The organism is Oceanobacillus halotolerans, from assembly GCF_010993955.1.
GTDB lineage: Bacteria > Bacillota > Bacilli > Bacillales > Amphibacillaceae > Oceanibacillus_A > Oceanibacillus_A halotolerans.
The window spans coordinates 323,674-381,344 of the sequence record NZ_WIXL01000001.1 but is presented as its reverse complement, the minus strand read 5'-3'; the positions used below and the strand labels follow the sequence as shown (position 1 = coordinate 381,344).

Sequence of the window (57,671 nt, the reverse complement as noted above, 5' to 3'; positions counted from 1 at the left end):
GCGCCAACTACTTTTGCACCCATTTTATTTAAGTAATTGGCAAGGTCTACAATTTCTGGTTCTTTGGCACAATTTTCAATAACCGTTGTTCCTTCTGCCAAAGTAGCTGCCATCATAATATTCTCTGTTGCACCAACACTTGGCATATCTAAATAGATTTTTGCACCTTGTAAACGCCCAACGACATTAAGTTCTACAAAGCCATTGCCAACATGGACATCTGCTCCCATTGCTTCAAATCCTTTTAAATGTAAATCAATTGGGCGTGAGCCAATTGCACAGCCACCAGGCATAGCAACATTTGCATGACCATAACGAGCTAGTAAAGGTCCTAATACGAGGACAGATGCTCGCATTTTACTAACATATTCGAATGGAGCCTCTGTTAATAATGATTTTGAAGCATCAATTGTAATCGTGTTATTTTCAAATTGTACATCTGCATTTAAATTACGTAATACTTCATTAATTGTATATACATCAGCTAAAGCAGGAACTTCTGTAATGACACTTTTGCCTTTACTCGCAAGAATACTCGCAGTAATAACGGGTAATACTGCATTTTTGGCACCTTCGACTTTTACGGTACCGTTCAGTTGATTCCCGCCTCTTACGATGATTTTTTCCATATTTCAAATCCCCTTCAGATCTGTTTTCCCTATATTAGTATTCATTTATTAGGATAGGTGTTCCAATTGTGATTTTTTCTTGTTGATTATGTGTTTTTTTTACCACTAATTCCATATTCATTGGTTCCTCTAATAGCATAATTTGATTATCCCATCTTGGTGTATGACCCGAAATAATCTGTTTATAAGTAGAACCCGTTACACTATCATTCTGTCTATTAATTTCATTAAATTGAAAATCCGAATAAAACTCTTTCAAAAAATAAACACTATCGATTATATCATGTTTCGTAGTAGTCAAACAAGAAAATATTTTGGCAGAGGCTGTAAAATACTGTTGCAATATATTATTTTTTGTTGATTCGTAGTCTTCCTCAATCGAATCATTCCACGTATTACCCTCAACTACTGCAACAAGCTCCACTTTATACTGTTGTTCTTTCGGAATGATGAGTTTTATGAATGATTCCAGTTCATTTGATGGTCTAATGTCTCTAAATGAATATTCTATACTGTTATCATCTTCTTTTCTAGAGGCCTTATAACTATTTTTTAGCTGGTCGATTGTTTCCTTCACCTCTTCACGATCTATATGTTCCTTTATCGTAACTTCCCACTCATCGATACCTAGACCTTGGGCTAATGTATATGTAGCTATATCTATTAATTCATCTCTATCAGGGTGTTGAGCCAATGATAGATGTGGTATAAACAGAAAACATATCGTTATAAATAGAAATAATTGCTTTTTCATAAAAAAACCTCCCTGTTCTACTATACTTATAGTGTGAACGGAAGGAATCTATTACATACATATGAAATTTCGACATATACTAGATTGCTAGTTTACGTTGTTCATGCAAAAGAGGCTGAGGAACTTATTCACTTTTAAGCTATTTTACATGAATTGAGACCATTCGATGTAGTCTATTTTCGAGCCCTATTTAATATCCTAATTAAAATAAATAGGTAAGGTCTTGTGACCATTGAAGGAATTCGAGGAAAAACCGACTGACACCTGAGCCAATAATGATCGCAATAAATACTAATAATATTTTCGCTTCTTTTCCTTTTCCTTTTCGAATAAGTGGGTCAATATTAATGGTCTGGATCACTTGCCAAGTAACAAAGATAAACAGTAAATGTGAAATCATACTTGTGATAGCTATTTGCCCAATAGAAAACATGAAAAACCACCTTATATATCCATAATAATTTGCTAGGTTATAACTTTTACTTTGCCATGTATCTTACTAATTGTCAACGAATTGCTTAGGAGAAAACACCTATAGGAGATACCTGTTTTGGCTGTTTTTGTAAAAGATTGCAGAAGAAACGAATTTCCTGGGAAATATCGACAAAGTATTACGGTTTAACTTTTATTTTAAAGGAGATAACCGCGTTTTTAGTAGAAAATGATATTGTTGTCATTCTATGTCATTCTGTTTCCGACAAAGCCGGCTAGGACCTAGGACCTTGGGGTTCAGGTGTCATATTCTGAGGTCCAGTCGTCCTAGCCTCGGGTTCAGTTTTAGCTATACGTGGTTCGGTCGTCATGGCCCGAGGTTCAGTTTTCGTATCCAATGGTTCAGTTTCCACACCTGTGCCATCCTAAACTAACGTTCGAGTCTAGGTGAATCAAAACACCCCACCCAGAAAAGCCAGAACAAAAAATCTCTTGTAACTATCATTCAGTTACAAGAGATTTTAGTAATTAATTAGTACGAAAACGACGATTCGGAAATATATAGATACATTATCCGAATATCTTTTTAATGACTAACATCTAATCGATTAATTGCTCGCTTGAGTGCTAATTCAGCCCGTTTAAAATCAATATCGTCTTGTTTTGACTGAAGGCGTCGTTGTGCACGTTCTTTTGCTTCTTTTGCACGCTGAACGTCGATTTCGGAAGGTTTTTCTGCAGTTTGTGCAAGAATTGTTACTTTATCTGGACGCACTTCCAAAAATCCGCCATTGACAGCAAGTTGTTCGGTATTATTTTCCCGCTTAAGACGAACAGAACTTATCGTCAATGGAGCAACTAATGGGATATGACCAGGCAAAATACCTAATTCTCCATTTTCTGCCCTACAGCTAACCATTTCAAAACGATCTTCTAATACTGGGCCATCAGGAGTAACAACACTCACAGTTAGTGTTTTCAATGTAACCCCTCCTAATCTGGTAGAGGATTAAGATATTTCGTAACGAATTATTTCATAACGTAATCCGCTGCCTCTACTAAATGCCTTCCTATATTATTCCATTTCTTTTGCCTTTTCAACTACTGCTTCAATACTTCCTACTAGACGGAATGCATCCTCTGGTAGGTCATCATACTTCCCATCAAGGATTTCTCTAAATCCTTTAACCGTTTCTTGTACAGGTACATAGGAACCAGGTTGACCAGTAAACTGTTCTGCTACGTGGAAGTTCTGTGATAAGAAGAACTGTATACGACGTGCTCGTGCTACTGTTTGTTTATCCTCATCCGAAAGTTCATCCATACCTAAGATCGCAATGATATCTTGCAATTCACGGTATTTTTGAAGTGTTTGTTGTACTTCACGTGCTACTTCATAGTGCTCATCCCCAACAATTTCTGGGTCTAATGCACGGGATGTAGATGCTAATGGATCCACCGCTGGATAAATCCCTTGTTCTGAAAGTTTACGGTCTAAGTTTGTTGTCGCATCCAAGTGCGCAAATGTCGTTGCAGGTGCAGGGTCTGTATAGTCATCGGCAGGTACATAAACAGCCTGAATCGATGTTACAGAACCTTTATTGGTTGATGTGATACGCTCTTGCAATTGACCCATTTCGGTTGCAAGTGTTGGTTGGTAACCAACGGCAGATGGCATACGGCCGAGTAACGCGGATACCTCTGAACCTGCTTGGGTAAAACGATAAATATTATCGATAAATAACAATACGTCTTGTCCTTGTTCATCACGGAAGTATTCTGCCATTGTTAAACCTGTTAATGCAACACGCATACGTGCACCAGGTGGCTCGTTCATTTGTCCGAATACCATCGCTGTTTTTGTGATAACGCCTGAATCTTTCATTTCAAAGTAAAGGTCGTTCCCTTCACGTGTACGTTCCCCAACACCAGCGAATACGGAAATACCACCGTGTTCTTGTGCGATGTTGTTAATAAGCTCCTGAATTAAAACGGTTTTACCTACACCAGCACCACCGAATAAGCCGATTTTACCACCTTTAATATAAGGTGCTAATAAGTCAACTACTTTAATTCCTGTTTCCAAAATTTCCGTATCAGTTGCTAGATTTTCAAATTCTGGTGATTGACGGTGAATTGGATCGCGGCGAACATCATCACCTAATGGTTCATCTAAATCAATATTATCACCAAGAACGTTAAATACACGTCCTAATGTTTTTTCCCCAACAGGGACAGAGATCGATGCTCCTAAGTCTTCTACTTCCATGCCACGTTTGACACCATCAGTAGATCCCATTGCGATGGTACGAACCGTATTATCACCAAGATGAAGTGCTACTTCCATTGTCAAATCAACACTTACTTCTGAATCGGAAGCTGCTTCACTTTGGACAGTTAATGCATTATAAATGTCTGGAAGCTGGCCGTCTTCGAATTTTACGTCAACAACAGGTCCCATTACTTGTGTAACTTGCCCTTTCGACATCAATTTCCCTCCTAACTAACTTATCTTGGCAAAGGAGTTATTCTAACGCTGAAACCCCACCAATAATTTCTGTAATTTCTTGTGTAATCGCTGCTTGGCGTGCACGGTTATATGACAATGTTAAATCATCAATTAACTCTTCCGCATTGTCTGTTGCACTACGCATTGCAGTCATACGTGCTGCGTGTTCACTTGCTTTACTGTCTAATAATGCGCCATATATTAGACTTTCTGCATATTGTGGCAAGAGCACTTCTAAAATCTGCTCTTGATTTGGCTCATACTCATACTGACTGGTTGAAGTTGATGAATCAATTTCACCAATCGGTAGTAATTTGTCTTCTGTTACCTTCTGGGAAATAGCACTAACATAGTGATTATAGAAAATCGTTAACTCATCAATTTCTTCATCACTAAACATTTGTACGGTTTCCGAGGCAAGCTCCTTAATATCGACAAAGTCTGGTTGGTCACTTAAACCAATAATACTTTTGGCTACTGGCATATTTTGTTTTCTGCAAAATTCATAACCAACTCGACCTATTGCAATCACCGTATATTCATCTGTTGAATTGTGTCGTTCCTGTACTGCCTTAAGTAACGCTTTTAACACATTACTATTGAAAGCACCTGCTAGGCCTCGGTCAGATGTGATGACAAGGTACCCTGTCTTTTTCACTTCCCGATGCTCTAACATTGGATGGCTAGCATCCACATTGTTACTAGCAATACTTGCAACCACTTCTTTTATCTTTTCACTATACGGTACAAATGAACGAGCATTTTGTTCCGCCTTTGACATTTTGGAGGCAGAAACAAGTTCCATTGCACTGGTGATTTGTTTTGTTTTCGTTGTTGAATCGATCCGATTTTTTATGTCCCGAAGTGATGCCAAGCTTTTTCACCACACTTTCTGACTAGGTTAGAGTTTAGAAAGAGCACGATTTCAATCTTGCACTTTCTATTAACTCTTTTCCCTTGTTCTTCACTTTAATTTATTTGATCCCAATACATTCTATTTTTCGGATGGTAAGAATGTTTTCTTAAAGGATTCTACTGCATCATTTAAATCTTCTTTTTCTGGTAGTTGACCAGTTTCACGAATAGATGCTAGTAATTCTTTACGGTTTTCATCTAACCATAGATGGAATTCTTCTTCAAAACGTGTAATATCTTCAGTTGGAATATCATCTAAAAAGCCATTTGTTAGGGCATAAATGATCATTACTTGTTTTTCAACAACTAATGGTTTATGCAATCCTTGTTTCAATACTTCTACAGTTCGTTCCCCTCGGTTCAGTTTTGCTTGTGTAGCTTTATCCAAATCTGAACCGAATTGTGCGAATGCCTCTAGCTCACGGAAGGATGCTAGGTCTAGTCTTAATGTACCTGCTACCTTCTTCATCGCTTTGATTTGAGCTGAACCACCTACACGAGATACAGAAAGCCCAGCATTGATCGCTGGTCGTACACCAGAGAAGAATAGATCAGATTGTAGGAAAATCTGTCCATCTGTAATCGAAATAACGTTTGTTGGAATATAAGCACCAATATCACCAGCTTGTGTTTCCACAAATGGTAGTGCTGTTAGTGATCCGCCACCTAAATCATCATTTAATTTTGCCGCACGTTCTAATAAACGTGAGTGCAAGTAGAATACATCCCCTGGGAATGCTTCACGACCTGGAGGACGACGTAATAATAAGGAAAGTTCACGATATGCTGCAGCTTGTTTGGTTAAGTCATCATAAACAACAAGCACGTGTTTTCCGTTATACATAAAGTCTTCACCCATTGATACACCAGCATATGGAGCGAGGTATGACAATGGAGCTGGTTCAGACGCACCTGCAGATACAACGATTGTATAATCTAGTGCACCGTAACGACGGAATGTTTCTACTGTTCCACGAACGGTAGATTCTTTTTGTCCAATCGCAACATAGATACAGACCATGTCTTGATCTTTTTGATTTATGATCGTATCAACTGCTACGGTTGTTTTACCAGTTTGGCGGTCCCCGATAATTAACTCACGCTGACCACGGCCAATTGGTACAAGTGCATCAATCGCTTTGATCCCAGTTTGCAATGGTTCATCAACTGATTTACGTGCCATAACACCTGGAGCAGCTGATTCAATTGGGCGTGTTTTTGATGTTTCGATCGGGCCTTTCCCATCAATTGCTTGACCTAGAGGATTTACAACTCTTCCTAGTAACTCCTCTCCAACCGGTACTTGCATAATTCTTCCTGTACGACGAACTTCATCGCCTTCTTTAATTTCTGTATATGGTCCGAGGATAACGATCCCGACATTGGATTCTTCCAAGTTTTGGGCCATCCCCATAACACCATTTGAAAACTCAACTAACTCACCAGACATGACATCGTCAAGTCCATGAGCACGAGCGATCCCGTCACCGATCTCAATAACTGTGCCGACATCATTAACTTCAATTTCAGCGTCATAATTCTCAATTTGCTGTTTAATCAGTGAACTGATTTCTTCAGCTTTGATGCTCATACCATTTCACCCCTATCTTCAATTGTTTACTGTTACAATATTCCGCTCGATACGGCGTAATTTACCACTAATTGATCCATCAAGGATCGTATTACCCATACGGATTTTTAAACCACCGATAAGACTTGGATCGACCACATTTTCTAACTGAATTGTTTCTTTATTAAAACGCTTCGCAAATGTGCTTTCAAGCTCCTGTTTATGTTCATCCGTTAATTCTCGTACAGAATATACGGTTACTTCTGCAATTCCTTTAGCCTCATTAACACGATCAATAAAGTGGTCTACTATTGCTGGTACATGTTCTATTCGATGCCTATCAACGAGTAGTTTTAATGTACGAATCACGTCCACTGATATTTGTTCGAAAAGGGCCTCTTCTAAAAACGCCTTTTTCGTTGCGACCGCAATACGAGGATGTTTCAGGAATGGTACAAGTTCTTGATTGCTTTGGAAAATGTCTCGAACGACACGGAATTCTTCAACAAGTTGATCCAAATTTGATTTTTCATTACCGAGCTGAAAAAGAGCATCTGCATAACGTTTGGCTACTACTCGTTCACTCATCGCTCTTCTCCTATCTCTTTAATGTATTCTTCGATCAATTGTTCTTGATCCTGTGCGCTTACTTCTTTCTCAATTACTTTACTTGCAATTAAGACAGACAAGGAAGCCACTTGATCTTGAAGTGCTTGTACTGCTTTTTCTTTTTCATTTTGAATTTCTTCTTGTGCTGACTTTTTAATACGCTCCGCTTCTTGACGCGCATTTTCAACAATATCGCGTTCTTGGTTGGCACCAGCGTTTTTTGCATCTTCAATAATCTTTTGTGCTTCTTGTTTCGTTTGTTTCAATTGGACTGTTGCCTCTTCTGTTGCTTTTTCAGCTTCTTGACGACTTTTCTCTGCCGCTTCGATTTCTCCAGCAATATAATCTTCACGCTTTTGCATCATGTTCATCACTGGACCCCAAGCGAATTTCTTCACTAATAAGAGTAATACAATAAAGAAAAACAATTGCATTAGCATATCTCCAACATAGAGACCTCCAAGTGAAGCATATATAATAGGGAATTCATAGAATCCTTGCACCGTATTCACTCCTTTCACCGTGATAAGTGAATATTTATATACATTTTTTTGTCTTTTCTAACTATTATCTAATCATGAAACAACGGCGAAGGTTCTTAGAAGATTATCTTCGCCATTCGATTCGATACTTCGTATATAAAAAACTACATAACCATTAATGCAATAACTACTGCGATAATCGGCATCGCCTCAACCAAACCTACACCAATAAACATTGTTGTTTGAAGTTGTCCTTTTAATTCTGGTTGACGTGCAATCCCTTCAACTGTACGACTCACGATTAAACCGTTACCTACACCAGCACCTAATGCTCCTAATCCTACTGCAATTGCAGCTGCTAAAGCTCCCATAATATGAATCCTCCTCAATTAGTTGTATAATTTTTTAAATAATTCCAGTTAAAAAACTGGGTTATTCACCATATTTAATGATCTTCACTTACTTTATGAGACATGTAAACCATTGCTAGCATTGTAAAGATAAATGCTTGGATACCACCGATAAATACGCTGAATCCTTGCCATGCTAAGAACGGTATTGCCCCTCCAATAAACCCTAATGCTCCTGACATTGTTAAACCAACTAATAAACTTAGTAAAACTTCACCAGCATAGAGGTTACCAAAAAGACGTAATCCTAACGTTAATGTGTTAGAAAACTCTTCGATAATTTTAATTGGAAATAAGAATGGTAATGGTCGGAAATAATCTTTTACATATTCTTTCCCACCTCGAATCTTAATTCCATAGAAATGCGTTAGTATAATTACCATTGCTGATAGTGTCAGCGTAACACCTGGGTCAGCTGTGGGTGATTTCCACCATACATCACCATTATATACTCCATTCGTGATAACCCCTAACATGTTACCAACAAGGATGTAGGTAATTAATGTTAAGGCTAGAGGAAGGAATAGTTTCCCTGTCTTCCAATCCATCGTGTCGTTAATGATTCCTTTCACAAAGTCAAGGATCCATTCCATGAAATTTTGTACACCAGTTGGTTTCATTTGTAATTTTCTGGCACCTAAGACACTAAGAATGAAGACAATTAATGTGGTTATCGCTATCATTAACACATTGGATAGGTTGAAATCTAACCAAGCAATCCCAAAGACGTCTTCGACAATTGGTGCTCCATGATCCACCTTTTTCACCCCTCTCTTAAGCACTAATCCTTATTCTTAAAAACTACAAAATCTATCATAATGACGATATAGGATGTCATTAATCCCAATAAAACGGCAATCATGTGGAAGTATTCATCAAATCGAAGTGCAATAATAACGGCTAATGCTGCAGCAGCAAATCTCGACACAGTTCCTATTCCCCTCGGTTTTTCTTTTTTAGAAACTGCTTCTGAAAAATCGCTAATTTTAGTTTGAAGAAGCCATAAATTGTAAAAACTAATAATACTTCCTAATAAAAGACCGAGAGAGATACGAAGGTAAGGAGTAAATCCTGCTCCTAGCACGAAGATTGCAAGAAGGTAGAACATCCACTTACGTTGTCGTGCTGCCATTTTATTATATTGTGACATGAGTTACATTTCTCCTATTAATCAATCATTTAGTAAATAATGTGAGAATCGTCACTACATATGTAGCAATTAAAGGATATGCTTAACGTAGATTGAATTTAGTTGTACCGATAATTATTGCATTTCGGTGAAAACCTTACCATTCCACACTAAGCAAGTGTACAATAGCGGTATCGTGTTGTCAATTGGTTTGAAGCGTTTCTATAGGTTCGTTCTCCTTCCATTTTTTTCTCCTTATTAATAAGTGTTGTAAGCGTTAACCTAGCCTCTAACTTAGGGATTAATCTTCACCAATTGCCATACTATTCATAGTTGCCATTATATATGAAAAAGCATGCCGACAATATGACATTTTTGTGAACACTATTCGTCACTTGTCGACACACATTATTATTTCTTTTCCCCTATTCAATAAATAACTCTGTTTCATAACTTTCTACACTACCGTCTTCTGCATGCACAACAATGAATGCTGCATATTCACCAGGTTCTCCTATTTCTGATTGATCCATATATCCCTCATTCATACCTGTTTTAACATCCTCTATTTCTAGAAATGTTCGTTCATACATTAGGGTTACTGGATCATAAAGTATTACTTCAATTCTTTCAGCTGGTTCGGTTACATACAGACGATAAACATACGTATCATCCTCAAATGGTTTTAATGTGAATTCAAATCCCATTGCTTTTGGTTGATCAGCAGTTTGATTCACAAATAAATAAGGAAGTTGATAAGTGTTGTCATGTTGATGTAGACGTAGCCATCCTTGGTGAACGCCATTTTCTAGTTGTGGGCTTGTTACACTGACTTCAATTGAAATCGTTTTCTCCTCATTTGCTTCTATCGTAAAAGATTGTGGCAGGCTCCATGTTAACCCTTTCTCCTTTTTTGGGATATCGAATGAATAGGTTTGCGCCTCATTTGATGTATTTTCAATCGTTATTTCTTTCACTACTTCTTCTCGATAGGAATCAATTTTCCCAAAGGCTAATAATGGATGGTCAATAATGGTACCTGTGTTAATTGCTTTATCAGGTTGAATTTCCCCTGTTCCTTGTATAACTGGATCGAGCATTTCCCCTTCTTCATCCTGTAAAGGAGAAGCCGTTGTCGTTAATGCTCCCCTAATTTGAGTTGGGGTCCAATCTGGATGTGCCTCCTTAATGAGTGCTATTGCACCAGTTACATGAGGTGCTGCCATGCTTGTCCCTTGTAAAATTTGATACCCTCCTGGAACGGTACTTAAAATATTGGTTCCTGGTGCAATCACTTCTGGTTTTATGTCCCAATTGACTGTAACAGGACCACGTGAGCTAAACTTAGCTATCGTTGTGTCGGTCTTTTCAAAAGTGGTTTCCACAGTTGGATTATCTTGTTCACGTAACCACTCTGCGTCATCCTTTGAAATAACTGCTACTGGAATAGATATAGGTTCACCTTCATTCTCAATTGATCCTTGCAGTGCTTCCTCCTCATCATGATAGATCAATACGGCTACAGCACCACTTTCTTCCGCGCGTTTTGCTAATTCATAAAATGGAACATCACTACGTTTAATCAAAGCAATTTTATCATGAGCACCCTGTTGATTTTTCCTAAAGTCCACTACTGGATAAGGGAAATCTAGTTGCCATGGGACGGATCCAATCATGGTTGTTAGTGAAATTGTTTTGTCTTTAGCAGGTTCATATAGCTGTGGAATTTCTTGTGGCTGGGCTAGTGCACCTACCCCGACTGCTTTTGTTGCCGTTGCTGGTGAGCCAACTGTCCATCGATCAGGTCCACTATTTCCGTTTGCGATCACAACTGATACTCCTAACTCTACCGCTTTATTCACTGCCATACTGGTCGGATAATCTGGGCCATTAACCGAATTCCCAAGCGATAAATTAATAATATCTACCCCATCATTTACTGCTTGTTCCATTGCTGCAATAACTTGAACGGTCGATCCCATTCCACCAGGACCAAGTGCACGATATGCATAAAGGGACGCATCTGGAGCTACTCCTCTTAAAGCACCATTTCCCGCAATAATTCCTGCAACATGGGAGCCGTGTAAGGTTGGTGGACCTTGGTTTGGCTGGGTTTCCATCGGATCTTTGTCCAAGTCAACAACATCATACCCACTAACATAATTACGAGCTAAGTCTGGATGGTTATAGGCAATTCCTGTGTCGATCACACCTACTTTTACACCTTTTCCGGTATAGTCTGTATTATTTAGCGCGTTAGGAACGACAATGTCCTCTTCTTCAATTGCCTGTATATCTTCATAAGTTGTTTGTAAGGCTTCATAACTCCTGACAGGATGAACCGCCTTAATAAAGTCCAATGAATCCATTTTTTCTAGATTATCTGGTGTTCCTTTGATTGCTAAACCAGTAAACAAGGTATCATAGGTAGCAACTATCTCTATAAACGGATGATAGGATTCAATATAGGATTTATGTTCATGCGGATCTCCTTCTACTTCAATAATAATGGATTGTGTTTCATCATCGGAATTTGCTTGTATATTTGTCGGGATTAGGAAGACTATTACCGCTAGCATCACGAAATAGAAGTAACTATACCGCATGAAAAAATACGCCTCCTTTTTCGGTTAGGTTTTGTATTAGAAAGCAATTTCATACATTTGAGTGGATTTGTATTTGTGGATAAAAAGTGTTGGCTCATTCTCTTTTTTTTGTTTTAAGTTTTGGCTCTTTTCGTATTCTATGTTATATTAACGTCGATTCTTCTAATAAAAAGGCTCTTTTCACATACTTTGTTGTTTTCTACGACACATAATCTATATTATACGCAATAGTCTTTAGCTATAATTACCGCTACGGAAAAACACTTCGCTTTCCGCGGACTCCCCACGAGCCTCCTCGTGAAACCCACACTGCGGGGTCTCTTAGGCTCGTTTTTCCGCAGGAGTCTTCGTGTTTTCCTCCGCTAGTTTTGTGCTATCCTTATTCTTATCATTTCTGTTGTTAAAAATAATAGTTGATTGGAACGTAGGACACAGTCGACTCCTATAGGAAAAGCACGTGAGCAGACCTGAGCAGGAAGTGGTCTTCTTCCGATGTCTAGCTTCAGCGCCTACCCCCTCGAGGTCTTAAGTCTATCCTCTTTGTGGCAAAAAGCGCCACGCCGAGGCTCGGCTTAAGCTTGTCGGGGGTGACCAAGGCGCTTTTAGCTTTTATATAGATGTCTAGCTTCAGCGCCTACCCCCTCGAGGTCTTAAGTCTATCCTCTTTGTGGCAAAAAGCGCCACGCCGAGGCTCGGCTTAAGCTTGGCAGATAAGAAACTACTTACTGCATAAGTGCAACTAAGGCTTTCGCCACTTGGCGACAAGCCAAGTTTTCTAATCGGGGGTGACCAAGGCGCTTTTAGCTTTTCTAAAGAGGAGGCTGAGGCCGTGCCTGCGGCGAAGAAGACACTGTGAAAACAAACAAGGTTGAACAGATGTCGCACTTGTGCCCGTGATGAAAGCGACTGTCCGAAGCGGAAATCAACGGTTTAATTTGCCTCGCGCATCATACATCAACTATGCATTAAGTTTTGTGCTTAAAAATCAATTTTTTATAAAACAGCCTTCATTTTTATGGTTTGGCTATAGATAAGTGTGCTCTGTTCCTTTTTAGGGGTTTCTCATGCTGAGTTGGGCACTGACAAGCACGCTCTGTTTCTCTACTTCTCATACTGATTAAGTAACAGATAGCTTTCCCCATCTAAAAGCACAAAAACTCAGCCATAATAGCTGAGTTTTTAGGATACTAAAATTATTTCGTTCCAAATAGACGGTCACCGGCATCGCCTAGTCCTGGGATGATATAGCCTTTTTCGTCTAGCTTTTCATCGAGTGCTCCTAAATAAATATCCACATCAGGATGTTCCTTTTTAATGACTTCCACGCCTTCTGGTGCGGCAATTAAACACATTAAACGAATCTGTTTAGCACCACGTTTTTTCAAGGAATGAATCGCATCATTTGCTGATCCCCCAGTTGCAAGCATCGGATCAATGACAATCAATTCCCTTTCCGAAATATCAGATGGAAGCTTGATATAATATTCAACTGGTTTTAATGTTTCAGGGTCACGGTATAATCCTACATGCCCTACTTTTGCTGCCGGTATAAGCTTGAGCATACCGTCTACCATTCCTAAACCAGCGCGAAGAATGGGAACTAGTCCAATTTTCTTCCCAGCTAACACCTTTGTTTTTGCTTCCATAACAGGTGTGTTAATGGTTTTTTCCTGAAGTGGGAGGTTTCGTGTGATTTCAAAAGCCATAAGCATTGCTACTTCATCAACTAATTCGCGAAACTCTTTCGTACCTGTTCCTTTATCACGTATGTACGTTAACTTATGTTGAATTAATGGATGATCTAGTACATGTACATTTCCCATATGACGGACCGCTCCTTTTATATAATGTGTGTTCAAATCTAGTCAGCGATATATATTTTTGAACACCCTAATACTACCATCTTACAAATTGTACTGAATAATACAGATGCTTTCAAGTGAAGTCATGCCGACGTGTTTTTAAGGATGCACTTCTTTCTATCCAGAAAAAGGATGCTGCCCTTTTCTAGGAAGCATCCTTCTACAATTAAGCATACAATGGCTTTGTCGTTGTTAATGCAAGCACACGGTCTGCTGCTTCTTTTAAAACGGCTTCATCTTCATGATTTTTAAGGGTATAGGCTATAATAGAAGCAATCTCTTTCATTTCAGCCTCACCAAAACCACGGGATGTTACTGCTGCAGTTCCAATTCGAACACCACTTGTGACAAATGGGCTTTCGGTATCAAACGGAATGGTATTTTTATTCGTCGTAATGCCAATATCATCCAGTACTTTTTCCGCTACTTTTCCAGTTAATTTAAGTGGGGTTACATCTAATAGGAGTAGATGGTTGTCCGTCCCACCTGATACAACACGGATCCCTTCATTTGTTAGTGCTTCAGCTAATGTCTTAGCATTATTGACAATGGCTTTTGTATAGGTCTTAAAGTCATCGGATAACGCTTCTTTAAAAGATACTGCCTTCGCTGCAATAACATGCATTAATGGACCACCTTGCATTCCAGGGAACACAGCCTTATCAATCTTCTTGGCGTAGTCTGCCTTACAAAGAATCATTCCGCCACGTGGACCGCGTAATGTTTTGTGCGTCGTTGTCGTGACAAAGTCTGCATATGGGACAGGACTCGGATGTTCGCCAGTTGCAACCAAGCCAGCAATATGTGCCATATCAACCATGAAATACGCACCTACTGTATCTGCTATTTCACGGAATTTCGCAAAGTCAATGGTACGTGAATAAGCACTTGCACCTGCTACAATTAACTTCGGCTTTACTTCCTTTGCTTTTTCCAATACTGCTTCATAGTCTAGTTGTTCGGTCTCCTTGTCTACACCATAATCCACAAAATTATAGAGCTTTCCACTGAAATTAACCGGGCTTCCATGGGTTAAGTGGCCACCATGATTTAAATTCATTCCTAAGACGGTATCTCCAGGCTCTAAAGTGGTAAAGTAAACTGCCATATTTGCTTGTGCACCAGAATGGGGTTGCACATTTGCATGATCAGCACCAAATAGTTCTTTTGCGCGATCTCGTGCTAAGTTTTCTACTATATCAACATACTCACAACCACCATAATAGCGTTTATCTGGGTATCCTTCTGCATATTTATTCGTCAACACAGATCCCATTGCTTCCATAACTGCTTCTGATACAAAGTTTTCTGATGCGATTAGTTCAATTTTCTCCTGTTGGCGTTTCTTCTCTAATCCTATTGCTTCATATAGTTCTTGATCTACTTGTTTTACATGTTCCATTCCATTTCCTCCTTACAATTCTTATGTACATTGTTGATTTGTATCTATTGGTTTATACTGTGCACGTTCACCACCAATGAGTTTTGGCCGTGTACGTGCGACGTTAGCCCGCGCATTCCCGATAAATCGGTTCGTAAAACGTAACGGGACAGCAACTGGTTTTAGATGCATCCCAATCATCGTTTCCCCAATATCTATTCCTGCATCTGCTTGTACCCTCTCCACCACTACTGGATCGTTTAACTGTTTATAAGCGAAGGAGGCCATTGAACCGCCTGCTTTGGGCACTGGTACAACAGACACTTCCTCAAGGTGATATACCTTAGCGGTTTGACGTTCCACTACTAATGCTCGATTTAGATGCTCACAACATTGAAAGGCTAGTTGGATCTTCGTTTGTTCCTGTAGTTTCTTCAACCCATGAAAAATAGTTGCCGCAATCTCTTCTGTTCCAGCAGTACCTATTTTCTCCCCAGCCACTTCGCTTGTTGAACACCCAATGACAAAAAGGTCTCCTTCATGTAAGTATCCACTCTCGACCCATTCCCTTGTTATCGCTTCCAATTCCTGATCAAACGTTTGATCAACCAATCCTATCACCTCTAGTAGTAGAGATTTTTTCCCTATGGAAGGAGACATTTGTCACTAGACAGGTGGACAAATGCCTCCTAAGCATACTCCTTATTGTTGGTCCTCATATACTGTCACTTTTCCAATACGTCGTTCATGACGACCACCATCAAAATCGGTTTCCAACCACACTTTGGCAATTTCCCGTGCTAGACCAGGACCGATGACACGTTCCCCCATCGCTAATATATTGGAATCGTTATGTTGTCTCGTAAGTTTTGCACTATACACATCATGTGTTAACGCACAACGAATTCCTTTCACTTTATTAGCGGCAATAGACATACCAATGCCAGTTCCACAAATAAAGATACCACGATCAAATTCACCCTTTGCTACACGTTCTGCAGCAGGGAGTGCATAGTCAGAATAATCAACAGATGTTTCACAGCTACATCCTGTATCCTCATATTCAATTCCCATTTCGTCTAGCAATTTTTTTACTTCATTTCGTATGGTCATTCCTGCATGGTCTGCTGTAATAATTACGTTCATCGATTGAACACCTCTTCTCTTGTTGTTTCATCCAACTTCTTTTATTATAACACGTTAAATTGGCGAATTTGTTTATTTAAGCTTTGTGCTTGTTCTTCCAGTTCATGTGCCAATTTATCAACATTTCCAATCGTGCTAGCCTGTTCTTGAATGGATGCATTGACTTCCTCTGCTCCTGCAGATGTTTCTTCGGCAATTGCAGCTACTTCTTGAGATTGAGAAGCAGTTGATTGAATCGATTCTAATTGTTTATTTACTAGGCTAGAAATCGTATCAATTTCTGCAGCAACATCACGAACTGAGCCTGCCATTTGTTCAATAGCATGATTGGTGTTAGACCCATTTTCTGCTTCTTTATTAGCATAAACGACATTTTCATTCATTTTCGTGACAACCTGCTGTACATCTTCTTGGATCGCTGTAATTAATGACGAAATACGTTGTACTGCTTGAGCACTTTGATCCGCTAGTTTGCGGATTTCTTCAGCAACAACCGCAAAGCCTTTCCCATGTTCCCCAGCACGCGCTGCTTCAATCGAAGCGTTTAGTGCGAGTAAATTAGTTTGTTCGGCTATTTCACCTACCATGGAGATAATGGATTCTACTTGCAAGGCATTCTGCTTTAAATGTTCGACATCCTTTAAAGACATTTCTTGTTCTTGAGCAAGCTTTTGAATCCCTTCCACTAATTGATTCACGACTTCTTTACTATTATATAACGTATCCAACATTGTAGTCGATTTTTGTTTGGAATCCGTTGCTTTTTGCTGAACTTCACCTGCAAGATCTGTTGCTACTTCCACTGCCTCTACGGTATTTTGAATGGCTTCTGATGAACTTTCTGCACCTCTAGAAATATCATCAATGGATGCTGCAATTTGATCCGAGTGCTGCGTCACTTGACTTGAGGCATCTTTCATTTGTATAACGGTTTGATTTGTATGGTCAAAATGGGTGTCAATATTGTGAACCATATTCCGTAAATTTTTAAGCATTTTATCAAACGAAATACTTAAGGCACGAATTTCATCATCCGATTTTGAAATTTCAATCGTTTGATTTAAATTACCATCTGCTGCGTCGGAAGCGACTTGCTCTAGTTTTTCTAATGGCTTTGTTATCACACGAGCTGCAAAATAGGCCAAGATACCTGACCAAATAATTCCTAGTAATAAGGTAATAATCATAAACCATTCTTCTGATAATCCAATGTATGGTGCAACATAATCATACACCACATAGATAAACAAGGCACTACACGAATACGTAATAATTGCTAAGATCGTCGTAAATAAGACAAGTTTCAAACGTAAGCTAAACCGATACTTCTTCATTCTCGTTCCCCCATCAAATCCATTTTAATTTTTCAAGAGCCATTATCCATTTTCTCTTTTATCTAGCTTTTTTTCTAATTCTTTTAGATAGGTTTCTATTTCTGTTAATGTATGTTGATAGGTCTGTAAGTCACCACCAAATGGATCAGATATATCATCATTTCCAATTGATGCCTCTAACTTTTTTATGTGTTGTATATCATCTGCTAAATGTGCTTCTAGCTCTTCTGTTAAGCGATGATTATCTAATTTGTATTGATGTTCTTGTATAAATACCGATCGCTTTTCTTCTAAATCTGCGTATGCTTTCGTTAATTGCTGCCATACTTTATTATCGGTATCGGAAACGTATTCCTTAAATGTGAAAATTTTATCGTGAAATCTTGGTTGTTGTAGTAAAAGAGATTGTTTGTGTGCAGTTGTCATCGTCAACACTAAATCTGCCCATTGCATTAACTCATCTGTTACTGGTTGGGAACGATGATTTAGTTCAATACCTTTTTGTTTTAACGCCTCAATTGCATGTTGATTCGCACGTTCATTTGAACCCGCGTAAATACCTGCTGATTGCACTTCTATAGATGGCATATGATGTTTTACTAATGCTTCAGCCATTGGACTTCGGCACGTGTTTCCTGTACAAACAAATAAAATTTTCATCGGTATCCTCCATACAATCATTTCTACCTAATTTTATGTATAATCAAACTATATCATAAACATCAATACATGTCAGAAAAAATAAGAAGAATTAGGGTATTTTAGCATGAATCATTAAGGGTAAATAAAAAACTAAAAAACTTTTCTTCTTTTTATAGGTTTGTTAGTGCGATAGCCAAACTTTGAGGGTCAAAGTTCGTTGCGATAACGTACGATAATCTTCATCAAGGGGAAGGAAAGTCAAATCTTGCATGGATAAGAGGAAAATAACCTTCATCAAGAGTGTGAAAATATAAACTTGTTTTAGATAATTGGAAAAATGATCTTCATCAAGAGAATGAACGTCAAAACTTTTTTTCGAATACAGGGAAAACGATCTTCATCCAAAACATCGCAACACATAAATTGGCTACACTTACGCTATAACACATGATACAACAGCAAAAATTAGCATGCGAAATATGCAATTTCACATGCTAATTTTTGTGTAAGTTAGTTGTTTTCATCCTTTATCTGAACCCGTTACTATTAAAAAAAGAATCCTTCAAGTCGTTACCCAAATATAATATATAAGCCAAATCCACACAAAATACTACCACCTAATATTTCACTATAGACACCTAGCAAATTATGGACTTTTTTACCGAGTAACATTCCTGTCCAGGTTAGTACCATACTTGCTACACCAAAAAACAATAAAACAATTGCCGTCTTCATTCCTGACATGCCTAAGCTGAGGCCAACCGAAAAGCTATCCATACTAACTGATAATGCGAATAGTAATAGGCCAAATCCTACTGGCTGGACAATGGTTGTCGTTTCGTGATTAAATGCAGAGAAAATCATCTGTGCACCGATCCCGACTAATAATAGTCCACCTAGTAGTAATGTCATATTGCCAACTTGATGAGAAATTGCTTGGCCTAACATAATGCCAATAAAAGGCATCAAAATATGAAAAAGGCCAATCACCATTCCGATTAATGCAACACGTTTCAGGCGAATCTGTTGCATTCCCATTCCTAAGCTAACTGAAAACGCATCCATTCCTACAGCTACTGCCATAAATATAAGGGTTATGAGTTCACCTAATTGATTGATCGACATCCATTCTCCTCCTCGGACATGCTTTTAAACTATATGCAAACCAAAAGGAGAATATGATGTATTTTAGGTTCCTATCACTTCCAGTTTTTTTATCGTTAAACCTGCTAATCACTAGATATGGCGGGTTGCGGCTTTTGTTAGACGGTTCATAACAGCTTGTCCAATTCCTTTTTCGGAAAATGTCTCACACAAAATAAGGTCAACATCGCCTTCTTTAAAGGTACGTAATGCATCATACAAGGATGCAGCAATATCACCAAGATTATGCTCTGACCCTAGTGAGATGATAGCATCAGCTTGAAGTCGCACAGTTGTTTCCGTACTAGCCATAACCCCTATCCTTTTTCCATTTGCTTGTTGTTCCGTTACGATTTCTTGTATGCGTTTTGCATCCCCAGAAACGAGCCATAGATCAACTGCAGGCGCATAGTGTGTATATTTCATACCAGGTGATTTCGGCTTTTGGCTTGATTGGTGATGGACTAAAGCAGGATCAACCATCACATTGCCCACAACTTGTTCTAATTGTTCTTTTGTAATACCTCCTGGTCGTAGAATAATGGGGATATCTTGTGTACAATCAACTACCGTCGATTCTAAACCTACTCCCGTCGAACCACCATCCACTAATCCAGCAATTTTACCAGACAAATCTTGCCATACATGATCTGCTGTAGTTGGACTTGGCTTTCCTGAAAGATTCGCACTTGGTGCAGCGATAGGAATATCACATTCCTTTAGTAATGCTTGTGCAACAGGGTGATCTGGCAAACGTACCCCAATAGTAGATAGGCCTGCTGTAACATTAGTAGCGCATTTTCCATTGCTTGGTAAAATATATGTAATTGGACCAGGTGAAAAGTGAGTCATTAAGGTTTTGGCAATTGGAGGCAACTCATCTACCATTTCTTTTGCTTGTTCGATTGTTGCCACATGGGCAATCAATGGATTATCTGCTGGGCGTCCTTTTGCTTGGAAAATACCTTGAACGGCTTTTTCATTGGTTGCATCTGCTCCTAAGCCATAAACAGTTTCGGTTGGAAAAGCAACAGTAAGTCCATCACGTAACATGTTAGAGGCTTCTTTAATCACTTGTTTATCAATTGATTCACGTATATGCCAACATTTTGTTTTAAACATGTGCGATTACTCCTTTTCTTCTTCCTACATTTTAGAGGAAGAAAGGAATAGAAGCAAAATTAACATACACTTCTTTTACATACTTTGTTCTTTGCTACGTCGCATAATCTATATTATACGCAATAAAGTTGTACATTGATTTTCACTACGGATAGTCGCTTTCACCACGGGCATAAGTGCGACATCTGTTCAAACTTTACGTTTTCACAGTGTCTTCTTTAACGCAGGCACGGCCTCAGCCTCCTCGGAAGAAGACCACTTCCTGCTCAGGTCTGGACACGTGCTTTTCCTGCAGGGGTCGACTGTCCTTCGCTCCAATCAACTATTATATTAGCATCAATGATGATCTAAATATGATTAGTCCACGAGCTAGCGTAGGAAAAACACGGAGACTCCTGCGGGAAGTAGGAGGTCGGTGAGACCCCACAGGGCGCTAGCCCGAGGAGGCTCACCACTCCCCCGCGGAAAGCGAAGTGTTTTTCCGAAGCGAAGCAATGTGCATATTCTAGTTACTGCGTATAATCCAACTTATATGCATGACGTTTTATACGGAAAGTAACAACCATTTAAAAAAATAGCCATACATAGTAACCGTCACTCCAGTAGACAGCACGTTGGAATGAGGATGCCTCCCGATAAAAATAGTAATCCACCCACCTTTCCTAACGTGCAACAATAAAATAGCCTGTGGAAGGGGGTTATCCACAGACTATTCACATCAACTGTTAATATTTATATTTAACCACAGGAAATACACGGCTTTTCTACAGGTTATCCACTGTTTTTGTGTATAACCTGTGGATAAATGCATTGATTATCATTACGAAACAGAGTATGTCCACCATTTCCCCTTTTCAATTGGGTACTTATCCACGATTTTAGTATCCTTTTGTGGATAAAACTGTAATGCTTCTAATAGTTGGTCTACCATTGGTTGGTGACTATGTACAAATACTTCCTTCGCTTCCTTTCGCTTAGCAAGCGCTAATACCGCCTCTATTAATGCTGGTAAAGAAATAGCTGCATTTTTAGTTACATAGAGTTGTTTTAACCAATACACATCTTCTTCTAATGTATCCAAAACAAAACAACCTTCTATTTTCTCTTGAAGTAATACGACATAACCTTTTTCCAATAATAGGTCTCGATCAATACCTTCGTGATCATGTACGAATCCTTCTAGTTTTCCTCTTGAAGCTTGATTTGCTGGTAATAGTTTCATTTTATTCACCTCTACGAATAGTTGCTAGATTACTAGCTTTTTCTATTACTATATGCAGAGGTTTTTATTTCTATGACAAGCCTAACCATTTAAAGAGGAAAAACTTTACCTCTACTTCATCCTCTTCCTTCTCTTCCTTCTGCTCACTAGGAGAACTAGCTTCAGCCGTTTCCTCTGTTTCCGCAACACTTGTACCATTAGAAAAATCTAAGAAGCATAATGGCGGGAATAAGACACACCACCAGTTGGCACCATTGCCTTCCCCAATCGTAATAAGTACTGCTTCATACTCTCCCGCTGGGTAAATGAAAGATCCATACATTTTAGTAGGAAATGTCACATTTTCCCCATAATCTACTTCAAAAGACTTATTCTCATTCTCACGTTCTAAAACAGATGCTACTACTGATTCAATTTCTGGTAAACGTTCCTGAATTAAATCTCGTGCTTCTTGAATATCGGTAATATCTTTAACCCATTCAGAAATGGTTTCATTCACTTCATCACGAACTGCTTGTTTAATTTCTTGATCTTGATCTTTATCACTATTTGCTAGTATACGTAAGCGAATTGCTTCATCTGGAATTACTTGATATCCTTGTTCCACTTCTGGTTGTGCTTCATTACTAACTCCTTTTGTTGGCATAGATAAAAATACGATAAAAAATATAAATGCAAAAAAGATTAATTTCTTCATTGTTCTGTACCCCCGTTTACTTAATTTACAAACAGTATGGGCACAGTTAATCGTTTTTAAACTAGTATTCTATTATTTTTTTAATAAACTTTTGATTATACGCGATACTATTAATCGAAACTTGATACCAATGGAATGTTCCACTATCTAATCCCACAAAACATCCATGTGAGTTGGGATGGTTAATCCGTTCATTTGTTTATTTTCTTTCACTTCACCAGTACAAGCGATTGATTGGTTGTGCCTGTCGTCATGGTCTTTATACCGATAAGCCACCACTTTTTCAAGATAACCATTCTCCTCAAAGTAATACATTGCAGAGCGTGTCACACCTTCATACGACATAGTGGCTTTAGCTGTGTTCATTTATATAGCTCCAGGTGATATAAGGCTTATCCCGGCAGTTGTATTCCATGGTAACTCTAGTAAATAACAATGTAAGGTAGACTAATTGATTTTTTCTTGAAAACCGACATTCACAATCGCAATAAGGGAGGCAACTTTGATGAGCATATGTGCCTTTCCATTCTTGAAAAAGGCCCTGCCAACCACTTTGCCTATTAGTGGTACGGAAAGCTTGTCTTTCCAAACAAATGCTGGGTGATCTTTTGTGACGTATTGTTCTGCTTCTGCTTGAAACCACTTTTTTGATCGGGTCTTAGTTTCATTTGACCGGTTTACTCAAAATTTGCACGATGGCTAGCTGGTTTTCCAATAATACCAATTGTACTTCACCAAGCCTGCACTGGGGAGGGTAGTGGGGAAAGCATCTCTGCAGTAATGATGTCTGAATCTAAAAGACTGATTTCTTCCGTTACTTGTGCATTAAAATGCCATGTTGCTGCTCCAATGATAATCGCTGCAACCATAATGATGTTTGCAATGGTACCGAACTTCGCATCTTGCCAGGAAAGAATGATAACATATTGTGAGAGAGCGGTTGTGATAATGGCAACAATCCACCAGTTCGAATGATTAAATACCCATAAGAAAAAAACGACTAAAAAGAAATCGTTGTTATGAGCCAGAGCAATCGAACTGGCTTTGAGATTGACTGTGTCAACTGATTAAATTCAACTAAATCAAATGCCTTCAAAAAAGCCATGGTGTGGATTACTCCGTGAACAAGGACAACAAACAACAGTAATACTTTCATTTGTTACGCCCCCTTTTAAATTACTTATGTTATACCTTTTTCCACAAATATAACGGAATGAAGGTACAATACTTTGACTTTTAAAAGGGCATAGCAAAATGGACCAAATCAGTTTTGATTTGGCCCTAAATATAATTTCTATTCTAAGTTAGTCTGTTATCTAGGGTGATGTCCCAAGGATTGATTCTGGCCTCGCGTCTCAAGTGGATGGTACCTCGCATCTAAGTAATCGATTAACTTCTCTTCCCCTATGTTTTGTTTCGCTCTATATACTGGGGTAGCAAACATCCCTTTTATCGTATGTTCCTTTAGTAACGCAAAGAACGCTGTATCCTTAAAGCGGTAGAGAACCGTTTTTCTACTCTCTGACGTAAGACGGACAAACGATTTGCCGTACTCTTTCCTCGCTAATGTATCTACCTGTTTCATTCCTTTTTTATAGGTGTTCAAATACTGCCTGTTGTTAGTACGTAAAGATTGCAAAATAAATTTTGTCACTCCAGCTTTCTTTGCACCAGGGTAAATTGTATCCACTGCCTCACGAAGTACTTTCGTAAAGTTGTACTCGGAGTTAACACTTGAATCAATAATTGCTCGTTTTTTATATAGTTCATCCCGCTCATTATATGTGTAAGAGATATGTGCTCTACCATCCAAAGGACGAGCTCGGTTATAAACTTTTCTTAATTTTTTCTGAGACATCTATATTCCCCCTCAAAATATTGTCGTCACTTTTCATATTATTGGAGGGGGCTCATCCCTATTACAAATTTGTGGGAACGGTAAACAAAAAGACTATCTTTTGGATGATCTTTTAAACGGATAACAATGCTGTTCATGCTAGTAAGGTGGGATGAGAAGTGTTCTCGCGGGCAGTATGTCTTCTAATTGCTTAAAATTGCACCGATACCTATTATCGGGATAAAAATCTCTTTTGAATGCTTGGAAATTGCTTCCAGATCCTCTCTCAAGAAGCGGTAAACCCTTTTGGTGCCTGAAATTTCATCGAGATCCGTTATCGGAACAAAAATACACTAAGACGCACTTTCAAGAACAAAGCTTACCTTCTAAAACAGTAAAATGTTCTAGAGAAGAGCCACAAGCCAAAAAAATGTACGTTTATGGGAGGTGTGCGATAACCATTCGATCTTTTTGATTGATATCTTGTTTAATGGTGATCGTACTAGTTGACAGCGTTTGTTTTAGTAATGATTGAACTGCTTCTCCTTGTGTTTCTCCTATTTCAAATGCTACTTTTCCACCATGATTTAATACATGTGGCAGATCACGAATAATTTGTTGATAAGCATAAAGGCCATTTTCTTTTGCAAAGAGTGCAAGTGATGGATCAAAATTTTTTACAGTATCTTGTAATGTCATTTCCTCCTCCCAAGCAATATATGGGGGATTTGATATAACCCAATCAACCTTTATCCCTTCATCCATTAGTGGTTTTAGAAAATCGCCTTGGCGAAATTGAATAGTCGCTTCAAGCTGTTTCCCATTTTGTTTTGCAACACGCAACGCTTCGGCTGAAATATCGGTTCCATAAACCCTCACGTTTTGTAATTGTAATGCGAGTGTAATGGCAATCACACCGCTCCCCGTTCCAATGTCTACTATTGTTTTCGTTTCCTTCGATGTGTCATGCTGGATGTTTTGTATAACATAATCGACAAGCTCTTCTGTTTCTGGGCGAGGAATCAACACTTGTTCATTTACCGCAAACTTCCGTCCATAAAACATTTCATAACCGATAATATGTTGTACGGGAATACCCGTTTCGGCATGTTCTTGAATTGCCTGTTGAAAAGACTGAAGTATATGCTCTGGAACGGTCTCACGCATCATTGTATAAAATTTACTACGATCAACGCCTAAAAAATGCTGCAACAGGATTTCAGCTACATTCCTTTCCCGATTATGTTGTTGTAAAAAAAGAGAAGCCCACTCGAGGACTTCAAATTGTTTCATCGCTTTTGTCATATTATTCACCAATTTGTTCTAGCTTTTTCGCTTGTTCTTCTAATGTTAATGCATCAATGAACTCATCTAATTTTCCTTCTAACACTTGATCTAGTTTTTGCAACGTTAAGCCAATGCGGTGATCGGTAACACGTGTTTGTGGGAAGTTATACGTACGAATACGTTCAGAACGATCACCTGTTCCAACAGCAGATTTACGGTTTTCATCATATTCTGCCTGTGCTTCTTGTTGATATTTATCATAAATGCGTGCACGCAATACTTTCATCGCTTTTTCTTTGTTTTTAATTTGTGACTTTTCATCCTGACAGGACACCACAATACCTGTTGGTTCATGTGTTAAACGTACTGCTGACATCGTTGTATTAACACTTTGTCCCCCAGGCCCACTTGAAGCAAACGTATCAACACGAATGTCTTTCTCATGAACTTCCACTTCAACCTCTTCTGCTTCTGGCAAAACCGCCACAGTGGCTGTAGACGTATGGATACGACCACCTGATTCTGTTTCTGGCACACGTTGGACACGATGTGCACCATTTTCATACTTCAATTTCGAGTAGGCACCATTTCCATTAATCATAAAGATAATTTCTTTATAGCCACCAACCCCTGTAGAGTTTGCCTCAATGACTTCCGTTTTCCAGCCTTGATTTTCGGCATAACGCGTATACATTCGATACAAATCTCCAGCAAATAGGGCTGCTTCATCGCCACCTGCAGCACCGCGGATTTCCATAATAACGTTATTATCATCATTTGGATCCTTAGGAAGTAGTAAAATCTTCATTCGTTCTTCTAATTCCGTTTCTCGCTCTGTTAATTCCGAAATCTCTTCTTTCACCATTTCATACATTTCATCATCCAGGTCATCTTCATACATGGCCTTGGCATCTTTTAATTGAGTTGTAACGTCTTTATATTCACGATATGCCTGAACAACTTCTTCTAGGCCAGCCTGTTCTTTAGAATACTCTCGTAATTTATTCGTATCATTGATCACTTCTGGGTCACTTAACAATTCATTTAGTTTTTGATAACGATCTTCCAATGATTGTAAACGATCTAACATCAAAGCCACCTCTTTTTCCGATTAACAGTCTAATTATAGTATACTCACGTGTCGAGGTCAAAATTCTATTGGTGTTTGTGGCGGGCGGGGTACGGCCACTTTAGCCTAATGTTCTGTCCTCGTGTTCCGTCTATGCGGATCGGGCCTTCACACATAACAAAAAAAGAGCACATCACGTACTCTTCAGTTCGTTACCTCGGATAAGGTTTTTATGAGTTGTCTACTGGGTTTGTTTGGCACTTCGTGATGATGCCGACATCTAGGTTCGTAGGATTCAGACGCTCCTACTAAAATAACTGGATCATCATAAGATGCGGGTTTTCCATTAATTAAACGTTGTGTTCGACTTGCAGGAGATCCGCAAACTGGACATATTGCATTTAGTTTTGTTACAGATTCACTCAATGCCATTAACTTAGGCATTGGGCCAAATGGCTCTCCACGAAAGTCCGTATCCAATCCAGCTACAATAACACGAATGCCCTTGTTCGCGAGTTCGTCTGCAACTAATACAATATCCTCATCAAAAAACTGTGCCTCGTCAACTCCGATAATATCTACCTCTTCATCGATATATTGTGAAATTTCTTTAGAGGATCTTACTGGTTGTGCGACGGTAGAAGTTCCATTATGAGAAACGACAGAGTCACCGGCGTAACGATTATCAATCGCTGGCTTAAACACACGTACCATTAAGTTGGCATAGGTTGCACGACGAACACGACGAATTAATTCTTCAGATTTACCAGAAAACATACTACCACATATAACTTCTACCCAACCACTTTGTTTCATGACATACATAACAAGGGATCTCCCTTCCGTTGATTTGCGGTATGTACCTTAGTGTAACCGTAAGCTTCATTTTGAATATCTATATTAAAATGACTTAATACCCATTACTATTACCATAAAGGTCGACCTACTATTTAGAAAAATTGGCTTTTCTTCAACATACTTTGACAAAACCCTCATTTGCACTTACTACGTACAGGACGTGCTTGTACTGGCGTTGTCACAAGGCATAACAGTGTTAGCCAGAAAGCAGTAGGAAAGTTTTATACTTTAATAGCTATCAAGTAAAAAAACAGGCAAAATATAGACGTTTTGCCTGTTTTTTTACAAACTTTTTATCTTAGCTAAGCAGTCGCCTCAGCCTTTTATTTCAATCCAGCTTCGGCTCCTAGCGACGTGTGACATTTCCCTCTCTGTTCTTCGATAAGTCAAGCTCGAAAGAAAACCACTTTCGGCTTTCCTTTATCTTGAACAGATCAGTCCAATGCATACGTCGCTAAGCAGTCGCCTCAGCTTTTTATTTCATATTATATTTTTTCTTGAATCGGTCTACACGGCCGCCGACTTTGTCAGCTTTTTGCTTACCAGTGTAGAAAGGATGTGATGCTGAGCTCACCTCAACGCGAATTAATGGGTATGTGTTGCCATCTTCCCATTCAATTGTTTCATCAGATGATTGTGTTGATCCACTTAAAAATTTGAAGTCTGAGCTCGTATCAAGAAATACAACTTTACGGTATTCTGGATGAATATCCTTTTTCATGTTATTCCACTCCTTTTTGCCCTGAATCCCTTGGAAACAGAGTTTATTGTAAGAGCCGTAATAGGTATAACTACCTTATCTAAACTCACATAAAGAGATTATAACAGTGTACGCATTTGATTGCAATAGAATCCCTCTATTTTTAGAGAACCAAAATTAGCTAGATATCTTAAGTATTATCGTTTGACACCTTTACGCTTCATTTCCTCTTCCATTTGTTGGAAGAATTCCTCGTTGGCCTTTGTTGCTTTCAATCGTTTCAAGAAACGTTCTAAGAAGTCATGGGAATCTTGCATCGTTTTCCGAATTGCCCACATTTTATCAAGGTGACCTTTGGAAATAAGCAATTCTTCTTTTCGTGTCCCAGATTTTAGAATATCAATTGCAGGGAAAATTCGACGCTGTGCCAAATTACGATCTAAGTGTAGTTCCATGTTTCCTGTTCCTTTAAACTCTTCATAAATCACGTCATCCATACGGGATCCTGTGTCGACTAGAGCTGTACCTAATACAGTAAAACTACCGCCTTCTTCAATATTACGTGCAGCACCAAAGAAACGTTTTGGACGGTGGAATGCAGCTGGGTCAATACCTCCAGATAAAGTACGTCCACTCGGTGGAATAACTAAGTTATAGGCACGTGTTAATCGAGTGATACTATCCATTAACACAATGACATCCCGTTTATGCTCCACTAACCGCATAGCACGTTCCAAAACAAGTTCTGATACTTTAATATGGCTTTCTGGAACTTCATCAAATGTCGAACTGACGACATCGACATCTGGATGTACAGAACGTTCAATATCTGTCACTTCTTCTGGACGCTCGTCCACTAATAAAATTATTAATTTTGCATGTGGATGATTCACGGAAATACTGTTTGCAATTTCTTTCAATAACATCGTTTTCCCCGCTTTTGGAGGGGCCACAATTAGCCCACGCTGACCAAAACCAACTGGTGCCATTAAATCAATGATTCTTGTTGATAAACTGCTCGATTCTGTTTCCAATTTCATTAATCGGTCTGGATATAACGGTGTTAAGGCAGGAAAATGAACACGTTCCTTCGAAGTCTCTGGATCGTCACCATTTACAGCGTCTACGTGTAATAACCCATAATAACGCTCATTCTCTTTCGGAGGACGGACCTTTCCAGATACTTTATCACCATTTCGTAAATCAAACCGTCTTATTTGTGACGCCGATATGTAGATGTCCTCTGCACTCGGGGAATAATTGATTGGACGCAAGAATCCAAATCCTTCTGATGGAATAATTTCCAAAATGCCATCCATGAACAAGTAACCATCTTTTTCAGCCTGTGCTTTTAAAATAGAAAAAATAAGTTCACGTTTTGTTAGCTTTGCATAGTAGCTAACCTTATACTCTTTTGCTAAAGCATAAATTTCTTTCAATGTTAAATTTTCTAAATGAGATATTGTTAATTCTTCTGCCATCGAATTCACCACGCCTATTTGATTTACTTTTACGACAATGTAAAGATCGCTTCCTGTAATTTTTTGTTTTTATATAAGGTTTTAAGTTATGAAAAAATAAATTAAATAATAATACTATAAAGCCAATTATACTTAATCTGATTAATATAGTGATTTTCACTTCTTAAATGGAAGGTCTGTTCTTGCACTTTTAGAAAAGGTTAGCATATTATGGTCTATGAAAATCGAGGCCTTTATCGTAATAAGCCTTTTTTTCTAAAAGAAGTGAAGAATGATCAGAAGCTAGAATAGAAGTTTTGTATCAACCATCATTCAAATTCAATGGCTGCTACAATATGGTTGTATTAAACAGTATGCTTATAAACTATATTACAAACTATAATTCCCAATCTTTACATATCATAAACATCTACCATAATACCCTTTTTAAATAAATTATTCAACTCTATTTTTAAGAAGGTACTAGATATGCAATAGAGGGAAGCCGATGGTTGGCTTCCCCTTATCTATTATCTACGTTTATCTACGGTTGTATAACAAGATTTGGTTTTTTCTTTAAGCTATGTTCCCCATCAATAAAACGAACTGTACCACTTTTGGCACGCATGACAACCGTTTGTGTTGTTCCTTTCGTCCCTTTAAATTGAACCCCTTTTAGTAGTTCGCCATCTGTTACACCTGTAGCTGCAAATATGGCATCATCACCACTACAAAGGTCATTCATGTAGTACACTTTATCCATATCTTCAATGCCCATGCGTTTGCACCGTTCCATTTCTGCATCGTTACGAGGCATGAGCTTTCCTTGAATTTCACCACCTAAGCATTTCAGCGCAACAGCAGATATGACGCCTTCTGGTGCACCACCAACACCTAGCAGTAAATCCACACCTGTATCATCAAATGCGGTATTAATGGATGCTGCGACATCACCATCAGGAATTAGTTTGATTCTGGCACCAGCCTGGCGAATTTCTTCAATTAATTCCTTATGACGTGGTCGGTCTAATACGGTTACAAGAAGGTCTTCTATATCCTTTTGTTTCGCATCTGCTACTGCTTTTAGATTATCATAGGTTGATGCATTAATATCTACTTTCCCAACTGCTTCAGGACCAACCGCTATCTTCTTCATATACATGTCCGGTGCATGAAGCAGTGTCTTTGAATCAGCAATTGCGATGACTGCTAATGCGTTCCACGTACCTTGTGCTACGATATTAGTTCCTTCTAACGGATCAACCGCTACATCTACACCTGGTCCAACACCTGTCCCAAGTTTTTCTCCAATGTATAGCATTGGTGCTTCATCTTTTTCTCCCTCACCAATGACAACAGTTCCTTTCATTGGGATGGTATCAAACACATCACGCATAGCAGAAGTTGCTGCATCATCTGCTTCTTCTTTCTTTCCTCTACCCATCCAACGAGCTGAAGACAATGCCGCAGCCTCTGTTACGCGTACTAATTCCATTGTTAAGCTTCTCTCCATGTATTCCCTCTCCTTTTAGAAAATATATCCTCATCCCAAGAAAATATATTAAAAAAGCTAGAAGTGCTGTTGTAGCTGGACATCTCTGAATGAATTTATGCATTCTTAAGTTATTGCCAACGAACAAACTGGTGCTCCTATGATGGGAATCATGTTTCATCGTCATCCTGCTTTACGAATTCTGAAATTGTTCAATTTCATGGTCCGTCATCTCTTCTCGCCATACATTAGCACCAAGGTTCAATAGCTTTTCTGTAATCTTTTCATATCCTCGGTCAATATGGTCAAGACCTGTTATCTCTGTTATTCCATTAGCCATTAGGCCTGCAATCACTAGAGACGCACCAGCACGTAATTCATTCGCTGTCACACGTGCTCCTTCTAACTGTACAGGACCTGAAACAATTGCTGATCCACCTTCAACCTTTATTATAGCATTCATACGCCTTAGTTCGTCAATATGCTTTAATCTTCCAGAATAAATCGTATCTGTTACAACACCCGTATTTTCTGCTTTCGTTAGGAGCGTAGTAAATGGTTGTTGTAAATCTGTTGGAAAGCCTGGGTAGACTAACGTTTTAATATCAACACTTTTTAATGGGTTTTTAGGTGTGATTAAAAGTTGTTCATCAGCAGCTTGCATCTCAACGCCCATTTCCCGTAATTTTGCTAGTACTGATTCCAAGTGTTGTGGAATGACATTATCAATGATCACTTCATTTCCTGCAGCGGCTGCGGCAATCGCATACGTTCCTGCTTCAATTCGATCAGGAATAATCGTATGTCTGCATCCATGAAGCGATTCAACGCCTTCGATGCGAATTACATCTGTTCCAACGCCTTTTATCTTTGCACCCATATTCGTTAAAAGGGTGGCAACGTCAATAATTTCAGGTTCTTTAGCGGCATTTTCAATAATGGTTTTCCCTTTTGCCTTTACAGCAGCTAACATAATATTAATGGTCGCACCAACACTAACAACATCCAAGTAAATACGTGTGCCAACTAGTTCCTTTGCCCGTATGTAAATAGCACCTTGCTCATTGGTTACCTCAGCACCTAATGCTTCAAACCCTTTAATATGCTGATCAATTGGTCTAGGTCCTAAATTACAACCTCCTGGAAGTCCGATAACAGCTTGGTTAAACTTTCCTAACATTGCTCCCATAAAATAATAAGAGGCACGCAATTTTTTAACTTTACCATTTGGAAGTGGCATTGAAACCATTTGAGAAGGATCAATATGAACAGTTTGTCCATCTTGTTTTACCTTCCCGCCAATTTCTTCCAGCAAATCACCAAGTGTATTTACATCAGAGATTTCAGGTAACCCTTCAATTGTTACATCGGAATCTGCCAAAATTGCAGCAGGTAGTAATGCTACTGCACTATTTTTAGCACCACTTATTCTAACTTTTCCATTTAATGTATGGCCACCTTCAATTAACATCTTTTCCATCAGAAAAACCCCACTTTACTATATGACGTAGGATACTTTGCCAGTGTTACAGACTCTTTAGGATACAATTAAGAAAATGCGCTTAATTCATGTCATGATGTGTGGTTCCGTTCATCACAAGTAAAACTATGATATCCGGTCACCTCATGAAGAAAAAGCGCATTTCTTTTTCTTAGTTGTCTGTATCGTTGATCGTAAAACACGCTAGAAGAAAATGTTTCAACCTATTTTTACCGAGTTTAACACATAACCCGGATCTATCGTCATTTAAAAGGTCCTAACACACTAGCTAGTATTCCTTTTAATTGTTAGTTTGTACGTTTTTCCCATTTTCATCCATTATTTTTGTTCCAATCTGCAAGAAATTTTTCGATGCCTTGATCTGTTAATGGGTGCTTTACGAGCTGACCGAGAACCTTGTATGGAATCGTTGCAATATGTGCACCATTCACAGCTGCATCCATTACATGTAAGGGATGACGGATTGAAGCAGCAATAATTTCTGTTTCGATTCCATGGCGATCAAAAATTTCCGCAATGGTTGAAATCAAATCCATCCCATCATGACCAATATCATCTAGGCGGCCGAGGAATGGAGATACATAGGTTGCGCCTGCTCGTGCAGCCAAAAGTGCTTGGTTGGCATTAAAAATTAAGGTGACATTCGTTTTAATATTTAGGTCGCTAAATGCCTTAACTGCCTTTAGGCCTTCTAATGTCATCGGAACTTTCACCGTAATATTTGATGCAATTGCCGCAAGTTCCTTTCCTTCTTTAATCATACCTTCCGCATCTTCTGAAATAACTTCTGCACTAACAGAACCCGATACTTCCGTTGTGATCTCTTTTAAACGCTCATGAAATGACACGCCTTCTTTCGCAACTAAACTTGGGTTGGTTGTTACACCTGCCAAAATCCCAAGTTCATTTGCAGAACGGATTTCATTAATATTTGCTGTATCAATAAAAAATTTCATTTATGTCTCTCCTCCCTTTTGCTTTTCAAAACACCAGTATACTCTATGCTTTGTTGGAGGAACCAAATTCACGCATTTTGCCAATAACTGTTTCTTTTATCGCGTCACGACTTGGTCCTAAATATTTACGAGGATCATAAAGGTCTGGTTTTTCTGCTAGAACTTCCCGAACTTTTTTTGCTTGTGCAATTTGGTTTTCGGTATTTACATTAACTTTTGCTGTACCAAGTGAAATAGCACGTTGAATATCTTTAGTTGGGATACCAGTACCACCATGTAGAACAAGTGGAATGTTTGTAAGGTTCATCACTTCTTCCATCCGATCAAAACCAAGGTTTGGTTCACCTTTATATGGACCATGTACAGAACCTAAAGCAGGTGCAAAGCAATCGACATTTGTTTCGTTTACTAATTTTTCACATTCAGACGGGATCGCATAGGCTGCTTCTGCATCTTCCACAATAAGGTCATCTTCTTGACCACCAACACGACCAAGTTCTGCTTCAACAGATACACCATGAATATGTGCTAATTCCACTACTTTTTTCGTAAGAGCGATATTATCCTCTAACGGTTCATGAGAAGCATCAATCATAACGGAAGTAAATCCAGCATGAATGGCTTCAGCACATTTTTCAAAGCTTGAGCCATGGTCAAGATGAATTGCTACAGGCACGGTTGTACCATAGGATTCCATTAATTCTTTGACCATCGCAACAACAACATTAAATCCTCCCATATATTTTCCAGCACCTTCAGATACACCAAGGATTACTGGAGATTTTTCTTCTTCTGCTGCTTGTAAAATTGCTTGTACATACTCTAAGTTATTTAAATTGAATTGTCCGACTGCATATCCGTTCTTCTTGCCAAGTTCAAGCATTTCTTTCATTGATACTAATGGCATTGTTATCCTCCTTCTTAGATGTCACATTCATTCTCTACCTATAATGTTGTCATTACATAATTAAGAATACCAACAACGTTTTGAAGTCGCAACAATAGTGTAGTTTACAATGTTTTGTTAAAAGTCAAACTACATTAGGAAGCATTTTTTTGCAATAGACGACTAACTATCTTTGTTATGTCTTCTACATTAAAAGGTTTTGCTAAAACTTCTTGTACCATACTAAACTGTTGTGCTTCCTTATCGATATCTTCTGCTAAACCACTCATTAAAATGGCAGGTGTTGTCATTTTCCTTTTTTCCAATTGCTGTAATAATTCTTTTCCATCTAGAATTGGCAACTTATAATCTAAAATAATTAGATCAAACGTTTGATCAATTATGTAATCTAATGCTTCCTTGCCAGTTGTAGCTACTGTAACTTCATACCCCTCACTGGTTAAAATATCCTGTAACAACAGTCGTATACCTGGTTGATCGTCCACAATTAATAATTCTTTTACCATTCTCTCATCTCCGCTCCCATGTTTTGGTGGTGAATTTCGAAATAATCCCCCTGCCCCTCGAAATTCGCCATCAGTATTTTTTCGCTTTCTCACTTGTACTTATCTTCTATATGTAGGAATAAATATCCTTCTTTTTAAAGAACAAAATTGGTAGATTTTTGAGAAAAAATGATATGTTTTACCTAATTATGTCGAAAGTTTGTTCGTACTAGTTATTGCAAACCATCGTCAGTCTTGATGTTAGAAGTTTACTGTGTTCTCGATTTACTTTTTACGATTTCTTTGTAATTTTGACATCGAAAGACGTACTCGGTCACATTTTGGTGATATCATATGTTAATAATTGCATCGAGAAACATGCTCGTTTACATTTTTCTGAATCTCCTTGGTGCTTTATATATTGAGAAGCTCATTCGTTTCACTTTTTGCGAACTCCACTTATTTTTTTCGCATCGACAAGCATACTCATTTTGGCATCAACACGTTCTTGTCTCTCATTGACCCCTGACACGTTATAAAGAAACCCGAAAGAGGTATAATCACCTATTTCGGGTTTTCATTATTAGGTTAGGCACTTTTCGCATTCTTTGTTGTTATTTAACATCGCATCTGATATATTATGCGTCATAACTTTAACTTGACTACTTCCATCCTTTTAAGATGAGTGCTAATCCAACGAACGAATTCAAGCTATCGACCCTTGTTGAATGAGTAAAAGCGACTGTCCGTAGCGGAAATTTACGACTCAACTATGCATTAAGATTTTTCTTAAAAAAGCAACATTTTTAGAAAACAGCCTTAGGTTATTTACGTTGTAATTCATCAATTGCACCAATAAATCCACGGAATAAGGATTGTGGTCTTGTTGGACGGGATTTAAATTCAGGATGAAATTGACTTGCCACAAACCATGGATGATTACTTAATTCAATCGTTTCCACAAGTCTTCCATCAGGGCTTGTTCCTGAAAAAATAAACCCTTTTTCTGTCATCTGATCGCGATATTCATTATTAAACTCATAACGATGACGGTGGCGTTCCTCTACCATGTCTTCTCCATCATATGCTGCTTTTGTTTTGGTTCCTTCTTGTAAATGACAAGGGTAAATTCCTAAACGTAAGGTACCACCCATGTCAGAAATATGTTTTTGCTCTGGTAATAGATCAATGATTGGATGTGGTGTATCTGGGTCAAACTCTGCAGAATGAGCTTCCTTCAGCCCTAGTACATTTCGTGCAAATTCTACGGTTGCTAATTGCATTCCTAAACAAATTCCTAAAAACGGTACCTTGTTTTCACGTGCATAACGAATCGCTTCAATTTTCCCTTCGATACCACGATCTCCGAAGCCACCAGGAACAAGAACTCCATCAACACCTTTTAATTCTTGTTCGATCGTGTTTGGCTCCATTTTTTCCGCATTAATCCACTTTATATTAATATCTGAATCAAATACAAACCCTGCGTGTCTTAATGACTCAACAACGGAAAGGTATGCATCTGGTAATTCAACATATTTTCCCACTAGACCAATTGTGATTGTCTTCGATAGATTGCGTACTTTCTTGACTAATTGTTCCCACTCTTCCATTTCTGCGGGTTGACAAGCTAAGCCAAAATGATCGCATGTTAATTGGTCTAAACCTTGTTCCTGTAACGCGATCGGCACCTGATAAAGTGTGTCCGCATCACGCATTTCAATAACAGCATTCTCGTTAATATCACAAAATAGAGCGATCTTTTCTTTCATACCTTTGCTAATGGATTGCTCTGTTCGTAACACGATGACATCTGGTTGAATACCTAAGGAGCGCAATTCTTTTACACTATGCTGTGTTGGTTTGGTTTTCATTTCACCTGCTGCTTTAATAAATGGAACCAATGTACAGTGGAGGTACATCACATGTTCCTTCCCAATATCACTTTTAATCTGGCGAATCGCTTCCAAGAATGGTAATGATTCAATATCACCAACTGTTCCACCAATTTCTGTAATAACGACATCTGCTTTTGTCGCTTGACCTGCACGGAATACTTGTTCTTTAATTTCGTTCGTAATGTGCGGAATAACTTGGACAGTTCCACCTAAATAATCACCACGACGCTCTTTTCGGATAACACTCGAGTATACTTTACCTGTTGTAATGTTACTATACTTGTTTAAATTAATATCAATAAAGCGTTCGTAATGACCTAAGTCCAAATCGGTTTCAGCACCATCTTCTGTTACAAATACTTCACCGTGCTGGTACGGACTCATCGTTCCAGGATCCACATTGATATACGGATCAAACTTTTGAATGGTTACTTTCAAACCACGGTTTTTTAAAAGCCTTCCTAATGATGCTGCCGTGATTCCCTTCCCTAAAGATGAAACAACTCCACCTGTTACAAAGATATACTTGGTCACAATCCATCCCTCTTCCTTTTCTAAAAGTCCAATATAAGTAAATAATAAGTTCAATTAAGGGAGCTAATTATAAAATGTGGTTTCCTAATTTAGTTTTGCATTCCAAAGTAGATTTATCCTTAAAAGTGGGGTGTATTCGTTGGAAGTTTTCTTTATCTCCCATGATAGTAGTTACCCCACTTTTATAGACCATAAACACATTAGAAAAACTCGCATTCGCTCGTCCTTTAGCGAATGTGTTCGTTTTTCTTATACTTGGCACGTAAAAATTTTAGCTACGTCGAGTCCACTTCTTGGCTAAAATTTTATACTTTCCTAGCTGCTAAAAAATAAAAAAGAAGCGCTCCCCCGTTTATTACAGGGGGAGCGCTTTTATTGTTTAATTTTAACGAGCCCAATAAAAATTGTACTCATGTCATTTTAAAAAGTCAAGCAATCTTTTCCTATTTATCTTCCTTGTCATCATCCGTATCATCGTCTGTGTCTTCACCGTTATCTTCTTCATCAAATTCATCATCAAATTCATCATCGTCAAAACCATCGTCTAGATCATCATCTAAGTCATTGAATTGATCTACATCATCCTCATCGTCTACCTTATCATCTTTAAAATCTGCTGTTAACACTTCCAAGCTATCTTTGTCATCATCCAGTTCATCTTCTTTATAATCAAATGTTTCTGGTTCGACCTCTTTTTTCTTCTTCTTTTTCTTCTTCTTTTTCTTTGGAACTGCAGTAATTTCTTCATCAATATCCTCAACGGAATACCATTCTTTTAATCCCCAAAGATTAGAACCCTTTGTTAAGAAGTGACCATTGATATTTAAATCGGTATAGAACTGTGCAATATTTGCATCCTTTTGCTCATTAGTGAAACCTTTAATCTCTGCTACTTTTTCAAATACTTCTCGAAAGTCCATTGCTTTTCTTTCATCCTGCAAAATTTCATAAGCTAAGTCGATCATTGCTTTTTGCTGTAGATCTTCGTGGCTATTAGTTTCTAAGCTCACGGTAACGCACTCCCTTTACTCATAAATATTTAAAGGCTACTACGCCTAGAATGACATATGTTCATGAGAACGTGTCAGTACATCAAGATTATGTAACATCTGATCATTCCCTATACCCTATTATTTCCACGTTTTTTGCTGTCCGGGAAATTATAAGCTGTTGATGTTGATAAACCCAAAACAGCTACGTCCAGCTCCAGCGCCTAGTGAGACTTCCTTCATCTCCGTACGACGACTTGGACGGTCTAGTATCGGTGCCTGCCACAGGACGTGAACCTATTTAGCCGATACAGTCAACATCGACTCCTAAAAAATTAAGGAAGGCCGACTAAAAAGCGGACTGGCGTTCAGGCGTAGGCGTACCCCTATGAAGGGGCATGTTTCCTTTATCTCCTACGAGGGAATGTTCGATTAAGACCATCGCTTTGCGCGACAACATCGAACCACCTAGCATGGCAAGAAGCAGTCCATTCGCTGCTACGACGGACAGTACATCCTAGTACAGGCGTTGCGATTGACGTGGCGTTCTTAGCCTGTAAGGGCACTTCCACTTTTGTTCCTAACCATACCATACATTATAAACAATTGTGAAGACATTATGCTAGCGATATGTACAAAAAGTTGAGAAAACCATATTACGATTTTCTCAACTTTTCAAGGTTTCTTGATTACATATTACGGCGGTACTGGCCACCTACTTCATATAGTGCATTTGTAATTTGACCGAGGCTTGCTACTTTTACGGTCTCCATCAATTCTGCGAAAATATTGCCACCTGAAGCAGCGACAGTTTTCAATCGACTTAAGGCACTAGCCACATCATCTTTATGTGCTTCTTGAAACTTGTGCAATTCTTGAATTTGATGTTCTTTTTCTTCTTTTGTAGCACGCGCTAATTCCATATCATTAATCTCATCTTCTGAAGGAGGATTAGGATTGACATACGTATTTACACCAACAATCGGAAGATCCCCAGAATGTTTTTTCCCTTCGTAGTATAAGGATTCCTCTTGAATTTTCCCACGTTGGTATTGTCGTTCCATCGCGCCTAATACTCCACCACGATCATTCATTTTTTCAAATTCCTGTAGTACGGCTTCCTCTACCAAATCGGTTAACTCTTCTACAATAAACGACCCTTGTAAGGAGTTTTCGTTTTTCGTTAGTCCAAACTCCTTATTAATAATCATTTGAATCGCCATAGCGCGACGTACCGATTCTTCTGTTGGTGTCGTTATTGCTTCATCAAATGCATTCGTATGCAATGAGTTCGTGTTATCTTGGATCGCTAATAATGCCTGTAGTGTTGTACGAATATCATTAAAATCAATTTCTTGTGCGTGTAATGAGCGACCTGACGTTTGAATATGGTATTTTAATTTTTGACTGCGTTCATCTGCACCATATTTATCCCGCATCGTGATTGCCCAAATCCGGCGTGCCACACGACCAATAACCGTATATTCTGGATCCAAACCATTGGAGAAAAAGAATGATAGGTTTGGTGCAAATTTATTTACATCCATTCCACGGCTTAAATAATATTCCACATAGGTAAATCCATTAGCCAATGTAAATGCTAATTGCGTAATTGGATTCGCTCCAGCTTCCGCGATATGATATCCCGAGATAGAAACGGAATAATAATTACGGACATTTTTATCAATAAAATATTGCTGAATATCTCCCATCATCCGTAATGCAAATTCGGTTGAGAAAATACATGTATTTTGTCCTTGATCCTCTTTTAAAATGTCTGCCTGAACTGTCCCACGAACGACAGCTAATGTATCATCCCGTAATTGAACAAATTCCTCATCTGTAGGCTTACGACCTTGTTCCTGTTTGAATTTCTCCACTTGTTGGTCTATGGCTGTGTTAAAATACATTGCCAATATAATTGGAGCTGGTCCGTTAATGGTCATCGATACAGATGTTTTCGGATCTGTTAAATCAAAGCCATCGTAAAGCTTTTTCATATCTTCTAATGTACAAATATTGACCCCACTTTCCCCAACTTTTCCATAAATATCTGGACGATAGGCTGGGTCTTCCCCATAAAGGGTAACGGAATCAAAGGCAGTTGATAAACGCTTTGCTTCACTATCCTTCGATAAATAATGGAAACGGCGATTGGTCCGTTCTGGTGTTCCTTCCCCAGCAAATTGTCTTGTTGGATCTTCCCCTTTTCGCTTAAACGGGAAAACACCTGCCGTAAATGGAAAGGCACCAGGCACATTTTCTTTTAGCATCCAAAGTAGACGATCTCCCCAGTCGGCAAATTTTGGAAAGGCTACTTTCGGAATCTTTAAGCCTGCTAATGACTCTGTCGTGATATCCATTTCTATTTCTTTATGACGTATTTTAAAGGACATCTTATCCTGTGCATAGCGTTCCTTTGTTTCATCCCAAGAAGCTAATAGTTTTTGTGATTTTGAATCTAATTGTTCGTTATATTGATCAAACGTTTGATCAATCGTTTCTTTCGCTGATTCATCCTCGATTAACGCTTTAGTCCCTTTCAATTGATAGAGTTTTCGAGCGATATCACTTTGGTTCCTCGCGTTCTTATGATAATTCCGGACATGGGAAGCTATTTCACGTAAATAATGACGTCGTTCGTTTGTAATGATTAAGTTTTGCTTTTCTGCAATAACATGACGATCAAAATCGACTGTTTCTTTCCAATCAAATCGTTCCTTCAGGGTATCGATTAATGCTGCGAAAAGTGCATTTGTCCCTGCATCATTAAACTGGCTTGCGATTGTACCAAAAACTGGGAATTTGGTTTTATCTTCATGAAATAGCATATGTGTTCGTTCATATTGTTTTCGCACTTGATTTAGTGCGTCCTCAGAACCCTTTTGTTCGAATTTATTAATGACAATAAAATCGGCAAAATCAATCATATCAATTTTTTCTAGTTGCGATGGTGCGCCAAATTCTGCTGTCATCACATACATTGACAAGTCTGTTACATCGGTAATTGCTGCATCCCCTTGGCCTATTCCACTTGTCTCGACAATAATAAAGTCAAATCCTGCTGCACGAACGACATGAATGACATCTTGTATTGCTTCAGACAGTTCACTTCTAGAATCCCGAGTCGCTAGGGAGCGCATATAGACTCTATCATGAAAAATAGCATTCATTCGAATACGGTCCCCTAACAAAGCTCCACCCGTTTTCTTTTTCGTCGGATCAATGGAGATAATCGCTAGCTTTTTATCAGGGATTTCATTAATAAAACGACGTATCAGCTCATCGGTTAATGAGCTTTTCCCGGCTCCACCAGTTCCCGTTATCCCTATGACTGGTGCATCGTTTGACGAGTTTTTCAATGATTGAATTGCATTTCTTTTTTCATTTTCATCTCTGCTATTTTCCATATACGTAATAAACCGTGCAATGGCCTGCCGATCCCCTTTTTCTAGCCCTTCTTTCGCATCTTCTATTTGTAATGGTGGTAGATAATCACATTCTTCTAACATAAGATTGATCATCCCTTGAAGGCCTAATTCCCTCCCATGGTCAGGGGAGAAGATACGGGAAACTCCGTAATCTTCTAGTTCTTTTATTTCACGTGGTATAATAACGCCACCACCACCGCCATATACCTTAATGTGACTAGCGCCAAGTTCGTTTAACAAATCAATGATATATTTAAAGTATTCGACATGACCTCCCTGATAGGAAGAAATAGCGATTCCTTGTGCATCCTCTTGAATGGCAGCATATACCACTTCTTCTACAGATCGGTTATGGCCTAAGTGGATCACTTCTGCTCCACTTGCTTGTAAAATTCGACGCATAATATTAATTGACGCATCATGTCCATCAAATAAACTAGATGCCGTCACAAACCGAACTGGATTTGTCGGTTTATAAATCGTTGGTTGTTCCATGACGACCCCTCCCGTTTTTTATTCTTTCTTTTCACATTCTATGTTGTTTCTTTAAAAATGGGGTTGATGTAAATTGTGACGTATTTACCGTTCCGGCAGAACACTTCGCTTTCCATGGACACGGCCTCAGCCTCCCGTGACGCACAGAACGCTTCTTGCGGGGTCTTCGGACACGTGTTGTTTCCATAGGAGTCTACGTATTCTGCCTCCACTGATGGAGATTTTCTAATTAATAAGTAGTTATAGCTCCGAAATTAATATTTCGTTGAGTACTTTCTACCAAAACAGAAAACTAATCTAAGCTGTTGATGCGAGACTCCTACAGGTAAAGGAACAGTCTGAAGACCCTACAGCGAGCGTACTTTGCTCGCGATGTCTTGCTTCGACGGACAGGACGTCCTAGTGCCGATGAAGCCACAGGACGTGGCGTTTTCATCGGCCAGCTCCTACCCCTCGAGGTCTTAAGTTAATCTACATTACGCGCAAAAAACACCACGCTAAGGCCGTCCCTGTGGAAAAGAAGACACTGTGAAAACGTAAAGTTTGAACAGATGTCGCACTTATGCCCCCTGGTGAAAACGAAGTGTATTTCCGAAACGGTGGTTATGACGCTATTTACTAAGATTCATACGTAACAGTAATTCTTTAGAAATCTACTTGCCTAATTTCTTTCACCTGAGCTATTTTCTAGTGCTAGGGCTTGGAGCAGAAAGTGAATTTGACGTTTTACATAATCCTCTAAGGTAAACTCTTTTTGTAACATCCACCTGCGAAAGCCCCACATTTGTCCTTGTATAAAAATGTTATTCGCTAATAATGTTGCATCCTTTTCTGAGATATCCTGTGGCATGCACGTTACCATCATGTGCTTTAACATATCGACCATATCACGCTCTTTTTGTAAGACATATTCTTTGGTCTCTTTTTTTAATGACTTAACCTCTTGATACATAATGAGAACTTCCTCTTGCATATCGTCCATTAAGTAAAAGTAAGACTTCACAACAGAAATCAGATTTTCTATAGAAGGTTTATTTAAATCAATCGAACCTTCTAAGCGATCTTTTACTCGTTCATAAATCGCATCACAAACGAGAAATAATACATCCTCTTTCGTACGAATATATTCATAAAGGGTACCTATGCTAAAACCAGATTCTTTTGCAATTTCTCTTGTAGTTGTTTTATGGAATCCTTTTTCCTTAAAAAGGGTAATAGCACCTCTAATCATTTGATTTCGTCTTTTTTCAACTAAGCTTTGATCTTTAATTGAAGAAAGGACTTCTTTACTGACCATTCGAAGCGATTCCCCTTTCCTTTTTCCATGCCGTATACCAATCTAGTGCTAATTGATATGGGTCACTATTTTCATCAATAGAAGGTAGTGATTCTGTTTCCTCCACAAATTGCACAACATCTCGCCATATCTCTTCCTGGATTAATTCATATACTTCTAATTGCTGCTGTTCAATTCGACGCTGTCTCCCTTTTGCTGTCGTATACAAAAAGGTATAATGTTCATTTATTTTTTGCCATAGTTTATCAATGCCTTTATTTTCCGTCGAAATCGTCTTCACAATCGGTGCTTCAAATCCCCTTGATTTTGTCATCATGACAAGCTCTTTTAACAGTGCTCGTAATTTACCGAATCCAGGTAAATCTGCTTTATTAATGACAAATAAATCGGCAATTTCCATAATACCTGCTTTGAAAATTTGCAAGACATCCCCACTATTTGGCGTTAGAATAAGGGCCGTTGTATCGACAATTTTCATCACATCAAGCTCTGATTGGCCAACACCCACCGTTTCGACGATTACCACATCAAATCCATATGCATCACAAATTCGTACAGCGTCTTTTGTAGCTCGAGCTAACCCTCCAAGACTCCCACGTGTTGCCATACTGCGAATGTACACACCATCATCTGTAAAATGTTGATTCATCCGAACCCTATCACCTAATAATGCTCCACCACTAAATGGACTGGTTGGATCCACTGCAATGATCGCAACGGTTTTTCCCTCATTACGTATTTGTGTAATTAACCGATTAACAAGCGAACTCTTCCCTGCTCCAGGAGAACCTGTAAACCCAATATAATGTGCCTGTTTTTGTACAGAAAAAATATCACGCATCATCGGTAGTTTTTCTGTATCATCGTTTTCGACCATGGTAATGGCTCTTGCTAATGCGCGTATATCTTTCTGTTTAATCCGTTCGACGAGGTGGTGCATTTCATTACTTCCTTTCTACATCATCCGTACCATATAATCTATTTCGTTAGCATTCTTCCAATAACAAGACGCTGAATTTCATTGGTTCCTTCATAGATTTGCGTGATTTTCGCATCCCTCATGTACCTTTCGACAGGATAATCTTTGGTATAGCCATATCCGCCAAAAACCTGAACTGCTTCCACTGTGATACGCATTGCTGCATCCCCAGCAAATAATTTTGACATAGCAGAAGCTTTTCCATATGACTTTCCTTCTGATTCGAGCCATGCTGCTTGATAGGTTAAGAGACGTGCTGCTTCAATTTCTGTAGCCATATCTGCTAATTTAAAGGATATCCCTTGATTGGTTGCGATTGGCTTTCCAAATTGCTCCCGTTCTTTGGCATAATCAACTGCAGCATCTAGCGCACCTTGTGCAACCCCTAATGCTTGTGCTGCAATCCCATTTCGACCACCATCTAATGTGGACATGGCAATTTTAAATCCTTCTCCCTCTTCACCAAGAAGGTTCTCTTCTGGTACACGACAATTTTCAAAGATCAGTTCCGTTGTCGGAGAAGATCGAATCCCTAATTTTTTCTCTTTTTTTCCAAATGAAAATCCTTCCGTTCCTTTTTCGACAATAAATGCGCTAATTCCTTTATGTTTTGCATCAGGATTTGTTTTGGCAAAAACAATGTATAGATCCGCTACACCACCATTTGTAATCCAAACTTTATTGCCATTTAACACATATTCATTTCCATCTTTTTTGGCAGTTGTTTTCATCGAGGCTACATCACTTCCAGCTCCTGGTTCAGATAAGGCATAGGCACCTAACGCTTCACCTGTTGCCAAGCGTGTTAAGAACTTCTCTTTTTGCTCTTCATTTCCATACTTATAAATTGGCCAACTTGCAAGGGATAAGTGTGCAGAAAGGGTTACACCTGTAGAAGCACAAACACGAGATAACTCTTCAACGGCAATCACATAGCTAACATAATCGGCGCCAATCCCACCATATTGCTCAGGCCATGGAATACCGGTTAATCCAAGCTCTGCCATCTTATCGAATATCACTCGGTCAAAGCGTTCCTCTTCATCACGCTCCGCTGCTGTCGGTTCCACATCTTTTTTGGCAAAATCACGCACCATTTTTCGTAGCATTTCTTGTTCTTCTGTTAATTGAAAATTCATCGTTTGCCTTCCTCCTTAAGCTTTTAGAAAACTTGGCATTTGCCTAGCCTTTTTGGTAAATGCCTTAGTTGCACTTATGCAGTAGGAAAGTTTTATACTTTCCTACCTGCCTAGTAAATGTTTTGCTATCACCATATGTTGAATTTCATTGGTACCTTCGTAAATTTCAGTTATCTTCGCATCTCGGAAAAATCGTTCGACTGGATAGTCTTCTGTATAACCATAACCACCAAATAATTGAACTGCTTCAATCGCTGTTTTAACAGCTGTCTTAGATGCATACATTTTTGCCATGGATGCCTCTTTGCCAGCCAAGATATCACGTTCAACTAGTGAAGCAGCATGATAGATTAGTAGTTTACTAGCTTCCACTTCTGTTGCCATGTCCGCTAATTTAAATGATACACCTTGATTGGCTGCTATTGGCTTCCCAAATTGCTCCCGTTCTTTGGCGTACTGTGTGGCATGTTCTAGTGCTGCCTCAGCGATGCCTAATGCTTGGGTAGCAATACCAATTCGACCGACATTTAAATTAGAAAGCGCAATTTTATAGCCATCACCTTCGTTCCCAAGAAGCTGGGTATGTGGTATTTTACAATTATCAAAGATTAATGGAACTGTACTCGATCCATGTAATCCCATTTTCTTTTCAGGTTTACCAATGATAAAGCCAGGTGTATCTTTTTCTACGATAAAAGCACTAATGTCTTTCGGTCCATCTCCAGTTCGTGCAAAGGTAATATACGTATTGGCTTTTCCACCATTGGTAATAAATACTTTGGACCCGTTTAAAATATAGTGATCGCTTGCCTTTACTGCTTTTGTTTTAATATTGGCAGCGTCTGATCCTGCCCCAGGTTCAGTTAAGGCAAATGCACCTAGATACTTTCCACTTACTAATTTTGGCAAGTAATGACGTTTTTGCTCATCATTCCCAAAGTAAAGAATAGGATTGGTGCCGACAGAGGTATGAACGGATAAAATGACCCCAATGGTTGCGCTTACCTTGGATAGTTCATGGATGGCACTAATATAGGACGTGAAATCCATCCCACTTCCGCCATATGCTTCTGGAATAGGAATCCCCATTAAACCAAGCTCACCCATTTTTTGAATCACTTCATCTGGAAAGCGATCCTCTTTTTCCATTCGCTGGACAGCTGGTGCGATTTCTGTTTGTGCAAAGTCACGGACCATTTTCCGTAACATGTCCTGTTCTTCTGTGAACTGCATATTCATTTTGTGTCACCCTCTCTGGTTATCATGGTGCTCGGATTTTAAATTTGGTTTTCGTTTATTGAGCATGCTGCACGAGTTTGGATGGGTGGCGCATGAGTTGGCTGCTCCGTTGCACGAGTTTTGGTGCATGATGCACGAGTCCACCTCATTCTCGCACGAGTTTACGGGAATGCTGCACGAGTTCACCTCATTCTCGCGCGAGTTTACGGGAATGTTGCACGAGTTCACCTCATTCTCGCGATTTTTACCATATGCTGCACGAGTCACTTCACATGTTGCACGAACTTATCCCATTCTCGGACGCCAACCTTATCAGCTATATTGATAGAATCCGCGACCTGTTTTCTTGCCTAACCATCCTGCATTGACATACTTCCGTAATAATGGGCATGGTCGGTATTTGCTATCACCAAACCCTTCATGTAACACTTCCATAATATAAAGACATGTGTCTAGCCCAATAAAGTCAGCAAGGGTTAGCGGCCCCATTGGGTGATTTGTTCCCAGCTTCATCACTGTATCAATATCCTCTGGTGATGCAACGCCTTCGTAAACCGTATAAATTGCCTCATTAATCATCGGCATCAACACACGATTGGATACAAACCCAGGGTAATCATTCACTTCTACTGGCGTTTTCTTTAAATCTTTTGCAACCGAATCTATCGTTTGATAGGTTTCATCACTTGTCTGTAATCCTCGTATTACTTCTACCAGCTTCATAACTGGAACGGGATTCATAAAATGCATGCCAATCACTTGTTCTGGACGATTTGTACTAGCTGCAATCTCCGTTATTGGTAACGATGAAGTGTTCGTTGCAAGAATCGTATGAGCGGGTGTAATTTGGTCTAGATCCTGAAATACCTTAGCTTTAACATCCATATTTTCCACAACAGCTTCCACGACAAGATCACAAGAAGCAGCATCCTTCAAATCGGATGATGGCGTTAAACGGTTTAAGGTATCTTTTTTATCTGTTTTTGTTATACGTTCTTTGTCAACGGATCGGGTTAACAATTTTTCAATTGACTGCATCCCTTTTTGCACTGCCTCTTCCTTCATATCATGTAAAAAAACGGTAAAACCAGATTGAGCAAAAACTTGTGCGATTCCTGACCCCATTTGTCCAGCACCAATTACCATTACCTTTTTAATTGCCATGTTTAGTTCCTCCTCTATAAGCGGTTTTCTTATTCAGATGATACATCAATTAACACTGCATCTCCTTGGCCTCCACCACTACAAATAGCAGCAATACCTAGGCCACCACCACGGCGTTTTAATTCATGAATCAATGTTAGAATGATACGTGCACCACTTGCACCAATTGGATGTCCGAGCGCAACTGCCCCACCATTCACATTCACTTTTTCCGGATCAATGTCTGCGATTTTGCCACTTGCTAATGATACCGCAGCGAACGCTTCATTGATTTCAAATAAGTCGATATCATCTCTCGTGTACCCTGTTTTTTCAAGTAATTGATTGATAACAAGGCCAGGTGTTTTCGGAAAGTCTTTCGCCTCTACAGCAACCTCGGCATGACCAAGTATCGTTGCCATTGGCGTTTTTCCCAATTCCTTCGCTTTTTCATCAGACATTGTAATAAAGGCACATGCCCCATCATTTACACCTGGTGCATTCCCAGCAGTTATCGTTCCATTTGGATCAAAAGCGGGCTTTAACTTAGCAAGACGTTCCACACTGGTGTCTTTCCGTGGTGCCTCATCCGTATCAACGATCACTGGATCCCCTTTGCGCTGTGGTACTTCAACAGGGACAATTTCTTCCGCAAACTTTCCATTTTCTATTGCACTAATGGCGCGTTGATGGCTCCGATATGACCATTCATCTTGCGCTTCTCTTGTTAAGCCATACTCTTCTGCTGTTGAGTTTCCATAGTTCCCCATATGATTTCCAGTAAAGGAGCAAGTAAGGCCATCATGTACCATCATATCGATAACCTGTTTATCACCCATTCGATTTCCCCAACGAGCATCTGGTAGGATGTATGGGGCATTGCTCATACTTTCCATGCCACCTGCTACAATAACGTCTTCATCACCTAATCGAATCAATTGATCGGCCAAGGTAACACTGCGTAAACCTGATGCACATACTTTGTTGATGGTCTCTGTCTTGATGTTCCATGGAATTCCTGCAACACGTGCTGCTTGGCGTGATGGGATTTGGCCTTGACCACCTTGTAATACGGATCCCATAATCACTTCATCAATTTCAGCTTCCGCTAATCCTGCACGATCAATGGCTGCACGAATTGCCTTCCCGCCTAGTTGTGACGCAGTAAACGGCTTTAAAGCTCCTCCAAATTTTCCAAATGGAGTTCTAGCTCCTGAAACAATAACAGTTTTTCGCATGTCCATCATCCTTTCTATTATATAAAAATATGATTGAAAACGCTTACTAATAAATCTAGGCTCTTTTCGCATACTTTGTTGTTTTGTAATGTCGCATCATCTATATTATGCGCAGTAACTTGAGGCGATGTTTAGAGCGTTTACCCTGCTTCGGAAATACACTACGCTTTCACACAGTGGTGGGTTACAACTCAAGTAATAAGGATGATAGAAAATCAATTACTGCGCATAATACATCAAACTGTTCATTATGATTTATACTTGAAAAGCAACAATCTTTTAGAAAACAGCAAATCTAAAAGGAAAAGAGGACCTATTCATCGATTGAACGCTCGCTCAATTTATTTCAGCAAGAAAAGGGGCTCAAGTCACCCCTTTTTCCATCTATTAAGCTGTTTTTTGATCCTCTTCTTGTGAAACAGATAATGCTAGAATTTCAGCAACATCCATTGTACTAATATCCTCTTCCACTTCTTTCGCTTTTGTTCCGTCACTGATCATGGTTAAGCAATATGGGCAAGCACTGGAAATCATACTAGATTTTGTTTGCAATGCTTGTTCTGTACGAGCAACATTAATACGGTTACCTGTTGTTTCTTCTGCCCACATTAGGCCTCCACCAGCGCCACAGCACATCGCATTTTCTTTGCTGCGCTCCATTTCAGCAAGCTCAAGGCCTGGGATCGAACGTAAGATTTCACGTGGTGGATCATAAACCCCATTATATCTTCCTAAGTAACACGAATCATGATAGGTAAGTCGTTGATTAATAGGACGTGTTGGCTTCAGTTTTCCATTCATCACTAGGTCATACAGCATTTGGGTGTGATGGTACACTTCTGCTTCAAACCCAAAATCAGGATATTCATTTTTGAAAATATTGTATGCATGCGGATCAATCGTAACAATCTTTTTCACATCATGCTTTTCAAATTCTTTTATGTTTTTCTCTGCAATCTCTTGGAATAAGAACTCATTTCCAATTCGGCGAGCTGTGTCACCTGAATTTGCTTCTTTGTTCCCTAAAATGGCAAAGCTAATTCCTGCTTGATTCATTAATTTCGCAAATGCCAATGCAATCTTTTGGCTTCGGTTGTCATAAGCACCCATTGAGCTTACCCAAAATAGGTATTCGAACTCTTTCTTTTCTTTTTTCAATTCCTTTACAGTTGGAATGTACACATCTTCATCCAACTCACGCCATTTAATACGATCTTTTTTGGAAAGACCCCATGGATTTCCTTGGCGTTCAATGTTCATAACAGCACGTTGAATGTCAGAATCCATTCTTCCTTCTGTCATCACAAGGTAACGACGCATATCAATAATCGTACCGACATGTTCATTCATCACTGGACATGCATCTTCACAGTTACGGCAAGTCGTACATGCAGAAAGTTCTTCTTCTGTAATAACATCTCCTATCAAGCTAGCACTTTGAACGGTAGCAGCCGCTTCTGATCCAGCACTCGCTTGGTTTCCTTGTGTATTGGAAAAAGCATAAGCTGGTACCCATGGTGATTTTCCTGTAATTGCTGCTCCTTTTTCCGTTAAATGATCTCTGACTTTTACCATAATATCCATCGGTGAAAGCATCTTTCCTGTACCTGCTGCTGGACAAACATCTGTACAGCGTCCACATTCTACACAGGCATAAAAGTCGATCATTTGATGTTGTTCAAAATCTTCTACTTTCCCAACCCCAAAGGATATTTCTTCTTCATCTTCTTCCTCATCAATATCAAAATCGATTTTTTTCAGCTTACCTGGTACACGTTTACTTAAGAACACATTAATAGGTGCAGCAATTAAGTGTGCGTGCTTTGATTGTGGAACATAGACTAAGAATGTCAAAATAGTGATTGTATGTATCCACCAAGCAATATAAAATAATACTGCTGCTGCCGTTGGCGATAACCAGCTAAAAGCTGCTGCTATCCCACTAGCAACAGGTTCTGTCCATGTAAGGCCTTCTCCATGCCAGATTAAAGCCATACCGTTTCCAAATAATACAGAAACCATTAATGTCCCAATAAATAATAGGACTAACCCTGCTTTAAATCCTCGTTTTAGGCGAACTAGTTTTTCGATATATCGACGGTAAAATGCCCAAACGACAGCGACTAAAATCATTAGAGTGACAATCTCTTGGAAAAAGGTAAAGCCTGGGTAGAACATACCTAATGGCAAGTGATTCCCTGGTGCCAACCCTTTTACAAACATATCTATTGCACCAAATTGAACTAATATAAATCCGTAAAACATCATGACGTGGATTATACCCGACTTTTTATCCTTTAATAACTTGGACTGTCCAAATACAATTTTCCCAATGCGTTTAAATCGCTCTTTAAATTCACGATCAAACTCCGATTTTTTCCCTAATTTAATGTAGGATACACGTGTTGCAACTACTTTGGCAAAAAGATATATACCATATCCCGTAATTGCAAGAAAAGCGATCCAGTTGATTAACAAAAGTGTGTCCATCTTCTGCTCCCCCTCTTCTATATAGTATAACGAAAAATGATAACGATTGCATTTTTAAGAAAATTCTCACCTGTACATGCACGCAAATACCACATTTACATTTTATGCTTACTACTACTTTAAATCATGAATGAGCATTCAGTCAACTACTTTTTGTAATGGTGTGACTCTTATCAATATATGAAATCTTCTACAACTTAATAACCCATTTTGAGTGGCTTTTTTTTGAGTATTGTTCGGGTGGGACGAGTGTAAGGGGTGGTGATAGGGGGTCTGTACCCTTTTGATTGGATCCCTTGTTCGATTGGGCACTGAGAAGCATTCTCTGTTACCTTTTCGTTGGCTTTCTTTAACAGGCACGATCACAACACCATAAAAAGAAGCAGGGAAAAACCCTACTTCATGTCCTTACATTTTAACTGGTGCACTGACACCCATCAACCCAAGTCCATTTGCTATTGTTATTTTAACAGCTTGCATTAAAGCAAGGCGTGCTTTCGTTCGTTTTGGGTTTTCTGGATCCAACACTTTTTCTGCATTGTAAAAACTGTGCAATAAGGATGCTAAATCAAACACATATTGTGTCACTTTATGTGGTGTAAATTTTGTTGCTGCATCTGCCACCACTTGTGGAAACTCTCCTAGTTTTTTTAAGAGATCCAGTTCTTTTTCCGCTGTTAAAATCGATTGATCAAACGTTTGATCTACTTCAAATCCTTTTGCTGCAGCTTGCTCCAGCATTGTACAAATCCTTGCGTGTGCGTATTGTACATAGTAAACTGGATTATCGTTTGACTGAGAGCGAGCCAGATTTAAATCAAAATCCAACTGTGAATCATTGGAGCGGGATACAAAGAAATACCGAACAGCATCTACCCCAGCTTCATCCATTAACTCTCTTAACGAAACTGATTTTCCTGTTCGTTTACTCATGCGAATTTTCTCGCCATTTTCGAACAGGTTCACCATTTGGATGATTTTCACATCAAAATTATCTGCATCATAGCCAAGTGCTTGTATCGCTGCTCGCATCCGCTCGATATAGCCGTGATGGTCTGCTCCCCATACATTGACAAGCTGGTTAAAGCCACGCTCAAACTTATCTTTATGGTATGCGATATCTGGTGTTAAGTACGTATAGCTACCATCTTGTTTAATCAACACGCGATCCTTATCATCACCAAAGTCAGTTGAGCGCAGCCATGTTGCACCGTCCTTTTCATACGTATAATTACCTTTTGTAAGCTGGTCTAATGCTTCCGTAATTTTCCCATCATCATATAAGGACTGTTCCGAAAACCAGTTATCAAACTCGACCCCAAAATCAGCTAGGTCTTTTTTCAGTTTACCTAACTCATACTTTAATCCGTATTCTTTGAAAAAGGCTAGACGCGATTCTCTATCTTCTGTGGCCCATTTATCCCCATATTCTTCTACTAATGTCTGTCCTATTTCCTTAATATCTTCACCATGGTAGCCATCCTCAGGCATATCTGCTTCTTGGCCTAGTGCTTGTATATAACGCGCTTCAACAGATAATGCCAAATTATCAATTTGATTTCCTGCATCATTTATATAATATTCCCGTTCTACATCGTAACCAGCTGTTGCTAATACATTACATAATACATCACCAAAGGCCGCTCCACGGGCATGTCCCAGATGCAAGTCCCCAGTTGGATTAACTGAAACAAACTCAACCTGAACACGCTCCCCTTGTCCTGCATTTGTTTTCCCAAAATCTGTATCTTCTTTTAAAATGGTTGGGAGTAAATCCGTTAAATAATCCTCTTTCATGAAAAAGTTGATAAACCCAGGTCCTGCAATATCAATTTTATTAATGGATGTATCCGCTTGATTTAATTGTTCAACAATCTCTTCTGCAATTTGGCGTGGTGCTTTCTTGGCAATCCGTGCAAGTTGCATCGCGATATTTGTTGCAAAATCGCCATGTGCTTTATCTTTCGGTTTTTCCAAAATAACAGTTGGCATTTCTTCCTCTGTCGTTAGTTTTGCATCAACCACTGCTGTTGCAATCGCTTGTTTTAATGTGTCTTCTGTTTGTGCCAATACGTTCATGTGGCTTCCTCCTCTGTAAACCATAGTCGTAGTTCATGCTTTCGTTCTTGTTGGCCATTTAATTTCACATGATACCGAAGCTGTAACTGGCCAGTTTGTGTTGCAGTTAAGGCTTGGTAGTCTATTGTCTTCGTATACGTTTCCATATGTATATTCCCATGTGGGTGTTGGTAAACATTTTCGGTTAATTGATTTTTGTGAAACTGCTGGTGCATGGAAAGCATACCCGTTCGCTTAATACTTACTTTATCTTGTTGAATCGTGATCATCGTTTTGATCACTGCTTCATCTATTTTTTCATCATAGGTAAGCACATGTATATTTCCTTTTTGATAGAAATACCCTTTTTCCTTCAAGGTATTCTGTTCGGTTTGTCCATCATCTTCAATGGTTGTGTTCAATTCAATGTGTACCTTTCGTCCCATTTCACCCGCTCCAGTGTCCATATAATGATCTATTATAGCGATAAATGGATCGCTTTATCAATCTATAGCTATATTCTATTAGAAAATCTCCCTTTTTCGACAAAAATGGTGTTTAAGAAATGACTTAGCCTCCAATAATGGAAAAATGAGGGCAGAACTGCAAGTGCCTTGCTAACCTCCTGTCAGAGCTGGACGTGATGTTCACGGAGTAGCAAACATGATCAGAAGATACGTTTTTCCAAAACCATCAAATTGGAGTTAAGTGATATGAGACAATTCATCACATGGAAACGATTCATTATCAGTATACTAGTACTCGTTGGAATTAGTTTCACCGCTATTGGTTGTATATATGTTAGCAGTTATTTGTTAGGGCCTCCACCCTTAACAAGTGAACAAAATACGATTTATTATAGCCAGTCTGGTGAAGTCATTGGAGAAGAGCGTGGTGTGGAAAATCGCTACTGGATTTCATTAGACGAAATGCCTGAGACCTTGATTCAAGCAACTCTTGCCATTGAGGATCAACATTTTTATGATCATAACGGGTTTGATCTAAAGCGCATATTAGGTGCTGCGTTAAGCGATTTAAAAAGTTTATCATTAAAAGAAGGTGCGAGCACGTTAACACAACAATATGCACGGAACTTATACCTTTCCCATGAAAAAACATGGACGCGAAAGCTAAAAGAAGCCTTTTATACCATTCGTCTGGAAATGCACTATTCCAAAGACGAGATTTTAGAAGGGTATTTAAATACGATTTATTACGGTCATGGTGCATATGGTGTAGAAGCTGCTAGCAGGCATTTCTTTGACAAACATGGGAAGGATTTAACTTTAGCTGAAGCTGCAATGTTGGCTGGAGTACCAAAGGGGCCTACCTATTATTCCCCATTAAATGACATGGAAAGAGCTAAAAGTCGCCAACGTCAAATTTTAACCGCTATGCTAGAAGAAGGATATATTTCACAGTCAACATACCATCTTGCATCCCGCGAGCAGTTAGCCATACAAGAACATCAGGAGAATCAAGAGGATAAAATGATTGCACCTCATTTTCAAGATATGGTGCTACGAGAGGCTGCTGCACGATTACAATTGGATGAAGAGAAGGTTCGTTCGGGTGGATATAAAATCTATACAACATTAGATAAAAATTTGCAAGTTCAATTGGAAGAAAGTATTGCCAATGCAATTGAGTCAGGAGAAGAAATAGAGGTTGGCTCCATGACAATGGAACCATCAACTGGCCGTGTTTTGGCAATGGTAGGTGGAAAAAATTACGAGGACAGTCAGTTCAACCGTGTGACACAGGCCAAACGGATGCCTGGATCCACGTTTAAACCTTTTTTATATTATGCTGCATTAGAAAATGGCTATAATGCGAGGACACGACTAATGAGTAAACCGACAGCCTTTGAATTAGAAAATGGAGAAGTGTATCAACCTAGTAACTTTAATGATCATTACGCAAATGAGCCAATAACCTTAGCACAAGCAATCGCCTTATCAGATAATATTTATGCGGTCAAAACCAATTTATATCTAGGAGTTGACAAGCTAGTGAATGCAGCAAAGAAATTTGGAATTAATCAAGAGTTACCAGAGGTCCCCTCTTTAGCTCTAGGAACGGCCTCCGTTACAGTCAACGACATGGTTACAGCATATAGCATGCTGGCTAATGGGGGGAAGGCTGTTGAAGGATATACGATTGGTAAAATAGTCGATCGAAATGGATCTACTGTATACGAAAGACAATCATCCAACCGAGAACAAGTGTTAGATCCTGTCAATGCATTTATTCTGACGCATTTAATGACAGGAATGTTCGATCCTGCATTAAATGGGTATATGAGTGTGACTGGTTCCTCCATTGCCGATCAATTAACACGAACATATGCAGGAAAATCTGGTACAACGAATACAGATAGCTGGATGATCGGATTTAGTCCAGATATCGTAACAGGTGTATGGACAGGCTATGATGACAATCGGCAACTTGATCCATATACGGAAACAGCTTATGCAAAGGACATATGGGCAACATTTATGGAATCCGCACACCAAGGTCTTCCGTTAAAAACGTTTGATGTTCCAGCCAATGTTGTAGGTGTTCCGATTGATCCGACATCTGGTAAACGAGCAACTCCTTATTGTGATACTAGTCATATTATGTATTTCCGACAAGGAGAGGAACCAAATAAGTACTGTAATGACCATTTTCATGAGGCGGAGGAAAGACAAGACAAGGAGGGGCCTACTAGCGACCAACAAGAAGAAGACAAAGGTATTTTTGAAAGATGGTTTGACACATTCTTTTAACGTTACAACGCGCCTATCCGTTTTTAGCACCGCATCAGCATGTGGGATTTTTAGCACTTTCACTTGTTTTACATAGGCTGTTTTGGAAAAATTGTTGCTTTCTCAAGTCCACCTTACTGCATAGTCGATAGATTATACGCAGTAAATGTTTAGCATAGCTTCCTTACATTCTTTATAAGATGAGTGTTAAACCCACGCTGTGGAAAACACTCGCTTTCACCATGGGCACAAGGGCAACATCTGTTCAAACTCTCAACCCTCATTGAATAAGAAATAGCGACTTTCCGAAGTGGAATCAATGGCACCATTTACTGCGTATATATAGATAAAACGTCGTAAGACCATTAAAAATACGAAAAGAGCCTTCGCAAGAATCTAAGTTAAAACAAAATATAAAGAAGCCGACCCATCCGTTTAAACAGTGAGTCGGCTTCTTTTTTGTCCTAGTAATACATGTATAGCCCATGTAGATATATTTTACAAATTTATCACAAAAAGTACAACCTATCTGCTAATTATTTACCTCTTGGACACAAAATGTTCATAATTAGATAAGCTATTCTGATAGTACTTCCTTCAATTCATCCGTCGAATTATTCCACATTTCCTCATTGAAATCTACAAGAAAATCTTTTAATAGTTTTTTGGAATGCCCATCCATATGTTCTAGGACGATTTTTCCCTTCAGTGATTTTTCCATATGTGTTACGTGTTCTGGCATCGATTTATAAGCACGCTTGATAGAACGGTCAACACGGATTTCACTTCCTGCTACACCCGCATAGTAAGGACCATTTTCACCATGGTCTACATTCACCCAGACA

The 57,671-nt window shown here is 39.0% G+C and carries 49 protein-coding genes and 1 pseudogene (2 of these 50 only partly in view); 1 reads left to right on the top strand and 49 read right to left on the bottom strand.

Annotated features, from left to right (window positions below; translation table 11 throughout):
• The 48 genes and pseudogenes from murA to GHC26_RS01485 all read right to left on the bottom strand — a co-directional run.
• Positions 1–629, bottom strand: the beginning of a protein-coding gene (murA, locus tag GHC26_RS01720) for a UDP-N-acetylglucosamine 1-carboxyvinyltransferase (RefSeq protein ID WP_163969512.1). The gene continues 700 nt to the left of window position 1, outside the view; 629 of the gene's 1,329 nt are visible here — the first part of the coding sequence; its start codon is at positions 627–629; its stop codon lies beyond the left edge, outside the window.
• 34 nt (positions 630–663) lie between these two features.
• A complete protein-coding gene (locus tag GHC26_RS01715) occupies positions 664–1,383 on the bottom strand; it encodes a YwmB family TATA-box binding protein (protein ID WP_163969511.1) in 720 nt (239 codons plus the stop codon).
• A 202-nt stretch (positions 1,384–1,585) separates the two neighbouring features.
• On the bottom strand, positions 1,586–1,816 hold the full coding sequence (locus GHC26_RS01710) for a DUF1146 family protein (RefSeq protein ID WP_163969510.1): 231 nt from the start codon (positions 1,814–1,816) through the stop codon (positions 1,586–1,588).
• Positions 1,817–2,401: 585 nt separating this feature from the next.
• Positions 2,402–2,797: a F0F1 ATP synthase subunit epsilon gene (locus GHC26_RS01705; protein WP_163969509.1), complete on the bottom strand. Its 396-nt coding sequence runs from the start codon at positions 2,795–2,797 to the stop codon at positions 2,402–2,404.
• 93 nt (positions 2,798–2,890) lie between these two features.
• The gene (gene atpD / locus GHC26_RS01700) at positions 2,891–4,303 is read right to left on the bottom strand and encodes a F0F1 ATP synthase subunit beta (RefSeq protein WP_163969508.1); all 1,413 of its coding nucleotides are present in this window, start codon (positions 4,301–4,303) and stop codon (positions 2,891–2,893) included.
• Between the two features lie 37 nt (positions 4,304–4,340).
• On the bottom strand, positions 4,341–5,198 hold the full coding sequence (gene atpG, locus GHC26_RS01695) for an ATP synthase F1 subunit gamma (protein WP_163969507.1): 858 nt from the start codon (positions 5,196–5,198) through the stop codon (positions 4,341–4,343).
• Positions 5,199–5,318: 120 nt separating this feature from the next.
• Positions 5,319–6,830 carry a F0F1 ATP synthase subunit alpha gene (atpA, locus tag GHC26_RS01690; protein WP_163969506.1) on the bottom strand — a complete coding sequence of 504 codons (1,512 nt, stop codon included), beginning with the start codon at positions 6,828–6,830 and terminating at the stop codon, positions 5,319–5,321.
• Positions 6,831–6,848: 18 nt separating this feature from the next.
• The gene (locus GHC26_RS01685; protein ID WP_163969505.1) at positions 6,849–7,397 is read right to left on the bottom strand and encodes a F0F1 ATP synthase subunit delta; all 549 of its coding nucleotides are present in this window, start codon (positions 7,395–7,397) and stop codon (positions 6,849–6,851) included.
• Entirely contained in the window at positions 7,394–7,921 is a 528-nt protein-coding gene (atpF, locus tag GHC26_RS01680) for a F0F1 ATP synthase subunit B (protein ID WP_226376816.1), read from the bottom strand. Before atpF ends, GHC26_RS01685 begins: the two co-directional genes overlap by 4 nt.
• 143 nt (positions 7,922–8,064) lie before the next feature.
• A complete protein-coding gene (atpE, locus tag GHC26_RS01675) occupies positions 8,065–8,271 on the bottom strand; it encodes a F0F1 ATP synthase subunit C (protein WP_019378207.1) in 207 nt (68 codons plus the stop codon).
• Positions 8,272–8,345: 74 nt separating this feature from the next.
• Positions 8,346–9,068, bottom strand: coding sequence for a F0F1 ATP synthase subunit A (gene atpB, locus GHC26_RS01670; protein WP_163969504.1), 723 nt, complete (start codon positions 9,066–9,068; stop codon positions 8,346–8,348).
• A 23-nt stretch (positions 9,069–9,091) separates the two neighbouring features.
• On the bottom strand, positions 9,092–9,460 hold the full coding sequence (locus GHC26_RS01665) for an ATP synthase subunit I (RefSeq protein WP_163969503.1): 369 nt from the start codon (positions 9,458–9,460) through the stop codon (positions 9,092–9,094).
• Positions 9,461–9,864: 404 nt separating this feature from the next.
• Entirely contained in the window at positions 9,865–12,045 is a 2,181-nt protein-coding gene (locus tag GHC26_RS16025; RefSeq protein ID WP_163969502.1) for a S8 family serine peptidase, read from the bottom strand.
• A 1,193-nt stretch (positions 12,046–13,238) separates the two neighbouring features.
• Positions 13,239–13,868 (bottom strand): uracil phosphoribosyltransferase, encoded by a 630-nt coding sequence (gene upp, locus GHC26_RS01655; protein WP_163969501.1) that lies wholly within the window; start codon positions 13,866–13,868, stop codon positions 13,239–13,241.
• Between the two features lie 205 nt (positions 13,869–14,073).
• Positions 14,074–15,309, bottom strand: coding sequence for a serine hydroxymethyltransferase (locus GHC26_RS01650; protein ID WP_163969500.1), 1,236 nt, complete (start codon positions 15,307–15,309; stop codon positions 14,074–14,076).
• 21 nt (positions 15,310–15,330) lie between these two features.
• The gene (locus tag GHC26_RS01645; protein ID WP_226376815.1) at positions 15,331–15,900 is read right to left on the bottom strand and encodes a TIGR01440 family protein; all 570 of its coding nucleotides are present in this window, start codon (positions 15,898–15,900) and stop codon (positions 15,331–15,333) included.
• A 90-nt stretch (positions 15,901–15,990) separates the two neighbouring features.
• A complete protein-coding gene (gene rpiB, locus GHC26_RS01640; RefSeq protein WP_163969498.1) occupies positions 15,991–16,434 on the bottom strand; it encodes a ribose 5-phosphate isomerase B in 444 nt (147 codons plus the stop codon).
• 44 nt (positions 16,435–16,478) lie between these two features.
• Positions 16,479–17,768 (bottom strand): methyl-accepting chemotaxis protein, encoded by a 1,290-nt coding sequence (locus GHC26_RS01635; protein WP_163969497.1) that lies wholly within the window; start codon positions 17,766–17,768, stop codon positions 16,479–16,481.
• Positions 17,769–17,810: 42 nt separating this feature from the next.
• Positions 17,811–18,428 (bottom strand): low molecular weight protein arginine phosphatase, encoded by a 618-nt coding sequence (locus GHC26_RS01630; protein ID WP_163969496.1) that lies wholly within the window; start codon positions 18,426–18,428, stop codon positions 17,811–17,813.
• Between the two features lie 552 nt (positions 18,429–18,980).
• The gene (locus GHC26_RS01625; RefSeq protein WP_163969495.1) at positions 18,981–19,535 is read right to left on the bottom strand and encodes a manganese efflux pump MntP; all 555 of its coding nucleotides are present in this window, start codon (positions 19,533–19,535) and stop codon (positions 18,981–18,983) included.
• A gap of 111 nt (positions 19,536–19,646) precedes the next feature.
• Complete coding sequence (locus GHC26_RS01620) at positions 19,647–20,675, bottom strand: L-threonylcarbamoyladenylate synthase (protein ID WP_163969494.1); 1,029 nt, start codon at positions 20,673–20,675, stop codon at positions 19,647–19,649.
• Positions 20,676–21,495: 820 nt separating this feature from the next.
• Positions 21,496–21,897, bottom strand: coding sequence for a GNAT family N-acetyltransferase (locus GHC26_RS01615; RefSeq protein WP_163969493.1), 402 nt, complete (start codon positions 21,895–21,897; stop codon positions 21,496–21,498).
• A 70-nt stretch (positions 21,898–21,967) separates the two neighbouring features.
• Positions 21,968–22,594 (bottom strand): stage II sporulation protein R, encoded by a 627-nt coding sequence (gene spoIIR / locus GHC26_RS01610; protein WP_163969492.1) that lies wholly within the window; start codon positions 22,592–22,594, stop codon positions 21,968–21,970.
• Between the two features lie 147 nt (positions 22,595–22,741).
• Positions 22,742–23,239 (bottom strand): annotated as a pseudogene (locus GHC26_RS16090) (DUF6920 family protein); the annotation flags it as partial.
• Positions 23,240–23,594: 355 nt separating this feature from the next.
• A complete protein-coding gene (locus GHC26_RS01600; protein WP_163969490.1) occupies positions 23,595–23,750 on the bottom strand; it encodes a hypothetical protein in 156 nt (51 codons plus the stop codon).
• Positions 23,751–23,906: 156 nt separating this feature from the next.
• Positions 23,907–24,452: a gluconate 2-dehydrogenase subunit 3 family protein gene (locus GHC26_RS01595; RefSeq protein ID WP_163969489.1), complete on the bottom strand. Its 546-nt coding sequence runs from the start codon at positions 24,450–24,452 to the stop codon at positions 23,907–23,909.
• A gap of 417 nt (positions 24,453–24,869) precedes the next feature.
• Entirely contained in the window at positions 24,870–25,736 is an 867-nt protein-coding gene (prmC, locus tag GHC26_RS01590) for a peptide chain release factor N(5)-glutamine methyltransferase (protein ID WP_163969488.1), read from the bottom strand.
• A 1-nt stretch (position 25,737) separates the two neighbouring features.
• Positions 25,738–26,808 carry a peptide chain release factor 1 gene (gene prfA, locus GHC26_RS01585; protein ID WP_163969487.1) on the bottom strand — a complete coding sequence of 357 codons (1,071 nt, stop codon included), beginning with the start codon at positions 26,806–26,808 and terminating at the stop codon, positions 25,738–25,740.
• A gap of 183 nt (positions 26,809–26,991) precedes the next feature.
• A complete protein-coding gene (locus GHC26_RS01580) occupies positions 26,992–27,612 on the bottom strand; it encodes a thymidine kinase (RefSeq protein ID WP_163969486.1) in 621 nt (206 codons plus the stop codon).
• A 508-nt stretch (positions 27,613–28,120) separates the two neighbouring features.
• Complete coding sequence (locus tag GHC26_RS01575) at positions 28,121–28,366, bottom strand: type B 50S ribosomal protein L31 (protein WP_163969485.1); 246 nt, start codon at positions 28,364–28,366, stop codon at positions 28,121–28,123.
• A gap of 176 nt (positions 28,367–28,542) precedes the next feature.
• Positions 28,543–29,826, bottom strand: a complete 1,284-nt coding sequence (gene rho, locus GHC26_RS01570; RefSeq protein WP_163969484.1) for a transcription termination factor Rho — start codon at positions 29,824–29,826, stop codon at positions 28,543–28,545.
• Positions 29,827–30,349: 523 nt separating this feature from the next.
• A complete protein-coding gene (gene glpX, locus GHC26_RS01565) occupies positions 30,350–31,318 on the bottom strand; it encodes a class II fructose-bisphosphatase (protein ID WP_163969483.1) in 969 nt (322 codons plus the stop codon).
• A gap of 172 nt (positions 31,319–31,490) precedes the next feature.
• Positions 31,491–32,777: a UDP-N-acetylglucosamine 1-carboxyvinyltransferase gene (locus GHC26_RS01560; RefSeq protein WP_163969482.1), complete on the bottom strand. Its 1,287-nt coding sequence runs from the start codon at positions 32,775–32,777 to the stop codon at positions 31,491–31,493.
• Positions 32,778–33,109: 332 nt separating this feature from the next.
• On the bottom strand, positions 33,110–33,754 hold the full coding sequence (fsa, locus tag GHC26_RS01555; protein ID WP_163969481.1) for a fructose-6-phosphate aldolase: 645 nt from the start codon (positions 33,752–33,754) through the stop codon (positions 33,110–33,112).
• A 43-nt stretch (positions 33,755–33,797) separates the two neighbouring features.
• Complete coding sequence (gene fba, locus GHC26_RS01550) at positions 33,798–34,661, bottom strand: class II fructose-1,6-bisphosphate aldolase (protein WP_163969480.1); 864 nt, start codon at positions 34,659–34,661, stop codon at positions 33,798–33,800.
• A 134-nt stretch (positions 34,662–34,795) separates the two neighbouring features.
• The gene (locus tag GHC26_RS01545) at positions 34,796–35,167 is read right to left on the bottom strand and encodes a response regulator (RefSeq protein WP_163969479.1); all 372 of its coding nucleotides are present in this window, start codon (positions 35,165–35,167) and stop codon (positions 34,796–34,798) included.
• An 803-nt stretch (positions 35,168–35,970) separates the two neighbouring features.
• Positions 35,971–37,578 (bottom strand): CTP synthase, encoded by a 1,608-nt coding sequence (locus tag GHC26_RS01540; RefSeq protein ID WP_163969478.1) that lies wholly within the window; start codon positions 37,576–37,578, stop codon positions 35,971–35,973.
• A gap of 443 nt (positions 37,579–38,021) precedes the next feature.
• Positions 38,022–38,588, bottom strand: a complete 567-nt coding sequence (gene rpoE / locus GHC26_RS01535; RefSeq protein WP_163969477.1) for a DNA-directed RNA polymerase subunit delta — start codon at positions 38,586–38,588, stop codon at positions 38,022–38,024.
• Between the two features lie 668 nt (positions 38,589–39,256).
• Entirely contained in the window at positions 39,257–42,493 is a 3,237-nt protein-coding gene (gene icmF, locus GHC26_RS01530) for a fused isobutyryl-CoA mutase/GTPase IcmF (protein WP_163969476.1), read from the bottom strand.
• A gap of 661 nt (positions 42,494–43,154) precedes the next feature.
• On the bottom strand, positions 43,155–43,790 hold the full coding sequence (locus GHC26_RS01525) for a TetR/AcrR family transcriptional regulator (protein WP_163969475.1): 636 nt from the start codon (positions 43,788–43,790) through the stop codon (positions 43,155–43,157).
• Positions 43,780–44,730 carry a methylmalonyl Co-A mutase-associated GTPase MeaB gene (gene meaB / locus GHC26_RS01520; protein WP_163969474.1) on the bottom strand — a complete coding sequence of 317 codons (951 nt, stop codon included), beginning with the start codon at positions 44,728–44,730 and terminating at the stop codon, positions 43,780–43,782. The genes GHC26_RS01525 and meaB overlap by 11 nt, the downstream gene beginning before the upstream one ends.
• 38 nt (positions 44,731–44,768) lie before the next feature.
• A complete protein-coding gene (locus GHC26_RS01515; RefSeq protein ID WP_163969473.1) occupies positions 44,769–45,908 on the bottom strand; it encodes an acyl-CoA dehydrogenase in 1,140 nt (379 codons plus the stop codon).
• Between the two features lie 102 nt (positions 45,909–46,010).
• Positions 46,011–47,147 (bottom strand): acyl-CoA dehydrogenase, encoded by a 1,137-nt coding sequence (locus GHC26_RS01510; protein ID WP_163969472.1) that lies wholly within the window; start codon positions 47,145–47,147, stop codon positions 46,011–46,013.
• Positions 47,148–47,459: 312 nt separating this feature from the next.
• A complete protein-coding gene (locus GHC26_RS01505; RefSeq protein WP_163969471.1) occupies positions 47,460–48,311 on the bottom strand; it encodes a 3-hydroxybutyryl-CoA dehydrogenase in 852 nt (283 codons plus the stop codon).
• Between the two features lie 29 nt (positions 48,312–48,340).
• Positions 48,341–49,528, bottom strand: coding sequence for an acetyl-CoA C-acetyltransferase (locus GHC26_RS01500; protein WP_163969470.1), 1,188 nt, complete (start codon positions 49,526–49,528; stop codon positions 48,341–48,343).
• Between the two features lie 387 nt (positions 49,529–49,915).
• Positions 49,916–52,018, bottom strand: coding sequence for a heterodisulfide reductase-related iron-sulfur binding cluster (locus GHC26_RS01495; protein ID WP_163969469.1), 2,103 nt, complete (start codon positions 52,016–52,018; stop codon positions 49,916–49,918).
• A gap of 408 nt (positions 52,019–52,426) precedes the next feature.
• Entirely contained in the window at positions 52,427–54,097 is a 1,671-nt protein-coding gene (argS, locus tag GHC26_RS01490; RefSeq protein ID WP_163969468.1) for an arginine--tRNA ligase, read from the bottom strand.
• A complete protein-coding gene (locus GHC26_RS01485) occupies positions 54,094–54,522 on the bottom strand; it encodes a DUF1934 domain-containing protein (RefSeq protein WP_163969467.1) in 429 nt (142 codons plus the stop codon). Before GHC26_RS01485 ends, argS begins: the two co-directional genes overlap by 4 nt.
• A 267-nt stretch (positions 54,523–54,789) precedes the next feature.
• On the opposite strand from GHC26_RS01485, the gene GHC26_RS01480 reads away from it, so the two are divergent.
• Complete coding sequence (locus GHC26_RS01480) at positions 54,790–56,847, top strand: transglycosylase domain-containing protein (RefSeq protein WP_163969466.1); 2,058 nt, start codon at positions 54,790–54,792, stop codon at positions 56,845–56,847.
• A 556-nt stretch (positions 56,848–57,403) separates the two neighbouring features.
• On the opposite strand, the gene GHC26_RS01475 is transcribed toward GHC26_RS01480, so the two are convergent.
• Positions 57,404–57,671, bottom strand: partial view of a YwhD family protein gene (locus GHC26_RS01475; RefSeq protein ID WP_163969465.1) — the 3' portion only. Its footprint extends 251 nt past the window's final position; 268 of the gene's 519 nt are visible here — the last part of the coding sequence; its start codon lies off the right edge, out of view; its stop codon occupies positions 57,404–57,406.

Bases quoted from the DNA above. Each gene is read 5' to 3' on its own strand.
- glpX (WP_163969483.1), bottom strand. From the start codon at position 31,318: ATGGAGAGAAGCTTAACAATGGAATTAGTACGCGTAACAGAGGCTGCG.
- GHC26_RS01500 (WP_163969470.1), bottom strand. From the start codon at position 49,528: ATGCGAAAAACTGTTATTGTTTCAGGAGCTAGAACTCCATTTGGAAAA.
- icmF (WP_163969476.1), bottom strand. From the start codon at position 42,493: ATGGAACAACCAACGATTTATAAACCGACAAATCCAGTTCGGTTTGTG.
- upp (WP_163969501.1), bottom strand. From the start codon at position 13,868: ATGGGAAATGTACATGTACTAGATCATCCATTAATTCAACATAAGTTA.
- GHC26_RS01525 (WP_163969475.1), bottom strand. From the start codon at position 43,790: ATGGTCAGTAAAGAAGTCCTTTCTTCAATTAAAGATCAAAGCTTAGTT.
- GHC26_RS01625 (WP_163969495.1), bottom strand. From the start codon at position 19,535: ATGTCGATCAATCAATTAGGTGAACTCATAACCCTTATATTTATGGCA.
- spoIIR (WP_163969492.1), bottom strand. From the start codon at position 22,594: ATGAAGAAATTAATCTTTTTTGCATTTATATTTTTTATCGTATTTTTA.
- GHC26_RS01630 (WP_163969496.1), bottom strand. From the start codon at position 18,428: ATGAAAATTTTATTTGTTTGTACAGGAAACACGTGCCGAAGTCCAATG.
- atpA (WP_163969506.1), bottom strand. From the start codon at position 6,830: ATGAGCATCAAAGCTGAAGAAATCAGTTCACTGATTAAACAGCAAATT.
- meaB (WP_163969474.1), bottom strand. From the start codon at position 44,730: ATGCACCACCTCGTCGAACGGATTAAACAGAAAGATATACGCGCATTA.
- fsa (WP_163969481.1), bottom strand. From the start codon at position 33,754: ATGAAATTTTTTATTGATACAGCAAATATTAATGAAATCCGTTCTGCA.
- GHC26_RS01560 (WP_163969482.1), bottom strand. From the start codon at position 32,777: ATGGAAAAGATGTTAATTGAAGGTGGCCATACATTAAATGGAAAAGTT.
- atpE (WP_019378207.1), bottom strand. From the start codon at position 8,271: ATGGGAGCTTTAGCAGCTGCAATTGCAGTAGGATTAGGAGCATTAGGT.
- GHC26_RS16025 (WP_163969502.1), bottom strand. From the start codon at position 12,045: ATGCGGTATAGTTACTTCTATTTCGTGATGCTAGCGGTAATAGTCTTC.
- GHC26_RS01505 (WP_163969471.1), bottom strand. From the start codon at position 48,311: ATGGCAATTAAAAAGGTAATGGTAATTGGTGCTGGACAAATGGGGTCA.
- rpiB (WP_163969498.1), bottom strand. From the start codon at position 16,434: ATGAACGTAATTATTACAGCAGACCATGCAGGAATGACCATACGAAAT.
- atpD (WP_163969508.1), bottom strand. From the start codon at position 4,303: ATGTCGAAAGGGCAAGTTACACAAGTAATGGGACCTGTTGTTGACGTA.
- fba (WP_163969480.1), bottom strand. From the start codon at position 34,661: ATGCCATTAGTATCAATGAAAGAAATGCTTGAACTTGGCAAGAAGAAC.
- GHC26_RS01715 (WP_163969511.1), bottom strand. From the start codon at position 1,383: ATGAAAAAGCAATTATTTCTATTTATAACGATATGTTTTCTGTTTATA.
- GHC26_RS01595 (WP_163969489.1), bottom strand. From the start codon at position 24,452: ATGTCTCAGAAAAAATTAAGAAAAGTTTATAACCGAGCTCGTCCTTTG.
- argS (WP_163969468.1), bottom strand. From the start codon at position 54,097: ATGAACGTATTGGCACAAACAGAAGACACATTAAAACAAGCGATTGCA.
- GHC26_RS01495 (WP_163969469.1), bottom strand. From the start codon at position 52,018: ATGGACACACTTTTGTTAATCAACTGGATCGCTTTTCTTGCAATTACG.
- GHC26_RS01620 (WP_163969494.1), bottom strand. From the start codon at position 20,675: ATGTTTAAAACAAAATGTTGGCATATACGTGAATCAATTGATAAACAA.
- GHC26_RS01685 (WP_163969505.1), bottom strand. From the start codon at position 7,397: ATGAGTGAACGAGTAGTAGCCAAACGTTATGCAGATGCTCTTTTTCAG.
- prfA (WP_163969487.1), bottom strand. From the start codon at position 26,808: ATGTTAGATCGTTTACAATCATTGGAAGATCGTTATCAAAAACTAAAT.
- GHC26_RS01665 (WP_163969503.1), bottom strand. From the start codon at position 9,460: ATGTCACAATATAATAAAATGGCAGCACGACAACGTAAGTGGATGTTC.
- GHC26_RS01545 (WP_163969479.1), bottom strand. From the start codon at position 35,167: ATGGTAAAAGAATTATTAATTGTGGACGATCAACCAGGTATACGACTG.
- rho (WP_163969484.1), bottom strand. From the start codon at position 29,826: ATGGCAGAAGAATTAACAATATCTCATTTAGAAAATTTAACATTGAAA.
- GHC26_RS01580 (WP_163969486.1), bottom strand. From the start codon at position 27,612: ATGTATGTCATGAAACAAAGTGGTTGGGTAGAAGTTATATGTGGTAGT.
- GHC26_RS01650 (WP_163969500.1), bottom strand. From the start codon at position 15,309: ATGGAACATGTAAAACAAGTAGATCAAGAACTATATGAAGCAATAGGA.
- prmC (WP_163969488.1), bottom strand. From the start codon at position 25,736: ATGACAAAAGCGATGAAACAATTTGAAGTCCTCGAGTGGGCTTCTCTT.
- GHC26_RS01515 (WP_163969473.1), bottom strand. From the start codon at position 45,908: ATGAATTTTCAATTAACAGAAGAACAAGAAATGCTACGAAAAATGGTG.
- GHC26_RS01615 (WP_163969493.1), bottom strand. From the start codon at position 21,897: ATGAAACTATTACCAGCAAATCAAGCTTCAAGAGGAAAACTAGAAGGA.
- GHC26_RS01510 (WP_163969472.1), bottom strand. From the start codon at position 47,147: ATGAATATGCAGTTCACAGAAGAACAGGACATGTTACGGAAAATGGTC.
- GHC26_RS01485 (WP_163969467.1), bottom strand. From the start codon at position 54,522: ATGGGACGAAAGGTACACATTGAATTGAACACAACCATTGAAGATGAT.
- GHC26_RS01710 (WP_163969510.1), bottom strand. From the start codon at position 1,816: ATGTTTTCTATTGGGCAAATAGCTATCACAAGTATGATTTCACATTTA.
- GHC26_RS01600 (WP_163969490.1), bottom strand. From the start codon at position 23,750: ATGAAAGTATTACTGTTGTTTGTTGTCCTTGTTCACGGAGTAATCCAC.
- GHC26_RS01575 (WP_163969485.1), bottom strand. From the start codon at position 28,366: ATGAAAAAGGATATTCATCCAGAATACCGTAAAGTTGTATTTCTTGAT.
- GHC26_RS01635 (WP_163969497.1), bottom strand. From the start codon at position 17,768: ATGAAGAAGTATCGGTTTAGCTTACGTTTGAAACTTGTCTTATTTACG.
- GHC26_RS01480 (WP_163969466.1), top strand. From the start codon at position 54,790: ATGAGACAATTCATCACATGGAAACGATTCATTATCAGTATACTAGTA.